At 69.2% G+C, this 57,671-nt stretch carries 55 protein-coding genes (2 of these 55 running past the window's edge); 36 read left to right on the top strand and 19 right to left on the bottom strand.

Going from position 1 to position 57,671, the window contains the following annotated elements; all coding sequences use genetic code 11:
* From T333_RS03425 to T333_RS03400, 6 genes are all read left to right on the top strand, one after another.
* On the top strand, positions 1-17 hold the final stretch of the coding sequence (locus tag T333_RS03425; RefSeq protein WP_496423641.1) for an aldehyde dehydrogenase family protein. 1,732 nt of this gene lie to the left of the window's left edge; only the last 17 of its 1,749 coding nucleotides appear in the window; the start codon falls outside the window, past its left edge; it ends in the stop codon at positions 15-17.
* A gap of 126 nt (positions 18-143) precedes the next feature.
* Positions 144-1,286, top strand: a complete 1,143-nt coding sequence (locus tag T333_RS03420) for a septum formation family protein (RefSeq protein ID WP_354998203.1) — start codon at positions 144-146, stop codon at positions 1,284-1,286.
* Between the two features lie 13 nt (positions 1,287-1,299).
* The gene (locus tag T333_RS03415) at positions 1,300-1,650 is read left to right on the top strand and encodes a metallopeptidase family protein (RefSeq protein ID WP_354998204.1); all 351 of its coding nucleotides are present in this window, start codon (positions 1,300-1,302) and stop codon (positions 1,648-1,650) included.
* A gap of 192 nt (positions 1,651-1,842) precedes the next feature.
* A complete protein-coding gene (locus T333_RS03410) occupies positions 1,843-2,166 on the top strand; it encodes a PE domain-containing protein (RefSeq protein WP_141807961.1) in 324 nt (107 codons plus the stop codon).
* 34 nt (positions 2,167-2,200) lie between these two features.
* On the top strand, positions 2,201-3,355 hold the full coding sequence (locus T333_RS03405; protein ID WP_354998205.1) for a PPE domain-containing protein: 1,155 nt from the start codon (positions 2,201-2,203) through the stop codon (positions 3,353-3,355).
* The gene (locus T333_RS03400; protein ID WP_354998206.1) at positions 3,352-4,179 is read left to right on the top strand and encodes an ESX secretion-associated protein EspG; all 828 of its coding nucleotides are present in this window, start codon (positions 3,352-3,354) and stop codon (positions 4,177-4,179) included. Before T333_RS03405 ends, T333_RS03400 begins: the two co-directional genes overlap by 4 nt.
* Before the next feature lie 109 nt (positions 4,180-4,288).
* Here the strand turns inward: T333_RS03400 and T333_RS03395 are convergent, their stop codons facing one another.
* From T333_RS03395 to T333_RS03385, 3 genes are all read right to left on the bottom strand, one after another.
* The gene (locus tag T333_RS03395; RefSeq protein WP_354998993.1) at positions 4,289-4,954 is read right to left on the bottom strand and encodes a histidine phosphatase family protein; all 666 of its coding nucleotides are present in this window, start codon (positions 4,952-4,954) and stop codon (positions 4,289-4,291) included.
* 5 nt (positions 4,955-4,959) lie between these two features.
* Positions 4,960-5,874: a prephenate dehydratase gene (pheA, locus tag T333_RS03390; RefSeq protein ID WP_496423640.1), complete on the bottom strand. Its 915-nt coding sequence runs from the start codon at positions 5,872-5,874 to the stop codon at positions 4,960-4,962.
* A 456-nt stretch (positions 5,875-6,330) separates the two neighbouring features.
* Positions 6,331-6,756: a hypothetical protein gene (locus tag T333_RS03385; protein ID WP_496423639.1), complete on the bottom strand. Its 426-nt coding sequence runs from the start codon at positions 6,754-6,756 to the stop codon at positions 6,331-6,333.
* Positions 6,757-6,878: 122 nt separating this feature from the next.
* Here T333_RS03385 and T333_RS03380 point away from each other — a divergent pair, with 122 nt between their 5' ends.
* The 5 genes from T333_RS03380 (at position 6,879) to T333_RS03360 (ending at position 11,676) form a co-directional block, all read left to right on the top strand.
* Positions 6,879-7,640 carry a DUF2470 domain-containing protein gene (locus tag T333_RS03380; RefSeq protein WP_354998209.1) on the top strand — a complete coding sequence of 254 codons (762 nt, stop codon included), beginning with the start codon at positions 6,879-6,881 and terminating at the stop codon, positions 7,638-7,640.
* Positions 7,641-7,793: 153 nt separating this feature from the next.
* Positions 7,794-8,582, top strand: coding sequence for a CPBP family intramembrane glutamic endopeptidase (locus T333_RS03375; RefSeq protein WP_496423638.1), 789 nt, complete (start codon positions 7,794-7,796; stop codon positions 8,580-8,582).
* Between the two features lie 732 nt (positions 8,583-9,314).
* Positions 9,315-10,502, top strand: coding sequence for an LCP family protein (locus tag T333_RS03370; protein ID WP_496424130.1), 1,188 nt, complete (start codon positions 9,315-9,317; stop codon positions 10,500-10,502).
* 9 nt (positions 10,503-10,511) lie between these two features.
* Positions 10,512-11,057 (top strand): ferritin, encoded by a 546-nt coding sequence (locus tag T333_RS03365; protein ID WP_496423637.1) that lies wholly within the window; start codon positions 10,512-10,514, stop codon positions 11,055-11,057.
* Between the two features lie 70 nt (positions 11,058-11,127).
* Positions 11,128-11,676 carry a ferritin gene (locus tag T333_RS03360; protein ID WP_354998213.1) on the top strand — a complete coding sequence of 183 codons (549 nt, stop codon included), beginning with the start codon at positions 11,128-11,130 and terminating at the stop codon, positions 11,674-11,676.
* A 260-nt stretch (positions 11,677-11,936) separates the two neighbouring features.
* Here T333_RS03360 and T333_RS03355 read toward each other — a convergent pair whose 3' ends face one another.
* The 4 genes from T333_RS03355 to T333_RS03340 form a co-directional block, all read right to left on the bottom strand.
* Complete coding sequence (locus T333_RS03355; protein ID WP_357256148.1) at positions 11,937-12,857, bottom strand: DUF5926 family protein; 921 nt, start codon at positions 12,855-12,857, stop codon at positions 11,937-11,939.
* A 125-nt stretch (positions 12,858-12,982) separates the two neighbouring features.
* Positions 12,983-13,750, bottom strand: a complete 768-nt coding sequence (locus T333_RS03350; protein ID WP_354998215.1) for a glycerophosphodiester phosphodiesterase — start codon at positions 13,748-13,750, stop codon at positions 12,983-12,985.
* Positions 13,747-14,796 (bottom strand): DUF4328 domain-containing protein, encoded by a 1,050-nt coding sequence (locus T333_RS03345; protein WP_496424129.1) that lies wholly within the window; start codon positions 14,794-14,796, stop codon positions 13,747-13,749. Before T333_RS03345 ends, T333_RS03350 begins: the two co-directional genes overlap by 4 nt.
* Positions 14,797-14,890: 94 nt before the next feature.
* On the bottom strand, positions 14,891-15,256 hold the full coding sequence (locus T333_RS03340; RefSeq protein WP_354998216.1) for a rhodanese-like domain-containing protein: 366 nt from the start codon (positions 15,254-15,256) through the stop codon (positions 14,891-14,893).
* Positions 15,257-15,709: 453 nt separating this feature from the next.
* On the opposite strand from T333_RS03340, the gene T333_RS03335 reads away from it, so the two are divergent.
* A complete protein-coding gene (locus T333_RS03335) occupies positions 15,710-16,321 on the top strand; it encodes a hypothetical protein (RefSeq protein ID WP_354998217.1) in 612 nt (203 codons plus the stop codon).
* 129 nt (positions 16,322-16,450) lie between these two features.
* On the opposite strand, the gene msrA is transcribed toward T333_RS03335, so the two are convergent.
* Entirely contained in the window at positions 16,451-17,158 is a 708-nt protein-coding gene (gene msrA, locus T333_RS03330; RefSeq protein ID WP_496423636.1) for a peptide-methionine (S)-S-oxide reductase MsrA, read from the bottom strand.
* A 270-nt stretch (positions 17,159-17,428) separates the two neighbouring features.
* Here msrA and T333_RS03325 point away from each other — a divergent pair, with 270 nt between their 5' ends.
* The 3 genes from T333_RS03325 (at position 17,429) to T333_RS03315 (ending at position 19,966) form a co-directional block, all read left to right on the top strand.
* A complete protein-coding gene (locus tag T333_RS03325; RefSeq protein WP_354998219.1) occupies positions 17,429-18,052 on the top strand; it encodes a superoxide dismutase in 624 nt (207 codons plus the stop codon).
* A 357-nt stretch (positions 18,053-18,409) separates the two neighbouring features.
* Positions 18,410-18,937 (top strand): peptidase, encoded by a 528-nt coding sequence (locus T333_RS03320; protein ID WP_496423635.1) that lies wholly within the window; start codon positions 18,410-18,412, stop codon positions 18,935-18,937.
* A 210-nt stretch (positions 18,938-19,147) separates the two neighbouring features.
* On the top strand, positions 19,148-19,966 hold the full coding sequence (locus tag T333_RS03315; RefSeq protein ID WP_496423634.1) for a class I SAM-dependent methyltransferase: 819 nt from the start codon (positions 19,148-19,150) through the stop codon (positions 19,964-19,966).
* A 53-nt stretch (positions 19,967-20,019) separates the two neighbouring features.
* On the opposite strand, the gene T333_RS03310 is transcribed toward T333_RS03315, so the two are convergent.
* A complete protein-coding gene (locus T333_RS03310) occupies positions 20,020-20,787 on the bottom strand; it encodes an SDR family NAD(P)-dependent oxidoreductase (protein WP_354998222.1) in 768 nt (255 codons plus the stop codon).
* Between the two features lie 219 nt (positions 20,788-21,006).
* Here T333_RS03310 and T333_RS03305 point away from each other — a divergent pair, with 219 nt between their 5' ends.
* Entirely contained in the window at positions 21,007-21,885 is an 879-nt protein-coding gene (locus T333_RS03305) for an SDR family NAD(P)-dependent oxidoreductase (RefSeq protein ID WP_496423633.1), read from the top strand.
* A gap of 67 nt (positions 21,886-21,952) precedes the next feature.
* A complete protein-coding gene (locus tag T333_RS03300) occupies positions 21,953-22,624 on the top strand; it encodes a TetR/AcrR family transcriptional regulator (RefSeq protein ID WP_357256139.1) in 672 nt (223 codons plus the stop codon).
* Here T333_RS03300 and T333_RS03295 read toward each other — a convergent pair whose 3' ends face one another.
* The 3 genes from T333_RS03295 to T333_RS03285 form a co-directional block, all read right to left on the bottom strand.
* Entirely contained in the window at positions 22,625-23,353 is a 729-nt protein-coding gene (locus T333_RS03295) for a TMEM165/GDT1 family protein (RefSeq protein WP_496423632.1), read from the bottom strand. It abuts the gene before it with no gap.
* 560 nt (positions 23,354-23,913) lie between these two features.
* A complete protein-coding gene (gene htpG / locus T333_RS03290; RefSeq protein ID WP_496423631.1) occupies positions 23,914-25,872 on the bottom strand; it encodes a molecular chaperone HtpG in 1,959 nt (652 codons plus the stop codon).
* Between the two features lie 46 nt (positions 25,873-25,918).
* Positions 25,919-27,625 (bottom strand): TM0106 family RecB-like putative nuclease, encoded by a 1,707-nt coding sequence (locus T333_RS03285; RefSeq protein ID WP_496424128.1) that lies wholly within the window; start codon positions 27,623-27,625, stop codon positions 25,919-25,921.
* A gap of 387 nt (positions 27,626-28,012) precedes the next feature.
* Between T333_RS03285 and T333_RS03280 the strand changes: the two genes are divergently transcribed.
* From T333_RS03280 to rraA, 8 genes are all read left to right on the top strand, one after another.
* On the top strand, positions 28,013-28,645 hold the full coding sequence (locus T333_RS03280) for a DUF6474 family protein (protein ID WP_354998227.1): 633 nt from the start codon (positions 28,013-28,015) through the stop codon (positions 28,643-28,645).
* A gap of 14 nt (positions 28,646-28,659) precedes the next feature.
* Positions 28,660-29,466 (top strand): hypothetical protein, encoded by an 807-nt coding sequence (locus tag T333_RS03275; RefSeq protein WP_496423630.1) that lies wholly within the window; start codon positions 28,660-28,662, stop codon positions 29,464-29,466.
* 37 nt (positions 29,467-29,503) lie between these two features.
* The gene (locus T333_RS03270) at positions 29,504-30,154 is read left to right on the top strand and encodes a YcnI family copper-binding membrane protein (protein WP_496423629.1); all 651 of its coding nucleotides are present in this window, start codon (positions 29,504-29,506) and stop codon (positions 30,152-30,154) included.
* Entirely contained in the window at positions 30,151-30,720 is a 570-nt protein-coding gene (locus tag T333_RS03265) for a copper resistance CopC family protein (RefSeq protein ID WP_496423628.1), read from the top strand. The genes T333_RS03270 and T333_RS03265 overlap by 4 nt, the downstream gene beginning before the upstream one ends.
* A gap of 7 nt (positions 30,721-30,727) precedes the next feature.
* On the top strand, positions 30,728-31,657 hold the full coding sequence (locus T333_RS03260) for a CopD family protein (protein WP_496423627.1): 930 nt from the start codon (positions 30,728-30,730) through the stop codon (positions 31,655-31,657).
* 37 nt (positions 31,658-31,694) lie between these two features.
* Entirely contained in the window at positions 31,695-32,150 is a 456-nt protein-coding gene (locus T333_RS03255; protein ID WP_354998232.1) for an SRPBCC family protein, read from the top strand.
* A 140-nt stretch (positions 32,151-32,290) separates the two neighbouring features.
* Positions 32,291-32,668 (top strand): DUF5313 family protein, encoded by a 378-nt coding sequence (locus T333_RS03250; RefSeq protein WP_354998233.1) that lies wholly within the window; start codon positions 32,291-32,293, stop codon positions 32,666-32,668.
* Positions 32,669-32,758: 90 nt separating this feature from the next.
* The gene (rraA, locus tag T333_RS03245; RefSeq protein ID WP_354998234.1) at positions 32,759-33,244 is read left to right on the top strand and encodes a ribonuclease E activity regulator RraA; all 486 of its coding nucleotides are present in this window, start codon (positions 32,759-32,761) and stop codon (positions 33,242-33,244) included.
* A 5-nt stretch (positions 33,245-33,249) separates the two neighbouring features.
* Here rraA and T333_RS03240 read toward each other — a convergent pair whose 3' ends face one another.
* Positions 33,250-33,471 (bottom strand): RNA-binding S4 domain-containing protein, encoded by a 222-nt coding sequence (locus T333_RS03240; RefSeq protein WP_354998235.1) that lies wholly within the window; start codon positions 33,469-33,471, stop codon positions 33,250-33,252.
* A 263-nt stretch (positions 33,472-33,734) separates the two neighbouring features.
* Here T333_RS03240 and lysX point away from each other — a divergent pair, with 263 nt between their 5' ends.
* Complete coding sequence (gene lysX, locus T333_RS03235; protein WP_354998236.1) at positions 33,735-37,058, top strand: bifunctional lysylphosphatidylglycerol synthetase/lysine--tRNA ligase LysX; 3,324 nt, start codon at positions 33,735-33,737, stop codon at positions 37,056-37,058.
* 156 nt (positions 37,059-37,214) lie between these two features.
* A complete protein-coding gene (locus T333_RS03230) occupies positions 37,215-37,505 on the top strand; it encodes a hypothetical protein (RefSeq protein ID WP_354998237.1) in 291 nt (96 codons plus the stop codon).
* Positions 37,506-37,616: 111 nt separating this feature from the next.
* On the opposite strand, the gene T333_RS03225 is transcribed toward T333_RS03230, so the two are convergent.
* Positions 37,617-38,195: a Uma2 family endonuclease gene (locus T333_RS03225; protein WP_496423626.1), complete on the bottom strand. Its 579-nt coding sequence runs from the start codon at positions 38,193-38,195 to the stop codon at positions 37,617-37,619.
* 171 nt (positions 38,196-38,366) lie between these two features.
* Here T333_RS03225 and T333_RS03220 point away from each other — a divergent pair, with 171 nt between their 5' ends.
* The 3 genes from T333_RS03220 to T333_RS03210 all read left to right on the top strand — a co-directional run bounded on the left by T333_RS03220 (position 38,367) and on the right by T333_RS03210 (position 40,242).
* On the top strand, positions 38,367-38,978 hold the full coding sequence (locus T333_RS03220) for a histidine phosphatase family protein (RefSeq protein ID WP_354998239.1): 612 nt from the start codon (positions 38,367-38,369) through the stop codon (positions 38,976-38,978).
* 125 nt (positions 38,979-39,103) lie between these two features.
* Complete coding sequence (locus tag T333_RS03215) at positions 39,104-39,427, top strand: hypothetical protein (RefSeq protein WP_496423625.1); 324 nt, start codon at positions 39,104-39,106, stop codon at positions 39,425-39,427.
* 488 nt (positions 39,428-39,915) lie between these two features.
* The gene (locus T333_RS03210) at positions 39,916-40,242 is read left to right on the top strand and encodes a hypothetical protein (RefSeq protein ID WP_354998241.1); all 327 of its coding nucleotides are present in this window, start codon (positions 39,916-39,918) and stop codon (positions 40,240-40,242) included.
* Between the two features lie 65 nt (positions 40,243-40,307).
* Here T333_RS03210 and T333_RS03205 read toward each other — a convergent pair whose 3' ends face one another.
* The 4 genes from T333_RS03205 to aroQ form a co-directional block, all read right to left on the bottom strand.
* Complete coding sequence (locus T333_RS03205; protein WP_354998242.1) at positions 40,308-41,207, bottom strand: cutinase family protein; 900 nt, start codon at positions 41,205-41,207, stop codon at positions 40,308-40,310.
* Positions 41,208-41,511: 304 nt separating this feature from the next.
* On the bottom strand, positions 41,512-42,981 hold the full coding sequence (locus tag T333_RS03200) for a glutamate synthase subunit beta (RefSeq protein ID WP_354998243.1): 1,470 nt from the start codon (positions 42,979-42,981) through the stop codon (positions 41,512-41,514).
* Positions 42,974-47,620 carry a glutamate synthase large subunit gene (gene gltB, locus T333_RS03195; protein ID WP_354998244.1) on the bottom strand — a complete coding sequence of 1,549 codons (4,647 nt, stop codon included), beginning with the start codon at positions 47,618-47,620 and terminating at the stop codon, positions 42,974-42,976. The genes T333_RS03200 and gltB overlap by 8 nt, the downstream gene beginning before the upstream one ends.
* A gap of 785 nt (positions 47,621-48,405) precedes the next feature.
* The gene (gene aroQ / locus T333_RS03190) at positions 48,406-48,981 is read right to left on the bottom strand and encodes a gamma subclass chorismate mutase AroQ (protein ID WP_357245707.1); all 576 of its coding nucleotides are present in this window, start codon (positions 48,979-48,981) and stop codon (positions 48,406-48,408) included.
* A 250-nt stretch (positions 48,982-49,231) separates the two neighbouring features.
* On the opposite strand from aroQ, the gene T333_RS03185 reads away from it, so the two are divergent.
* Together T333_RS03185 and T333_RS03180 are read left to right on the top strand one after the other, a co-directional pair.
* A complete protein-coding gene (locus T333_RS03185; RefSeq protein ID WP_496423624.1) occupies positions 49,232-51,034 on the top strand; it encodes a DUF4407 domain-containing protein in 1,803 nt (600 codons plus the stop codon).
* Between the two features lie 133 nt (positions 51,035-51,167).
* Positions 51,168-52,721 (top strand): adenylate/guanylate cyclase domain-containing protein, encoded by a 1,554-nt coding sequence (locus T333_RS03180; protein WP_496423623.1) that lies wholly within the window; start codon positions 51,168-51,170, stop codon positions 52,719-52,721.
* Positions 52,722-53,004: 283 nt separating this feature from the next.
* Here the strand turns inward: T333_RS03180 and T333_RS03175 are convergent, their stop codons facing one another.
* Positions 53,005-54,552 carry an MFS transporter gene (locus T333_RS03175; RefSeq protein ID WP_496423622.1) on the bottom strand — a complete coding sequence of 516 codons (1,548 nt, stop codon included), beginning with the start codon at positions 54,550-54,552 and terminating at the stop codon, positions 53,005-53,007.
* Between the two features lie 90 nt (positions 54,553-54,642).
* Here T333_RS03175 and T333_RS03170 point away from each other — a divergent pair, with 90 nt between their 5' ends.
* The 4 genes from T333_RS03170 to T333_RS03155 form a co-directional block, all read left to right on the top strand.
* Positions 54,643-55,188 carry a TetR/AcrR family transcriptional regulator gene (locus T333_RS03170; protein WP_354998249.1) on the top strand — a complete coding sequence of 182 codons (546 nt, stop codon included), beginning with the start codon at positions 54,643-54,645 and terminating at the stop codon, positions 55,186-55,188.
* A gap of 147 nt (positions 55,189-55,335) precedes the next feature.
* Complete coding sequence (locus T333_RS03165) at positions 55,336-56,187, top strand: hypothetical protein (RefSeq protein WP_496423621.1); 852 nt, start codon at positions 55,336-55,338, stop codon at positions 56,185-56,187.
* Complete coding sequence (locus T333_RS03160; protein WP_354998251.1) at positions 56,184-57,209, top strand: DUF4129 domain-containing protein; 1,026 nt, start codon at positions 56,184-56,186, stop codon at positions 57,207-57,209. The genes T333_RS03165 and T333_RS03160 overlap by 4 nt, the downstream gene beginning before the upstream one ends.
* On the top strand, positions 57,206-57,671 hold the 5' end (the start) of the coding sequence (locus T333_RS03155; protein WP_357245692.1) for an AAA family ATPase. Its footprint extends 515 nt past the window's final position; only the first 466 of its 981 coding nucleotides appear in the window; it begins with the start codon at positions 57,206-57,208; its stop codon lies beyond the right edge, outside the window. Before T333_RS03160 ends, T333_RS03155 begins: the two co-directional genes overlap by 4 nt.

Here is a 57,671-nt window from a genome sequence, read left to right as displayed (position 1 = left end):
CCGCGTTCCGCGGCTAGGCCCTTGTCTCGCAGTCCGGCCGGATCATCCGCGGATGCGCCGGACGAAACTCGAGACAGAACCTAGACGCGCGGATTCGGCCAGGTCGTGGCACCGGAGGGCAGACGCTGCCATGATGGACCGCGATGTCCTCCGATGATGTGTCCCAGACTCCGCAGCCCGAGAAGTCGCCGGCGGGTGCATCGGCGCGCTCGGGTTCGTTCCCTCGATCCCTGACGTCCGCGCGCCAAGCGCTGACCGACGGCGGCGGACTGCACCTGTCCGCGCCGACGCTGCGCTGGGGTCTGCTCGCCGTCGCGGCGGGCGCCGTCACCGCGGCCTTGGTCACGCTTTTCGTGACCGGCTTCGACAACGAGGCAGGCCTGGAAGCGCACAACCCGGGCGCGCCCGCGCACACCGTGCTGGACAAGGAGTTCGGCACCGCGTCCAAGGGCGACTGCCTGAGCTGGACCAAACCCGACCGCAGCGACTTGGTGAAGGTGTCCTGCGGCAGCAGGCACCTGTTCGAGGTCGCCGCCGACATCGACATGAGCAGGTACCCGGGCGTCGAATTCGGGCCCGGCTCGCGCTTCCCGGACTCGCTGCGGCTCACCGAGCTCAAGGAAGAGCACTGCGTGCCCTCGGTGCAGCAGTACATGAACGGGAAGTTCGACCCGCGCGGTCGCTATGTCGTCGGCCTGATGTATCCGAGTCCGGAGGGCTGGAAGAACGGCGACCGCACCCTGCGCTGCGGCCTTCAGTTCTCCGGCAGCACCGGAACGCCGCTGCCCTCGCAGGGCAGCGCGGTGGAACACGACCAGTCCAGAGTCTTCCAGGCGGGCACCTGCCTCGGCATCAACCAGAATCTGCCGACCGATCCGGTGGACTGCGCGCAGGCGCACGCGGTGGAGATCATCGCGACCGTCGATCTCGGCGCGCATTTCACCGGCGGTCCACCCGCCAAGGAGGAGCAGGACAAGTACGTCGAGGAGCAGTGCGCCAACGCGGCCACCGACTACCTCGGCTCCCCCGAGGCGATCCGCGACAAGACGCTGACGCTGTTCTTCGACTACGTCGACGCGCGCAGTTGGCTCGCGGGCAGCCGTAAGCTGGACTGCATGATCGGCAAGGGCACCGACCGTGAGGGTTTCGCACCCATCACCGGTACGGCCAAGGGTGAGATCCTGATCAACGGCCAAGCCCCTGTGCCGCCGCCGAATTCGGGTCGCTCCACCCCCGCGCCGCTGCCCGGCGCCGCTCCGCTGCCGCCGCAACCGCGGCCGCGGTAGGGCGCGTGTCCCCATGGCGGTCTTCATGTCCGAAGACCGGTTCGAGGAACTGGTCTCCGACGCACTCGATTTGATTCCGGCTGAGCTCGCGCGCGCCATCGACAATGTCGTCGTGCTGATCGAACCTCGCAATATGGAAGACCCGCATTTGCTCGGGCTCTATCACGGAATCGCGTTGACCGAGCGGGACAGTCAGTACGGCGGCTCTCTTCCCGACACCGTGACCATCTATCGCGACGCGATTCTGGAGATCTGCGCCGACGACGAGGAGGTCGTCGAAGAGGTCGCTGTCACTGTGATCCACGAGATCGCACACTATTTCGGCATTGACGAAGACCGGTTGCATCAGCTGGGATGGGGCTAGTCTTTACCAAGTCGTCTGTGCGAGCCGCGTTCATCCGGACGGACACGGTGCGCAGGGGAGCGCGGACGGCTGGCAAGATCGCAAAGAAGTAGGGGATTCGATGGAACCGATCGCGTGGCTGTCGCGTCCTATCACTCGTAGGGGGAATTCTCGTGGTTCCGCCCCATAGCCGCCACTAGAAGGAGTCGAGTAATGGTTGGCCACGTTTCGATCTCGCCCGAGATCATCCTCGCCGCCGCTGCCGAGCTGGACTTGCTGGCCGAACGACTGGCTGCCGCCGCGGCGGTGACCGCCCCGGCGACGCATGTCCTGCCGTCCGGCGCGGACGAGGTGTCGCTGCTCGCCGCACACCACTTCAACAAGGCCGCCGCGACGCACGACGGCTCCGTCGCCCAGGGCATTCTCGAGCTGCACCATGCCGCCGCCGTCCTGCGCATGCAGCTCGCCACCCACGTCGCCGAGGACGTCGTCAAGGCGGGCGTGATGCACGGCGTCGCGGGCACCATCGGCGCCTGATCGCGGACATCGAGACACAAGGGGAGAAACAAGCATGACCGCAGGTATCACCGGGGTGTTCTGGCTGCCCCGCATGGCCGAAGTGAACTCCGCGCTGCTCCACTCGGGCGCGCACGCCGTACCGATCTCGGCCGCCGCCACCGCGTGGGGCGGGCTCACCGCGGCCTGGGTCGACGCGACCGCGACCGTCACCCGCGTGATGGCCGAGCTCGGCGTCGGCATGCAGGGTGTCAACGGCATCGCGGCGCTGTCCCGGCTGGTCGGATTCACCGGCTGGGCGGAGCAGCAGGGCGTGATGGCCGCCTCGATGGGAGCCAAGGCCGCGGCGAACGCCACCGCCTACACCGTCGCCGCGCTGACCATGCCGAGTCCGCCGGAGATCGTCGCCACCAACACCGCCGTCTTCGTCTCCGCGAACCCCGCGGGCGCGGTGTCGGGCGCGTGGGAGGCGGCGGAACTCGCCAAGCACGCGATGGACATCCGCGCCGCGCTGGTCATGGAGACCTACGAGGCCGCGACCACCGCGACCGTCACCACCCCCGGCGAGTTCTACAACCCGCCGCCGATCGCCAACGGCGCGGGCGCCGCGGATCCCGGCTCGGCCGAGGCCACCTTCCAGGGTGACCCGGTGCAGTCGGCCATCGCGACCGCCGTCTCGGTGGTGAACAACCCGGCCGTCGCCAGCGTCGCGACCCAGGTGGCCAACGTGGCGGGCACCGTCGCCACCGGTGGCGTGAGCACCGTCGGCAACCTCGGCGCCAACGCGATCGCGGCCGTCACCAGCGTGGGCGCGCCGAGCGTCGCGCCAGCCGCGCCGATGACGATGATGGCGGGCGGCATGGCGGGCGCCGCGGCGACCGCAGCCTCGACCCGCTCGGCGACCTTCGGACCGAGCGTCAACCTGAACAACGGCTCGCTGAAGCTGCCGGACGGCTGGGGTTCGGGTCTGCCGACCAACGCGCCCGCCGCGGCTCCGGTGGCCGAGGTCGTCGCCCGGGTCGATGCCGCGCCGGTCCGTCCGGCCGCCACCAACCCCGCGGGCAGCCCGCTGCTCGGGAACACGCGCGGCGCCGAGGACGACGAGTCGGTGCACAAGAGCGCGGACTACCTGCGCGGCGATCACTTCACCGACGGTCGTTTCTCCGCCGATGGCGTCATCGGCGCCGACCCTGCCGGGACGGCTAAGTGACGATTCTGGGTGCGGGCCGCGGCCCGTCGATGCTCGGGGGCGTCACGTTGTCGCTCGACGAAATGCAGTTTCTCCTGGAGAAACTGGAGTTCGACGAGCTTCCCGTCGTGCTGCAAGCGATGGGTCGCTACGACAACCAGACCGACCACGACGCCGCGATGGACGTGGCCGCCCAGTCGCTCACCGAGCGGGACTTCCTGATCGACGGCATCGTCCACCGGGAGCTCGAGGACCGGTTGCGGACGCTGTACCGGCCGCACTGGGTGCTCGCGCTGCGGTGGAACGTCGAGGGACAGGTCAGCCGGTTGTGTCTCGCGAAGGGTGACGACCTGGTGGTCGTCGCCCTCCGCGGGCCGGAGTCCTACGTCATCGACGAGGTGGAAGAGGATCTGCCGGGACCGATCGTCGCGGCGCTCGGTCCGGCCGAGCCGCTCGAGCTGGAAAGCATGAACGTCGAGACCGAGTTGCTCGCCCCGATATTCAACGAGACCGGCGACGCCGCGGCGACGGCCAACCGGTTGGCGAAGGTGTGCAACCCGAATCGCGACGCGCAGACGCTGGCCTCGGCGCTGGTCGAAATCCATTCGCACGCACAGATTTCCGGCGTGGCGTACGGCGACGGGACCCGGGACATCTCGGACAATCACATCGCGATCTTCAATACGCGCAACGGGCGGTTCCTGATCACGGCCAGTGTTGCCGACGACGGGACGAAGTGGTCGTCGATCAGTTCGGGTACGACGGCGCGGCTGCGGACGGCGTTGCTGGATCTGATGAATACGCTGCCGGAGCGGGAGGATTTTCCGCGGGGAGTGGCGAAGTAGTTCGGGGCTCAGCGAGGTTCGGCGGTTCGGGGGGGTCGAAGGCTCGAGGGTTCGGGTTCTGGCGGACTTGGTCCGTCAGCGGCCCGCGCATGGCGGCGAACTCAGGTTCTCAGCCCATCGGGTCGTCGGCGGTGGGTGAGACCTCGTAGCCGAAGGGTGGGACGAAGCGGCCCCAGCGGATGCAGTCCCAGCCGCCGTCGGGGCGCGGGACCAGTTCGATGGTTTCGGTGTTGTCGAGGTGGTTGTTCGTGGTGAACGGCGGCGCCACTCCGCTGAGGGTGCGCGCGACCAATCGCATCGCCGCGCCGTGATTGACCAGCAGCACGTCGCCGCCGCCCGCCTCGGGCAGCAGGAAGGACGTGCGCAGGGTTTCGATGACCGGGAGGAATCGCGCCAGGACGTCCTCGCCGTTTTCGCCGCCGGGGACTCGCTCGGTCAGGTCGCCCTCGTGCCAGGCGCGGTAGATGCGCTGGAAGGTCCGGTGCGCATGGGGGTCGTTCAGCCCTTCCAGTTCGCCGACTTGGACCTCGTGCACGTCGTCGAGGACGTCGGCCGCGACGCCGGTCGCCGCTTCGATGTAGCTCGCGGTCTGCCTGGCGCGTAGGGCGGCCGAGGAGAGCAGCGCGCGTGGGGGCGCGATCAGGTTCGAACCGAACGTCTTCGCTTGGGCCGCACCGCGTTCGGTCAATGGCAGTCCGGGCACCCTGGTGTCGAGAATCTTGGCGACGTTGCCTTCGGTCTCCCCGTGCCGGACCAGGATCAGCTTGCCCGCGATCTCGTTCATAAGTCCGCCACCCCCTTTCGTAACTGAGTCAGCCACTCCGCGGCCGCCTCGTCGGACGGCGGCGGCGTCCCGGTCGCCGAAGTCGCGGGCCAGGAACCGAGGAAACGGATCCGGGCCGTGCGGTGCAGCGCCTTGAGCGCCTCGGCCACCGCGGTGTCATCGATATGCCCGACGCAGTCGAGATAGAACCGGTAGGTACCCATACCCGTTCGGGTGGGCCGGGATTCGATCCTGGTCAGGTCGATGCCGCGCGTCGCGAACTCGGCGAACGCGCGCATCAGCGAGCCGGGCTCGTTCGCCAGCTCCAACACGATCGAGGTGCGGTCGGCGCCGGTCGCCGCCGGGGCCACACGCGGCCGGGTCACCAGCACGAAGCGGGTGATCGCCTGTTCGTGATCGGCCACACCGGAAGCCAGTGCGGTCAGCCCGAGCCGCTCCCCCGCCAGCACGGTGGAGACGGCCGCGTCGGCGCGCCCTTCCGCGACGTCCTCGGCGGCGGCGGCATTCGAGGCCGAGGTGTAGATCTCCGCGTCGGCCAAGCGCCGCGCGATCCACATCCGCACCTGCGCGGCGGCCACCGGGTACGCGGCCAGCGTGCGCACGTCGGCCAGCTCGGTGCCCGGCCGCGCCAGGATGGTGAAGCTGACCTCCAGCTCGGTCTCCGCGACGATCTGCAACCGCGGCCCGATGGCCAGCGAATCCAGCGTCGCCGAGATCGACCCCTCCACGGAACTTTCGATCGGAACGACCGCGCCGTCGACATCACCGGACCGGATCAGATCCAGCGCCGCGCCCTGACTGGGCGCGGCGACCCGCTCGACGGGTCCGTCGAAGACCGCCGAGGACTCGAGCTTGGCGAGGGCCATCTCGGTGAAGGTTCCGGACGGTCCGAAATACGCGATGCGCGGCACGCCTACGACATTACAAGCGGTGAGGAGACAGCAAACCGGTTCGTGGGGGTGCGTCCTTCGCTGGGGGTGCCGGTCAGCGGTCCTTGATCTAGTGCGCGTCAGGTCCCGGTGCTTGATCGGGCGGTCGTCGTCGAGTTGGTGTGCGTGTGTGTCGAGGGACGTTGTTCCTCGGGTTCACCTGCGCATTCACGAGCTGCTACCCAGGTTCTCCTCGAACGGTGCTGGGCACGTCGGGTGCCGTACCCGACTTACCTCCCGCCGTCGTTGGACGTAGGCGCGTCTCCCGGCGTGGTCATCTGGGCTGTGGTCGCGTTCTTCGGGGTGAGTAGCTGGTGATTTCCGGAAGGAGGTGAGAGAAAGCAGCCAGCTTCGAACAAGCCAGCGCGCCCTTCCGAAGCCTTCCACTTCGGAAACCGTCAGCTCACCAGACCGCCACACCCCGAAGCGGACAACAACTCAGGGCGCAAGCACTTCCAAGGCAGCGCGAACCCGATCCGACGCACCGGTCTCCACAGCAAGCAGAACCCCCCGAACCGCCTCGACCGCAGGCGGTTTCAACCCCGTCAAAAAGCCGATGTCCGGCCGAACCAGCGCATCCCGAATGTCCTCACCGCACAACGCCGCAGCCGTCGCGGCAACGATGGCGACCGCGCGCTCACCATCGTCGGTGCGCGCGACGAATCCGGTATCGGAGTGCGCGATGGCGGCGAGGAAGTCGGCGATCTCGGAGTCGGGAGCGGCGGCGTCCAGAGCCGGGACCTCGGGAACCGAGCCGACGGGGCGGACGAGCCCGTCGACCAGGCTGCGCCGGGCCGGGGTGGACAGCGTGACCAGCACCGGTTCGGTCGCGCCGTGGCCTGCCGTTGGTGTCGCATCTCCCACGAGATCACCGTAGCGGGCCCAGATTCTGGAATCAGCCGGAAGGTAACGCTTGCAGATCGAGGGCGGCTCACTTAGCTTAGGTTTACCTAATTGACGCCGCCGCCATCACCACGGAGGTCCGCATGCCGAATCCGACCGTCGCGCCTAGCACCGCCGAGCGGGTGCGCAGCGCGTGCGCCCACGCGGAGCAGGCGGTTCTCGCGCTGCCGGGCATCGACCCGACCCCGACGTCGGTGCATCACCTGCGCCAGTGCGGGGATGTGGTTGTGGCGGTGCCGAACGGCTCGCTCGCCGCGGTGCTGATCGGTAACTCTGGGCCAGGTGGCGCGGCGGCGGTGCTCGAACTCACCGATCACGCGCCGCTGCCGCTGCGCGAGCCGGTCCGCGCCTTGGTGTGGTTGCGCGGAACCGTGCGCTCCGTGCCGGTGCAGGCCCAGCGCGCGTTGGCGGGCGAGGTCGCCAAGGACAACCCGGACCCCGCGCTGCTGGACGTCGGGCACACCTCGACGCTGCTGCGCCTGGTGATCAACAGCGCCGTCATGGCCGACTCCACCGGCGCCGAAGCGGTCTGCGTCGAGGAACTGCGGCTCGCCCAGCCGGACCCGTTCTGCACGATGGAGTCGGCCTGGTTGCAGCACATGGACGCCGACCACGCCGACGTCATCGCCCAGCTCGCCCGCCACCTGCCGCCGCGCCTGCAGACCGGCACCGTGCACCCGCTCGCCATCGACCGCTACGGCGTCACCCTGCGCGTCGAAGGTCACGACGGCGACCACGACTTCCGCCTTCCGTTCAGCGCCCCGGCCAACGACATCGAATCCCTGAGCCGCGCCGTCCGCACCCTGGCGGGTTGCCCCTTCCTCAACGGCCTCCGCCGCATATGACCGCGGCCGTGGATCGGTCGCCTCCGCCGGAGCTGGCAGAAGCGACCGCGACTCGGCCGATCGACCCCCCATCGGAAGTGGGCGCCTGCGTGGTGGCCTCGTCGAAAACGGGTGACGAGCGCCCGGACGCGGACCCGTCGCTAGATTCGACGCATGCGCGCTGAGTCGGATGCCCCTGGCGAATCCGAGTTGACGGACCGGGAGCGTCTCGGGATTCGGATCGAGATCGCGATCGTGCTGACCGTCACCTTCGGGTTGAGCGGGGTCAGCGCGGCGCTTTCGCTGGTGGACAGTGCGCTGGGGCCGGGAGGCGTCGGTGGGCGGACGGTCGCGCTGAACGCCTCGCGCTCCGACCATTCGCTGATCGATCTGCTGTTCCAGTTGCTCGGGGTGTTGCGGCTGGCCGGGTGGGCGGCGCTGGGTCTGTACCTGTTGTGGCGCAGCGGGATCGGGCCGCGGCTGATCGGACTCGCGCGGTTCCGTCCGAAGGCGGACGGGGTGCCCGGACTCGTACTGGCCGCGATCATCGGGTTGCCGGGGCTCGGGCTGTATCTGGTCGCGCACGCGATGGGGTTCAGCGTGACGATCGTGCCGAGTTCGCTGGACGAGCACTGGTGGCGGCTGCCCGTGCTGATCCTTTCCGCCTGCGCGAATTCGTTCGCCGAGGAGATCCTGGTGGTCGCGTACCTCATCACGCGGCTGCGCAGACTCGGCTGGACGGAGAATTCCGCGCTGGCCGCCTCGGCGCTGCTACGTGGCAGCTATCACCTCTACCAGGGGCTCGGCGGCGGTCTGGGCAACCTCGTGATGGGCTTGATCTTCGGCCGCTACTGGCAACGCACCAACCGGCTGTGGCCGCTGATCCTGGCGCACGCGACCATCGACGCGGTCGCCTACATCGGCTACACGGCGCTGCGCGGACACGTTTCCTGGCTGCCGTAACGGAAACCCCCGGCCGGGTGATTATCGAAGAAACCAGTGCCGCCCCCGATCAGTAGAGTCAGTGTGATGAACGGCGACGACCCCCGCAACGCGCGGACGCGCCGGGTGCCGCCGCCGCAGGGCCGACCCGGCGTGCCGCAACCACCCCAGCAAGGCGCCGCCGTCCCGCCACCGCCCCGAGGCGCCGTCCCGCCTTCGGAACGCGGCCGGGCCAACCCGCCGCACCGCCGCGAGGGCATCCCGCCCGCAGAACACGGCCGGGCCAACCCGCCGCACCGCCGCGAGGGCGTGCCACCCTCGGAGCACGGCCGGGGAGCCAACCCGCCCCACGGCCGCGATGCCGTTCCGCCCGCACAGCGCCGCCCCGCCCAACCGCCACAGGGTGGGCACCCGTCGCCGCCGGGCCACGCTGCCACCGCCCGTCCGGGCCACGCCGCACCGCCGCCAGGTCGAACCCCGCAGGCCAGCGCCGCCCCGCCCGGAGGCCGGTCCGCCGCGCCTCCCCCAGACCAAGCCGCTACCCAGCGATCGAGCCACGCCGGTGCACCGCCGCACGGCCGCACCGCCGTCCCACCACCGCCCCATGGCCGAGGTGATGTCCCGCGGTCGGGCCGAGCAGACGCTCCCGGCCCGGGTCACGCCGCTGCGGGCTACAGCGCCGCCCCGCCGCACGGCGACGCGGCCGCCCAACACGGCCACCCTCCCCACGGCCGAATCGATCGGACCACCAAAATCCTCCGCCGCGACGGCGCCGACCCCAACGCCCAGGCCCTCGCCTATTCGCAGGTCCCCCGGGACTCGCACGAAGCACCCCCGCGCATGCGCAAAGCCGAACCCGAGTACGCACCGACGCAACAACCCGAGCCGTTCCACGATCCCGTCCCGCGCACTCACGCCCCGAGCCCGCGCGGACGCCGTGGCACACCGCCGCCGCCCGCCGCTCCCCCGCGCGCCGATCGCGCTCCGCGCCCGCGCCGCAAGCGGCGTCCGTTCCGCTGGTTCCTGGTGTTCCTGCTGCTCCTGGTCGTCGGCTCGGTCGCAGCGGTGATCAACCTGGACGGCAAGCTCACCCGCATCGACGCCCTGGCCGGATACACCGACCGAGTCGACAACACCCCGGGCACCAACTGGTTGCTGGTGGGCTCCGACGGTCGCGGCGGGCTCTCCCCCGAACAGGAGCAGGAGCTGGCCACCGGCGGCGAGGTCGGGCCGGAGCGCACCGACACGATCATGCTGGTGCACATCCCGAAGTCGGGCCCGACCACGCTGGTCAGCCTGCCGCGCGACTCCTACGTCGGCATCCCCGGCCACGGCAGGGACAAGCTCAACGCGGCGTTCGCGATCGGCGGGCCGCAGCTGCTCGTGCAGACCGTGGAGGTCGCGACCGGCCTGCGTATCGACCACTACGCCCAGATCGGCTTCGCCGGTTTCGCGGGCATCGTCGACACGCTGGGCGGTATCGACGTCTGCGTGCCCAAGCCCATCGACGACCCGCTCGCCGGGATCAACCTGGAGGCGGGCTGCCAGAAGCTGAACGGACCGGATTCGCTCGGCTTCGTGCGGTCGAGGGCGACCGCGCTCGCCGACATCGACCGGATGAACAACCAGCGTCTCTTCATGGCCGCCCTGCTGCAGAAGGCGACCAGCGGCGCCACCCTGGCCAATCCGTTCAAGCTGTGGCCGCTGGCGGGCGACACGGCGCGCTCGCTCAAAGTCGACGAGGGCGATCACATCTGGGACCTCGGCCGCCTCGGCTGGGCGATGCGCGGCGACACGGTCGCGACCACGGTGCCGGTCGGCGGATTCGACGACGTCTCCGGCATCGGCAACGTGCTGCTCTGGGACAAGACGAAGGCGGGCGCGTTCTTCGAGGCGCTCGCGGACGACAGATCCATCCCGGAAGAGCTGCTCACGCGGTAGCGTCGGAGTATGTCCGACACCGATGGCGCCCCGCCCTTCCCGGCCTTGCTGCGCGATCAGATCCGGCACGGATTCACCGTCGCGCAGCAGTATCTCGCCGGCGCGGTCTACTTCGACTCGCACCGGCTCCCGCAGTTGGCCCGACATTGCTATGCCCGCTCGGAGGAACATCGCGGGCACGCGCTGCGCATGGTGCAGTACCTGCTCGACCGGGATCTGGAGATCCGGGTCGGCGGGCTGGACTCGATCCGCTCCGACTTCGAATCTCCGCGCGCCGCAATGGCTTTCCTGCTCGAGGCGGAGCGCGGGTACACCGCGCAGGTGACCGCGCTCGCGAAGGCCGCGCGGGAGAGCGGCGACTACCTCGGCGAGCGGTTCACGCAGTGGTTCCTGAAAGCGCAGCTGGACAATGTCGCCGGGATGACGACGCTGCTGACGGTGCTCGACCGGGAGGGCAACCTCTTCGACGTCGAACAGTTCGTGGCGCGCGAGGTACGCGCTCCGGCAAAGCCCGACATTTCGGCGCCGAAAATGGCTGGCGCAACGAACATTTAATTAGGCAATACTAGCCTCAATAAGGGTGCACTTGGATGACACGCGCCCTGACCAGCGTTAATGTGGCGTCATGTCCAGCCATCCGGAATCCCCACGCAGCAAATTCCACAGCCTGCTTCACGACCAGATCCGGCACGAATTCAATGCCGAACACCAATACATCGCGATCGCGGTGTGGTTCGACAATGCGGATCTGCCGCAGCTGGCCAAGCGGTTCTACGCGCAGGCCGTGGAAGAACGCAATCACGCGATGATGATCGTGCAGTACTTCCTCGACCGGGATATCAGCATCGAGCTTTCCGGCATCGATCCGGCGAAGTCGCATTTCGACGATGTTCGGGAACCGATCGCCCTGGCTCTCAACCAGGAGAAGACCGTCACCGACCAGATCATCCGGTTGGCGAGCACCGCCCGCGAAGAGGGCGATTACCTCGGCGAGCAGTTCATGCAGTGGTTCCTGAAGGAGCAGGTCGAGGAGGTCGCGAATATGACGACCTTGCTCAACATCGCCGACCGCGCCGGCTCGAACCTGTTCGACCTGGAGAATTTCATCGCACGGGAGATGAGTTCTCCCGCCGATACCTCGGGCGCGCCCTCGACAGCGGGCGGCCACATCTGAAAAGGCATTTCGGCAAACAGGCCCAGCTCTTCGCGACGAGCTGGGCCTGTTCGGACCGAGATGGTTGCCTCAGCTGGCGCTCAACGAGCTGAGCAGCGTCTTGAGCAGCGCAAGAATGGCGTCCATGGTGTTCCCTACTTTCCTCATCTGTGCGGTGCGGTAAACCGCACCATCACCAGTAACGGTGATGGTCAGAACTTATCCCGCGGCAGATCCGAAAGAAGGGTTTTTCACAAAATTGCTCCGGGAAATTTCCGGAGTCAGCGCAGGGTCACCTGACGCGAGCGCAGACCATCGCGCGAGCGGCGCTCGTCGGCGGTCAGCGGCGCGTCCGTGGCCAGCGCACCGAGCAGGCGGACGCCGAACTCGGCGGCGGTCTCGGTCCACTCGCTGGGGTGGCGCTCCGGATCCAGGTCGAACACCGGCACCAGCAGCCCGTGCGTGCGGAACGAACCCGCGAAGCGCGAACCCTCGCCCATGTGCAGCCCGCCCGAGGCATGCAGCCGGGCCAGCGCCAGCATCAAATCGTCCTCGTTCTCCGGGCGGACCCAGCGCACATGCGCCTTCTCGCCCGCGTCGACCCACCAGGCCGCACCGACGGCATCGCCGCCGAGCTCCAGCCGCGCCGACGGCATGATCGCCTGCTTGGCCTGCTCGATGGTGGCGGCGACCTGCGGATCTGGCGTCACGCCCTCCGGCACCCACCAGTCGAAGTCCTGGTGCACGGTGAGTTCCAGGTCGGCGCCCGGATCGATGACGTCGGCCAGCCGCGGACCGCCCGCGACGCTCTCGACGGAGGTCAGCGAGTCACCGGGCTCGGCGGATTGGGTCCACAGGATCGCGGCGGCGATATCGGCGGCCGGGTCGGCGCCCTGGAACTGCACCTGGGTGCCGACGTAACCGGTCGGCTCGTCACCGGCGCGGACCAGCGCGGCCACCGCGCCGGGCAGCACCGTGGCGAGCACGACCGAACGCTCGGCGGCCACCTCGGGCGACAGCTTCAGAGTCGCGGTCGCCGACGGCACGAATTCCCGCAGTGCGACCAGATCGCATTCCGCGGCCAACCCTTCGAACGGCCGGGTGACGGCACTGGCCGCCTGCTCCTGCGCCGCCTTGCGCTCGGCGAGACGCTGCGCCCGGTTCCCTCCGGGCTTCGGACTGTTGCGCTTGCTCTTACCCACGAGGGCTCAAACTACAGGGTGCTGTGACTGTCGCCGCGATGCGCCACGGCGCGGAACGCGGGAATCGCGGAACGCGAATCTCGCACGGCGCCAAACATGGTCGAATCGGCGTCTGGCAGTACGAATCAAGCGGCGGCGAGCAGGGTTTTCGTGCGGCCGGGGTGATTGGTCGCGACCCAGCTGACGCCGAGATCGGCGCACAGCCGCACGTCCTTGGGATCGTCCACGGTCCAGCAGTAGGTCGCGCGACCCGCCGCGGCGGCCCGGTCCACCAGATCCGGGTGCTCGCGCAACGTCTTCACCGACGGCCCGACGGCCGTCGCGCCGACGGTGGTCGCCGCACCGCCGCCGAGGTATCGCGAGGACTCGCCGAGCAGCACCGTGGGCAGCAGCGGCGCGGCGCGGCGGATCCGCCACACCGCGGTCGCGGCGAACGACATGACGACCGCGCGCGAATGGTCCGCCGAGGCGGGCGTGGCGATGCCGAAGCGCTGCAGCTCGGCGAGCAGCTTGTTCTCCACGAGCGCGCCGTAGCGGACGGGGTGCTTGGTCTCGATGAACAGTTTGGTCGGCCTGCTGCGCCAGTCGAGCACCAGCTCGATGAGTTCGCCGAGGGTCAGCACCGAGGCCGGCTGGCCGTCACCGCCGAAATCGAGCGAGCGCAACTCGTCCAGTGTCATCTCGCTGACCAGCCCGGAACCCGTGGAGGTGCGGTCGACCGTGCGGTCGTGCACGCAGACCAGATGTCCGTCCCTGGTCAGCCGGACGTCGCATTCCACGCCGTCCGCGCCCTCCTGGAGCGCGAGTTCGTACGCGGCGAGCGTGTGCTCGGGACGCGCCGCCGAAGCGCCACGGTGCGCGACGACGAACGGTGCGCGACTGCTCTGGCTCACTTGGCCATGACCTCCTCGTGCTGAACGGCACCGCTGTCGGTATCCCGATCCTCGATGATGTCGGCGTCGGCCGCATCCCGGACCGGCGCCGCGGCGCGGGCGGGGTGCACCGGCTCGATGACCGGCACCGGCGGATCGACGGCGACCACCCAGCGGCGCGCCAACCGGAGCCGCCCGAACAGGTCGCGTCCGTCCAGCAGTCGCAGCGCCCAGAGCGTCAGCACCGTCACCGCCGCGGCGACCGCGTCGGTCCACGCCGCGAACAGCACGCCGTCCGCCTTGACCTGCAGCGAATCCGCGGTCCGCCAGAGCAGCGCGGCTGCGGCCATCAGTCCGCCGAAAACCCAAGCGCACCACCAGATCCGGATCGCGCGCAGGCCCCTGGGGTCGTCGCGTTCGGTGGCGATCTCGGTGAGGAACACACCCGGCCAGACCAGATTCACCACCGGGATCAGGCAGCCGAGGACGAGCGCAGGAGCGGAACGGGGATCGCTGCGGCCCGCCTTCGCGAACACCGCGCGGCGGGTCTCGACGAGCCAGCCGAGCAGCGCGACGCCGCTGCCGAGCGCCAAGGCCAGCGCCAGCAGCGACGACACGGTGACCAGCCAATCCGAGAAACGCAGCGCCCACGGATCGATGAGACGGGTCCGGTTGACCAGCAGGATGACGTAACGCACCAGCTCGCCGACCGCGGCGACCGCGAACATCACCGCGGTGACGAGCAGCAACGGCGTGACCCAGCCCGCCAGCACGGCGGTGCGCCGACGCGGGGTCGCGTCGGCCGCGGCGGCCGGTTCGTCGCGCAAACCCCAGCGCGGAATCTGCGTGTAGCGCGGGGTCGGCGTGGCGGGCTTGCGAGCCCCCGTCGCGACGGGCCTGCCGTGCCGCTGGTCGGGTCGGCGCGCGACCCAGCGGTAATTGCGCCGTTCGGCGGGAGCGTCGAGGGGGCCCGGCGAGAGCAGCACGCCGTGGCAGCGCGGGCACCAGTGCATCGGGGTCCCGTGCACGGCCCACCGCGCGCCGCAGCGCGCACAGGGCTGCAGCATGGTACTCACAGCGTGTCCTTCGCTCGCCCGGCGTGGTCGCGCGGGCAGCCGCTTCCCGGCCTGACGCTCATTGCCTGGGCACCTCGCTCTTTCGTCAGTAGATCTTCGCCGGTTGGTCGCTCTCGCCGACCAGCGGGCGACCCAACTTCTGCCAGGCCACCATGCCACCGCTGACTTGCACGGCCTCGAAACCGATATAGGCCAGGTATTTCACCACTTCGATCGACCGGCCGCCCTGCCTGCACACGACATAGACCTCGGCGTCGTAGTCCAGCTCCTCGGTGCGGGCCGGCACGTCGGCCATCGGGATGTGGATCGCGCCAGGGGCGTGCCCGAGCTGCCACTCGTCGTCTTCGCGCACGTCGAGCAGGATGGCCCGGACCTGGTCCGGTCGCTCGCTGTGGTCGAATTCGCCGGGCAGGTCCGCCACCGACACCGACGGGATCTCGGAGCTCGTCACGATTCGATCCTGCCATGGTCGGCGCACGTACGTGCCGTCGCCCGCGTTGCGGTCACGCGCGCGTCCGGGGCGGCCTCGACCTCTCCATGAGAGTTATCCACATAATCCACAAGCTGATCCACAGGCGGGACCTATCAGGTTCTCGGACACTCACAGGACGCGGCTATAAGCAATCGTCCCGCGAATCCGTTCCCTCGTCGTCCAGACGGGATCGGGACCCACCGGCCCGGTTCAGCTGATCCGCGGCGAAGCGCGCGTCACGAACGACCGATCCGGGACTCCCCTCCTTGATCCATCCCGGAGCGGTCGTTCGCCGCCGCCTCGGAACCGCGGCCGAGCGGGTCCCGACACTTACTTGGACGGCGCGGGGAACGATTCGGTTCCAGAAAAAACGAGAACACTAGAAAAAATGAAATACCGGGTTCCAGCTGGAGCTGTCGGTAGCCTGGGGCCATGGACGTGCGCAGGGGGCTACTCGACGGATTGGACTCCACCGGTTTCAACACCGCGATCTCGGAGGCGACCTGCCTCGGGCTCGAGGTCGATACCGAGGCGGCGATATTGCGCCTCGATCTGACCGTTCTGACGCTGCCCGCCGACAAGGCGGCGCCGCAGGATCACCAAGTCCGCCTGACCTTCACCGGCGTCAGCCGGGTCGCGGCCTCGCTGCGCGTCCAGCGCTGGGACGACATCGAGGCGAGAATCCTTCCGTTGCAGCTCGACGGCCTCGACGAGGCGATCCGCAGCTTCGGCGGCGGCCGTTTGCACGGCTGGGAATTCATCGACGTCGACGACAGCGGGTGGGCGCTGTGGCGCGAACTGCTCAGCTTCGACACCAAGATCGACGACCACACCCCCTCGCACGTGCTGGAGTTCTCCCAGGAGGAGGGCATCGACCCGCGCGAACTCGACGTCCGAGTGTGGTTCGACAGCCTCACGGTGCACGACGCCAAGGGCAAGGAGATCGCGCCCGCCGACTTCATCGCGGGCGGTGTTCGTTGGTGGAAGGCGCACGACGCGGGCGATCCGCGCACCATCCGCCCCGGAATCGTTCCGCCGCTGTAGAGATTTCCGCGACCGCCGCGCGTCCGATCACACCGGGTGCGCGGCGGTTCGTGTTCAGGCGTCTACGCGCGTCACCACCGAGAACGGCAGCATCTGGAGCACGGCACGAGGCCCGTGGCACAAGGACTCTCAGGCTCCGAGCCCGACCGGGCAACTCACCCCGGTGGCGTGCACCGGACAGTAACCGCCCGGGTTCTTCGCCAGGTACTGCTGGTGATACGCCTCGGCGTAATAGAACCCGGACAGATTCGGTCCCGGCGCATCCGCGCCCGGCGTCGGCAGCGGAGCCATCTGGGTGGTGATCGACCCGTATCCCGCCTCCGCCAGCCGCTTTCCGTAGCGCTCCGCGGTACTCCTGGCCAGCTCGGCCTGTTCGTCGTCCAGCGTGAAGATCGCCGACCGATACTGCGTTCCGCGATCGTTGCCCTGGCGCATGCCCTGGGTCGGATCGTGCTCCTCCCAGAAGTGCCGCAACACGTTCGCGTAATCGAGCACCGCCGGGTCGAAGACGACGAGCACCACCTCGGTGTGGCCGGTGCGGCCGCTGCACACCTCCTCGTAGGTCGGGTTCGGGGTGTACCCGCCCGCGTATCCGACCGCGGTCGTGAAGACGCCGTCGAGTTCCCAGAAACCCTTCTCCGCGCCCCAGAAACAACCCATACCGACGACGGCCACCCGCATGCCCTCCGGAAACGGCGGACGGAGGGGATGTCCGTTCACGAAGTGGGTATCCGGCACCAGAATTGGTTCCTCGCGGCCGGGGAGCGCCTGGTCCGGCGCCACCATCACCGGCTCGGGGAGGCGGATCCGTCCGACCAGTTCGTCGAAGAACGACATGGTTCGATGCTACTCACGAATGCTCGCGGTCGAATCGCCCTTCCGCTCACGCCTGCGCCTCGCTGGCGCTCGGCTCCGGCATGCGCGGTGCGCGCTGGCACATGATTCGCTCACTGCGTTCGCTCACGCCGCAAGCAACCCCTGCGTGATCATCAGATCTCCGATGGAATGTGGGGGCACACCACCCGGTTGGAACCGAGCGGGTGTACGAATGATGGTTGGAAGCGCCCGATCCGGGCGCCACAGCCCGACAACTGAGAAAGGGACATCGTGGCTGAGTACACGCTGCCAGATCTGGATTACGACTACAGCGCCCTGGAGCCCCACATCTCCGGGCAGATCAACGAGCTGCATCATTCCAAGCACCACGCGGCCTATGTCGCGGGCGCGAACACCGCTCTCGAGAAGCTCGAGGCGGCTCGTGAGTCCGGTGATCACGGCGCGATCTTCCTCTACGAGAAGAACCTCGCGTTCCACCTCGGTGGCCACGTGAACCACTCCATCTGGTGGAAGAACCTTTCCCCCAACGGTGGCGACAAGCCGGTCGGCGACCTGGCCGCCGCGATCGACGACCAGTTCGGTTCGTTCGACAAGTTCCGCGCGCAGTTCACCGCGGCCGCCAACGGCCTGCAGGGCTCCGGCTGGGCGGTGCTCGGCTACGACACGCTCGGCGGGAAGCTGCTCACCTTCCAGCTCTACGACCAGCAGGCCAACGTCCCGCTGGGCATCATCCCGCTGCTGCAGGTCGACATGTGGGAGCACGCCTTCTACCTGCAGTACAAGAACGTCAAGGCCGACTACGTGACCGCGTTCTGGAACGTCGTCAACTGGGAGGACGTGCAGGAGCGCTTCGCTCGCGCCGTCACCCAGGGCAAGGGCCTCATCTTCGGCTGAGTTGTTGGCGCGCTGGCGCGCGCGTGTTCGCGGCCCTTATGTCTCGCTTCCGAGCGGTCGAGACTCGCGCCTCCGGCGCATGCGCTTCGACCACTCGGAAACGAGACGGCCGCGAACGGGCTCGTAAGACTCGCCCTCGAGGTGGCTGGGAGTGCTCGGGCGGCGAGTTGGATTACGAGTTGGCCCGTCGGGAAGTGGATCGCCCGGCGGGCTTTTTCGTGTCTGCCGCCCGATCAGGGCGTCCGCTGCCGATTAGCACTCATTGGTACTTGTGTGCCAGATGATCCATGAGTCATCCTCTGAATCCAACAGTTCGAGGACGGGCAAGACCGCCCCCGGTTCATCTCGGGAGGCACGATGCGGACCAACGGGCCGATCGGCGTCACGCCGTTCCACTCGCGCGGATCGCTGCGCGGGTTCGTCATCTCCGGTCGCTGGCCGGACACCACCAAGGAATGGGCGCAGGTGCTCGTGCTCGCCGTGCGGGTCGCGAGTCTGCCTGGCCTGCTCGCCACCTCGACCGTCTTCGGCGTCCGCGAGGAGCTGCCGGACGATCCGGAGCCGGGCACGGTCGGGCTGGTGCTGGCCGAGGGCACGGTGCTCGGCGAGGAGGCGCTGGAGCCCGGCCGGTTCGCCGACCATGTGCCGCCCGCGCTGCTCATGCTGCACCCGCCTTCGGAGACCCGCCCGTCGCTGCCGGAATGCGCGGGCGCGGCCTCGGGCTGCGTGCTGCTGCCCGGCGTGCCGCACCTCGGCCTCGAACACCGCGCGGCCTGGGCCGAGGCGGAATCCGACGGCACCGTCACCTCGCTGGTCAGCCGGGTCGGCCTCGATCCGATCTGCGATCCGGACACCGCCGTGCTCGCGATGCTGCTCGCCGCTTGAAACGCACCGTCGACCGCCGACCGAGTGGCCACATCCGCCACTCGATCCGGCACCATTACGGCTGCGCGCGCTGCTCCGCGGATGCGGACGGCGCCACTTCGCCGTGAACCGTGCGCGAACACGCACGCGCACAGCGACATTCGCGCGAGTCGGTGGTTTGCGAGGGGGCTACACAGTTAGCCTGTGACGGTCGAAAGGATCGTGGAAGACATGTCCGGTAATCCCCTCGCCGCCGCCGAACCCTGGGATCTGGTCGCCGACGGCTACGCCGAATCCGCGCTCGCGATCATGGCGCCCTTCTCCGACCGCGCCCTCGAAATCGCCGATCTGCCCGCCGACGCGCACATCATCGACGTCGCGGCGGGGCCGGGAACGCTGAGCCTGCCCGCCGCCGCGCGGGTCCGCCGGGTGCAGGCCGTGGATTTCGCCGAGCACATGCTCGAACGCCTCCGTGCCGCCGCGCGCGACGCCGGGCTGACCAACATCGACGTGCGCGTCGGCGACGGTCAGCAGCTGCCGTTCGAGGACGATCAATTCGACGCGGGCTTCTCCATGTTCGGCCTGATGTTCTTCCTCGACCGGATCCAGGGTTTCGCGGAACTGTTCCGGGTGTTGCGGCCAGGCGGTGTCGCGGTGGTGTCGAGCTGGGCGCCGGTCGCCGAATCCCCCTTGATGCGGATGCGTTTCGGCGCGTTGGCGGCGGGCGATCCGAATATCCAGGAGCCGCCGCCGAACTTCCTGAGCCTGGAGAATCCGGAGGTGTTCGCCACCGAGATGCGCGGCGCGGGATTCGCCGGGGTGTCCATCCAGCGCCACACCACATCGGTGTCCTACCCTGACGCGGATCGGCTCTGGGAACAGATGTCGCGTGGCAGCGCGCCGATGGCGGTGCTGCGGCGCTCGATCGGCGAGGACGAGTGGGCCGCGCGTTCCGAGGCCATGCGGGCCTACCTCGTCGAGAACTACCGTCCGAACACCCCGCTGGCCACCACCGCTTTCCTCGGCATCGGCCACAAGCCCCTGCCCTGACCACGAAAAAAGCCGCCCCCGAAGCGAATCGGAGACGGCTTTTCGAGCGGAGATTACCGCGGCGCCATGCGCAGCGCGCCGTCCATGCGGATGGTCTCGCCGTTCAGGTAGTCGTGCTCGACGATGTACTGCGACAGCTGCGCGTACTCCTCCGGGCGGCCGAGGCGCGACGGGAAGGGCACGCCCGCCTCGAGGCCCTTGCGGTACTCCTCGGTGACGCCGGCCAGCATCGGGGTGTCGATGATGCCGGGGGCGATGGTGTTCACGCGGATGCCGAACTGCGCGAGATCGCGCGCGGCCGGGACGGTCATGCCGTGCACGCCGCCCTTGGAGGCGGAGTAGGCGATCTGGCCGACCTGGCCCTCGAAGGCGGCGACCGAGGCGGTGTTGATGACGACGCCGCGCTGGCCGTACTCGTCGACCGGGTCGGTCTTGGCGATGGCGTCGGCGGCCAAGCGCATGACGTTGAAGGTGCCGAGCAGGTTCACGGTGATGACGGTGCGGAACAGCTCCAGATCGTGCGGGCCGTTCTTGGACAGGATGCGACCGGCCCAGCCGACACCGGCGCAGTTGACCACGATGCGCAGCGGCGCGCCCGACTCGACCACCTGCGCGACCGCGGCGGCGACCTCGTCGTTGCTGGTGACGTCGGCCGGAATGAGGGTGACTCCGGCGGGCACGTTGTCACCGGCGCGCTCGATCGACTGCGGCACGTCCAGGCCGAAGACGGTGGCGCCCAGCTCGGCGAACCGCTTGGCGGTGGCGGCGCCGAGGCCGGATGCGCCTCCGGTGATGATGGCGGCGGAACCCGAAATCTCCACGATGGTCCTCTCGTTCGTGACAGCCAGTTGGCCCTTCGTCAATTGCACCCTAATAGGTACGCGGTGAGAGATACAGCACGACTCCCTCTCACGGCCGGAGCGAGCAGAAGGTGCGCCCGGTGTGTAACTCGGGAGGGGTCGGGAACGACTCCATGATCGTGGTTCGCGCGCGGCGAAATATTTGCGAACATCGCTGTTCATCGGTGGTATCGTCGCTGCATGAAGCTGTTCTCCGGCCCAGCGATCGCCGGTAGGAAGGTGCTGATCACGGGAGCGGCGCGGGGCATCGGAGCCGCGCTCGCCAGGCAGCTGTACGCGCACGGGGCTTCGGTCGCGCTGCTCGGACTCGAACCCGATCTGCTGGCCGAGGTGGCGCGCGAATGCGGCGACGCGCCGTGGCGCTATTGCGACATCGGCGACCCCGCCCAGGTGGAGCGGGTGGTGACGACGCTGGCGAGCGAACTCGGCGGGCTCGACGTGGTGGTCGCCAACGCCGGGGTGGCCAAGCAGCTCGCGCTGATCGGCGGCGATCCCTCGGTGATGGAGGAGACGCTCGCGGTGAACGTGCTCGGCGTCTACTACACGCTGCGCGCCGCCGGTCCGCACATCTGCCATCCGAGGGGGTACGCGCTCATCGTCTCGTCGCTGGCAGGGGTGGTGAATCTGCCGCTCGCGGGCGCCTACAGCGCGTCCAAGGCGGGCGTCGAAGCGCTCGGCCACACCCTGCGCAACGAGATCAGGCACACCGGCGCCAAGGTCGGCGTCGCCTACTTCGCCGAGCTGGACACCGACATGACCACCCGTGGTTTCGGCACGGCCGCGGCGCGGGCGATTCTGGGCCGCGCCACCGTCTCGGGCGTCGCACCGCTCGGCCCCGCCATCGACGCCACCGAACGGGCCATCGCCCGGCGCCGCCGCCAGGTCGTCTCGCCCTGGTGGGTGGCCGTCGTGCTGCCCTTCCGCCCGCTCGCCCAGCGCCTCGTGGACGCCGCCCTGCGCCGCGGAGTCGCCGGGGCCCTGGAGATCGCCCGCACCGAGGACACACCCTTGACCACCGACCAGCCCACCCGACCCCGCAGAATGGAGCGGCCCGCCTGATCGGCGCGGCGCTGCCACAGCACCCGCCCGTCGAACACCTGCCCCACCGAACACCCGGAGCCACCGCATGACCGACACCGCAGGCACCGCCCGCCAACTCCCCAGGGGCAGGCACGGTTTACCTCGGGAGCAGGTGATCGCGTCCCAGCGGGACCGGATCCTGGACGCGATGGCCGAGACCATGGCGGTCACCGGTTATGTCGGCACCTCCGTCGCGGCCGTGCTGAAAGTGGCGGGCGTCTCCCGTGAGACCTTCTACGAGCAATTCCGTTCCAAGGAGGACTGTTTCGAGGCCGCCTACGAGCGCGCCGTCGAGCGGTTGGTCGCCCGCATCGCCGAGGCGTCCGGCCCCGAGGACGAGAACGCCACGCGCGGACCGGATCTCGACCGCATGGCACGACTGCTCGACGCGTACTTCGAGGGCCTGATCGAGGACCCCGCCTACGCCCGGCTCTACCTGGTCGAGGTCTACGCGGTCGGCTCCAACGCCCTGGCCCGCCGCGCCCAGCTCCAGGACTCCTTCGTCGCCTTGATCGCCGAGGTGCTCGACGCCCACACCGAACAGCAGCGCTTCGCCTGCCAGACCTTCGCGGCGGCGGTCAGCGCGATGGTCACCGCCCGCATCGCGGCCGACGACCTGGACGGTCTGCGCGGTTTGTCCGCGCCGCTGCTCGACATGGTCCGGCGGGGCGGTGATCTCTACGGGTCGGCGATGGTCGCCGACGAGATCCGCGCCTGATCACCGTCCCGAGAACTGGCCTTCGGCCGACCCCGCGACAACGCCCTCGACCGCGACCACCGACGCCGCCCGAACGCGACGCATCAGGACGACAGCGCCCACCGTCACCGGAACAACCGCCGCGATTCCCGCGCTCGCCCACATACCCAGCGACGGAACCGCCGCGCCCAGCAACGTGGTGCTGCCGAAGTAGAGGAACAACAGCCCCGAGCAGATGCCGATGAGCCGCTCCGGCAGGTGCTTGCCCACCGCGATGCCCACCGCGATGGCGAGCGCGTCGGCGGCGACCATGCCGACGGTGGATCCGAGCCACACGCCGAACCAGCTGTTGTCGGTGGCGAGGGCGGCCGTGGCGAACATGGTCCGGTCGCCGAGTTCGGCGAGCAGGAAAGCCGAGAGGACGACGAGGAACGGGGCCGCGGTGGAGCGGGGCGGTCGCGGCTCGTCGTCTTCGTCGGGGGCGCCGAGGTGTTCGCGCAACGTCCACAGACCGACGGCGAGGAAGGTGAGGGCGGCGACCAAGGAGATGGCGCGGGTGGGCAGGGCCGCGCCGAGGAAGTAACCGACCGCGACCGAGATCAGGTGCACACCGGCGGTCGCGGTCGCGATGCCGCCGAGCACCACCCACCAGCGATAGCGCAACGCGAACGTCAGCGCCATGAGCTGGGACTTGTCCCCGAGTTCGGCGAGGAAGACGATGCCGATGCTCAGCAGGATGGTGGCGATCATTGTGTGACGTACTCCCGGGTCTCCGGCCTGCCTGCCGGAGATCTGGGTACGCCTCCGGCCGACAACGAATGGTTGTTCAGGCCGAAGGTCTCGCCCACCGGACGAAAACCCGGTTCACACAACCGGACCCGAGCCTCGGGGAGGCGGCGGGTCAGTATGTCGACTGCGTGATTGGGGGCTACTCCCCTTCGCTACATCCGACCCTACCCCAGCAATCTCGTGGACGCCAACCCGCTGTAAGCCAAATCGCAATGCGCACAATAAGTTTGGTACTCCTACCCACAGGTTTCGGTAACCCGCACGGCCCAGGCAGCAAACCCTCATCAGCGGACTAGGGACCTCGTACGAAGGCATCCGGACACCCGTCCGTGGACTCGAAACCGAACCGCGCCCGACCGCACCGCCGGGAGCCACAGGTCTCCCGCACACAAGTACGGCACGCCTCACATAGCCACCGCCTATGTGAGGCGTATACGCGGCGTGTGGGAGCATCGCTACGGCACCCGGGGGCGCAGACGACGAAGGCCCCCTCCTGGGAGGGGGCCTTCGGGTTCAGCGAATCACAGCGTGCGGGTCAGCCGATCGGTGAGGATGTGCGCGAAGCGCGCCGGGTCCTTCAGTTCACCGCCCTCGGCGAGCACCGCGGTGCCGTAGAGCAGTTCGGCCGTCTCGGTGAGCTCGGGGACCTTGCCCTCGTCGGCGTCCTGCTTGCGCGTGTCGTACGCGTCGCGCAAGCCGGTGACCAGCGGGTGGGTCGGGTTGAGCTCGAGGATGCGCTTGGTCTCGGGAAGGATCTGGCCCGAGGCCCGGTACATCCGCTCCAGCATCGGCGTGAAGTCGAAGACGTCACCGACCAGGCAGGCGGGCGAGGTGGTGAGCCGGTTGGTCAGGCGCACCTCCTTGACGCTCTCCTCCAGGGTCTTGCCGAGCCAGCCGAGCAGCTCGGCGAAGTCCTTGTCCTGCTGCTCGCGCAGCGCCTCGGACTCCTTCTTCTCCTCCTCGGTCTCCAGGTCCACCTCGCCCTTGGCGACGGACTGGAACCGCTTGCCGTCGAACTCCGGCACCGAGCCGACCCACATCTCGTCGACGGGATCGGTGAGGATCAGCACCTCGAGGCCCTTGGCACGGAAGGCCTCCATGTGCGGGGAGCTCTCCACCTGCTGACGGGACTCGCCCGTCATGTAGTAGATCGCGTCCTGGCCGTCCTTCATCCGCTCGACGTACTGCGCGAGCGTGGTCAGCTCGGTCTCGGAGTTCGTCGAGGAGAACGAGGAGACCTGCAGAATGGTCTCGCGGTTGTCGAAGTCCGAGAGCAGGCCCTCCTTGAGGACGCGGCCGAACTCCTTCCAGAAGGTCTGGTACTTCTCCTGGTCCTCGGCTCCCTGCAGCTCCTTGACCGTCGAGAGCACCTTCTTCACCAGGCGCTTGCGAATCATCTGGATCTGCCGGTCCTGCTGCAGGATCTCGCGGGAGACGTTGAGCGAGAGGTCCTGCGCGTCCACCACACCCTTGACGAAGCGCAGGTACTCCGGCATCAGCTCTTCGCAGTTGTCCATGATGAACACCCGCTTGACGTAGAGCTGCACGCCGCGCTTGTGCTCGCGGGTGAACAGGTCGAACGGCGCGTGCGACGGGATGAACAGCAGCGCCTGGTATTCGAACGTGCCCTCCGCCTTGAGCGGAACGATCTCCAGCGGATCGTCCCACGCGTGGCTGACGTGCTTGTAGAACTCCTTGTACTCCTCCTCGGAGACCTCGCTCTTCGGGCGCGTCCACAGCGCCTTCTGCGAGTTGAGGGTCTGCTCCTCGAGGATCGTCTTCTCTTGCTTGTCCTCGCCCTCGCCCTCGGTGACGGTCCGCTCCACCTGCATGCGGATCGGCCAGGCGATGAAGTCGGAGTACTTCTTGACGATCTCCCTGAGCTTCCACTCCAGGGTGTAGTCGAAGAGGTGGTCCTCCTCGTCGGCGGGCTTGAGGTGCAGCGCGACCGAGGTGCCCTGCGGCGCGTCGTCGACGGCCTCGATGGTGTAGGTCGAGCTGCCCGCGCCCGCCTCCCAGCGGGTGCCCTCGGTCTCGCCTGCTTTACGGGTGGTCAGGGTGACCTTGTCGGCCACCATGAAGGTCGAATAGAAGCCGATGCCGAACTGGCCGATCAGCTCCTCGGCCGCGGCGTCGGTCTTCGCGTCCTTCAGCTGCCTGCGCAGCTCCGCGGTGCCCGACTTGGCCAGGGTGCCGATCAAGTCGACGACCTCGGCGCGGGACATGCCGATGCCGTTGTCCCGGACGGTGAGGACCCTGTCGTCCTTGTCGACCTCCAGCTCGATGTGCAGGTCGGATGTGTCGACGTGCAGGTCCTTGTCCTGAAAAGACGCCAGCCGCAGCTTGTCCAACGCGTCGGACGCGTTCGAGATCAGCTCCCGCAGGAACGTGTCCTTGTTGGAGTAGACGGAATGGATCATCAGCTCGAGCAGCTGATGGGTTTCTGCCTGGAACTCGAGTTGTTCGACGTGCTGAGTCACGACGCGATGTTACCGCCGCGCACCGACGGCGCGGCCGAACACCCGATCAGGCGCCGCGGCCGAGCGAGGGCGCCGCGCCGCGGCCACCGGCGGGCAACTCCGGCGCGCGCCCGAAGTCGGCGAGCGCGGGCACCTCCAGCTCGGCGCAGTGCGGATTCGGCACCCGCGGCATCATCCATTCGCGCAGCACCTGGGTGGCGCGCACGTCGTCCTCGTTGTACTCGAACAGGCGGGTGCGCTGGGTCAGATCGGGCGCACCGTCGTAGCCGACGGCCTGGCGGTACCAGCTCATCGACGCCTCGCCGCCCGCCTCCGGATCACGCCAGGCGAAGCCCGCCACCGGCGCGATCTTCTTGAGCCCCTTGCCGTTCGGGCAGATGAACTGGTCGGTGACGGCCTGGAACATGTCCACCCACTCCGGCCCGTCCACGAACGCGCGCACCTGGTCCACCGTCGGGACCCCGGGTCGGCCCGCGAACCTGCGCGCCGACTCGTACAGCCACTTGTCCTCCGCGGTGCGCGAATAGCAATACGCGGCAAAGGTCTTCCCGGCCGTCGCGGCCTCGGCGCGCACCGTCATCAGCCAGGTCCAGAACTCGCCGAAGGAGCGGCCCTCGTCCTCGGTGGGCAGCGGGTCCCAGGTGACGAACGGCCGGTAGCGCCCGTCCAGCAACGTGCCCCACAGGTACGCGCCGTGCTCCTGGAAACTCTCCAGGTCGACGTCCACCTCGACGTCGGCGCGGCGCACGTGCACCCGGTCGAAGCGGCGGACCAGCGGCGCGCCCGCCAGCCACGCGCGCGCGGTGACAACGGCCTCGTCGAACGGGCCGTGCTGCCAGTCCTCCGGGTCGTCGCCGGTCCAGGCGGCCAGGTCGTCGATGGTCTCCACGCCGTGCCCGCGCAGCACGTCGGCCCGCGAGCCCGGCGCGACCAGGCTGACGTCGCGGTGCTCGGCCAGCCAGCCCTCGCAGCTCGGTCCCTCGACTCCCCTTGTCCACCAAGGGCATTGCCTGCACTCGGGCACTTTGGACGGCACCGTGGGCAGTTCGCCGCGCACCACCGCGATGCGGTCGGCGTAGCGGCGGTCGTAGTCGTCGAGCACCGGGCCGAGGTCGTGCACCAGGATGCGGTCGAAGTGGTAGCCGATGACGCCGCCGACCAGCGCGGGACTGGCCAGCCCGTGGCGCTGCAGCATCCGGTAGAGGTGGGCGAGGCGCTGCTGATCGCGCGGCTGCTGGCGCAGCTTGCGCGACGGATCGGGGCGCGGGTCCCAGCGATACAGGTCCGAGGTGGTCGGGTGGAAGTCGGCCGGTTCCGGTTTGCGCGGGTCGGTGACCTTGTGGTTGACCACGATGATCGGGATGTAGCCGCCGCGATCGCGGTCGCGGAGCAGGATCTCCGAACCGCCGCGGCGTCCGGTGTCCGGTTCCTGCGGCAGCAGCGCGCCCCAGATATGTTGCGTCCCAGCGGCGCACGCGCTCATGGTGGCCGCGGCGCGATCCGACGCGCGCGTCGCCGGGTCGATGATCACCCAGCTGTCCGGATCGGCGGCGACGAGCGCGTCGCGCACCCGGTTGCGGTGCGCTGTCGCGGCCTCGCGGCGCTGGCGCACGCCGGGATCCTCCGCGACGTCGGTGAGCAGCCCCGGGTTGGCCGCGTCCAAGCGCAGGCGGTGTCGGCATCCGATCAAGGCCCGCGCGTCGATGAACGCGACCGGCGCCGTTTCGATCGGCGCGCTCGGCTCAGCTTCTATCGATGCGCGCGGCGGTGTTTCGATCGGCGCGCTCAGCGCGGAGTCCTCGATCGGCGCGCTCGGCGCCGTTTCGATCGGCGCGCGCGGCGCGGTTTCGATCGGCGCGCTCGGCGCGGTTTCGATCGGCGCGCTCGGCGCGGGCTCCACGGGCGCGGCTGTGAGCTCGCCCGACCGGTCCGCGGCCGAGCCGTCCTCCTTGCGACCCTCGCGGTCACCGCTGCCCGAATACACGTATGCAGTATGGTCCAGACCCCCGACAGGACACGGTGTGCCCTCGCTGCCGCCGCCGTCGACCCGATAAGGTGGGCGCAAACCGCGTGGTAGACGGCAGACGGCCTCGCGCCGAGAGCGCTGCCCTGGCACACAGCATTGACGGAGGGCCTTCCGATGGGGTTGTTCACGAAGCGCAAGCGGCGTCCGAGTCGCCGGGCCGAGGCCAAAGCCCTCAAGCACAAGGCCGCGATGGAGGCCAAGCTGTTCGCCAAGAACGATCGCAAGGCCAAGCGCGCCGAGGCCCGCACCCAGGCCAAGGTCGCCAAAGCACAGATCGCCACGCTGCAGGCCGAGGAGAAGGCCGCGCTGAAGCTGGCCGCGAAGGCCGAACGTGACGTGTTCAGCGCGGGCCAGGTGCGCAAGTACCTCGGCGTGGCACGGGTGCTCGTTCCGGTGCTCGCGCCGCTGGCCTACCGCGGCGCGACCTTCGTCCGCGGCCAGCTCGACACCCGGCGCGCGCAGCAGCTCGGCATCGGCGTCGACCAGCTCGGCGACTACACCGGGCACGGCGCGAAGCTGCAGGCCCGCCTCGCCAACGCCGAGGCGGCGCTCGGCAAGATCGACGACAAGGGCGGCGAGACGCAGAAGTTCGTCACCGCGACCCGCGCCCGGCTCGACAGCCTCGGCGCCGCGGTCCGCACCGCCGAGCAGATGCCCGCCTCGCGCAGGCGCGCGGTGCACACCTCGATCTCGCACGAGCTGTCCGGCATCGAGGCCGATGTGCTCGCCCGCCTCGGTGTGAACTGAACGCCGTCCCCGCCATGCACCCCAGCACCGGCCTGCCGCGCGGCGGCTCGGTCGGCGCGCTGGTCGGCTTGCTCAGCGTCGCCGCGCACGGCGCCGCGGGCGGGGGTTACCCGGATTCCCCGGAATTCGCCCTGCTGCTGACGATTTCGGTCGCGGCGGGGTGTGCGGCGACCGGATTCGCACGGAACGGCGCACCGTGTCGGACGTCGGCCGCTCGCACGCCCGATCGCAGGCGGCCGGGCGACCGGCATCGCTTCGGCTCCGGCGCACGACGAGTCGTCCGGCGCGGCAAATCGCCTGGCGGCAGCGGCTTTTGGCGACCCGAAGACGCCGCACGACACCGCGATTCGGTCGACCGCGACAGCCGCCATCGCTCCGAGCACGGCAACGGACGTCGACGCGAGCGGTTACTCGCGGCCGGACAACTCGCGGCGCACGGCAGCGGACGTGGGGCCGGACGGTTGCTCGCCGCACTCGCGGCCGGACAGCTCGGCGGGCACGCGGTGTTGGCCGGGCTACTCGGGCACACGCACGGGGAGCGCGCATCGCACATCGCACGCGGCGATGCCCCGGTGGCGGGCTTCCTGCCGACCGGCTGGATGCTGGGCGCGCACGTGCTCGCGACCGTCGTCTGCGCGGTCCTGATCATGGCCGCCGAGCGCCTCTACGGGATCATCACCCGCGCGGTTCGTGCCGCCCTGAACGCACCGCGAAATGTCCCGGTCGCGCGGGTCAGCCGCTGGACCGATCCCTCGACTCCGACCTACCGCTTTCCTCCGCAGGGGCCCATCGGGCCGCGCGCCCCACCCGCGCTCGCCTGACCCGCTCCCAATTCCCTTCGGACAGAAAGCCCCTCCCATGCGAAGTTCATTTTCGCGCGCCTGCGGCGCCGTGGCGACCGCGGGTTTCGTGCTGCTCTCCGGCGGTGTCGCCGCCGCGCACGTGACCGTGGACGCGCCCGGCGCCCAGCAGGGCAAGTACTCCGTCGTCACCTTCCGGGTGCCGACCGAATCGGACACCGCGTCCACCACCGCGCTCACCGTGACGCTGCCCAACGTGCGCAGCGCCCGCACCGAGCCCATGCCGGGCTGGACGGCACGGGTGGAGCGCAACGACAAATCCGAGGCCGTCGCGGTGACCTGGACCGCGGACCCCGGCGCGCCCGGCGTCGGCCCCGGCCAGTTCCAGCGCTTCGTCGTCTCGCTCGGCCCGCTGCCCAGCGCGGAGACGGTGAGCTTCCCGGCCAAGCAGACCTACAGCGACGGCAAGGTCGTCGACTGGAACCAGCCCGTCGGCCCCGACGGCGCGGAGCCGGAGCACCCCGCTCCCACGCTGACCCTCGCGGCGGGCGGAGACGACAACGCCGACGGCCACCGCGTGGACAGCGGCGCCGCGGAGCAGGACGACGACACCGACGACACCGCCCGCTGGCTGGCGGGCATCGGCTTGGCCCTCGGCCTGCTCGGTGTCTCGCTCGGCCTCGGCAGCCTGATCAGGAGGCGCTCATGAGTACCGCGATTCGCCCGTCCGCCAAGGCGATTCGCCGTCTCGGCGCCGCGCTCGCCGCCGTGCTGCTGTTGTTCGGCGTCGGGCTGGCCACCGCGGGCGTCGCCGCCGCGCACTCGGCGGCGGTCGGCAGCGTGCCGGAGGACGGTTCGACGGTGGACACCAGCCCCGGCCGGATCAGCGTCACCTTCAACGAGGAGTTGCAGCCGAACTTTCCGTCGCTGACCCTCACCGGCCCGGACGGAAACCTCTGGTCGGAGGGCGAGCCGGTCGTCGACGGCAAGTCGGTGAGCGTCGAAGTGGGCGATCTCGGCCCGGTCGGCGAATACATCATCGCCTACCGGGTGACCTCCGCGGACGGTCATCCGGTCACCGGCAAGCGGACGTTCACGCTCAGCCAGCCGGGTAAGGGCACGCCGGGCCCGCGCGCCGACGCCAAGGGCAGGGCCACCGAGGACGACGGCTCCGACGGCATCCCGGTGTGGATCTTCGTGCTCGGCGCGGTCGTGCTGTTCGGCGGCGGTCTCGCCGTGGCCTTGATCGGCTTCCGCGGCGGGCAGCGGCGGTGAGAAGAAGGTGAGCGGCGGGGCGACCGGCGGCCGGGACGCGGGGGCACTGCTGCTGATCGTCCCGGCCGGACTGCTCGGAGTCGGGTTGGCCTGGCTGCTCACCGCGGGAACCGCGCCCGCCGAGGGCGCGGTGCGGGTACTCGCGGACGGTCTGGGCGCTGCGGTGCTCGGACTCGCCGCGCTGCCCCGGCTGCACGAACGGCTGGCGCCGCCGTGGCGCATGCTCGCCGCGCTGGCCGGGGCCTGGTTCGTGACCGAGTTCGCGGTGCTGGTCTTCGAGGCGGCCGAGGTGGTCGGGGTTCCGGTGCGGCGGCTGTCCGCCGATCGGTTCGGCACCTTCCTCACCGAGATCAGCGGCGGTCAGGTCGGCATCGCCATCCTGGTCGCGACCGCCGCGGTGGCCGGTTATTCGGCACTGGCCTTTCGCGGTTCCGATGCCGCTTCCACCGATCTGGTGCTGGTCTTCGCCGCGGTGGCGCTCGCGCTGCGGCCGATCACCGGGCACATGTCGCAGCAACCGTTCGGCTCGGTGCTGGCCGCCGTGCACGCGCTGGCGGCCGCGGCCTGGTTCGGCGTGCTGGTGGCGCTCGCGCTGGTGGTCCGCACGCGCGGCGAGTGGGCGGCGACGCTGCCGAGGTACTCGGCGCTGGCGCTGCCGCTGATCGGGGTGGTCGCGGCGACCGGCGTGGTGAACGGAATCGTCCGCCTCGGCGGCCTCGAACCGCTGCTGAGCACCGGGTACGGCCGCATCCTGCTGGCGAAGACGGCGGTGCTCGCCGGTCTGCTCGTGCTCGGGTGGTGGTGGCGGCGCGGCTGGGTCCGCTTGGCCGCCGACCACCGGATGGACGCGGCGGGTTCGCTGCGCCGCGCGGTGCTGGAGGTGACCGTCATGGCCGTGGCCTTCGGTTTGGCGGCGACCCTCGCCGTCACGGCGTGATCGGCTCCCCCTTCGGAAACCCGTTACAGTTGCCCGCATGACCGAAGTGAAGATCGTGGAAGACTGTGCCGCGTCGGCCGAATCAGCGTTTCAGTACGTCAACGACTACCGGAACCTGCCGAACTTTCTGCACGGCATCCAGTCCTTCACTCCGATCGGCGAGCAGACCGAGGGCGTCGGCGCCGTCTTCGACGGCCACATGAAGCTCGGTCCCGCCTCGCTGCATTCGCGTGTCGAGGTGATCCGGTGGGAGGAGAACTACGCGATCGGCATCAAGTCGATCAAGGGCTTCGAGATCGTGTCGACCTTCCTGTTCCACGCCAAGGACGACGCGCTGTGCACCGTCGACGCCATCATCGATTTCCGCGTGCCGGGCGGGCTCGCGGGCAAGGCGCTCGGTAAGACCATCGAGCCGTTCGTGAAGATCGCGGTCAAGCACACCACGGACAATCTCGTGAAGGAGATCGCGGCGTACCACGCGAGCCGCGCCTGATCCGGCCGCGGTTCGGGCGCAGGCGCGGAAACCATGCAGGGCGCCGCGCCCGCTCGGCGGCCGGAAAACCCGTGGTCGGAGGCGGCTGACCGCAGTCGCGACGCTGGCGGTGGCATATATCACGGGCATAGCCTGTATGCATGAACAAACCCACATTCGGGCAGCGGATCACCTACGATCTGGGCCGCGAACTCCCGGAGGAGTTTCACGAGTGGGTCGTCCACGACCTCGTCGGACACGGGGCCATGGAGCGGTACCTCGTCCGATTCCTCGTGCCGATCATCCCGTTCTTCGCGCTGGTGCTGCTGTTCCCAGGACCGATGCCGCTCAAGATCGGCATGATCGTGATGATGATCGTCCCGCTGGTCGTTTTCACGGTGGCGCTGAGCTACGTGTGGCGCCGCTTCCGCTTGATCCAGCATGGACTGAGCCCGGACCTGCTCGACCACAACAGGATCACCGACCGCGATCGGGAGCGGTACGAATTGCGCTATCGCCATCACGAGGGCCAGACATAACAGCGCGTTCCCGGCGCGAGTAGCGACCGAGCTCACATCGAGCAACCGGTCGCGGCCACCGCTCGGCCCGCCACCCCTAAGCTGACATTCGTGACCGAATCAGTGAACATTGCCACCGCCGATCTGGCCGACGAGATCGGCCCCGAGATCCGTAGCTGCGACACGCAGTTCATCCAATTCGGCGGCCGCGAGGTGTTCTCCGGGCGCATCACCACCATCCGCTGCTTCCAGGACAACCTGCTTGTCAAGCAGACGCTGAGCGAGCCGGGCAACGGCGCGGTGCTCGTGGTCGACGGCGGCGCCAGCGTGCACACCGCCCTGGTCGGCGACATCATCGCGGGCCGCGGCGTGGACAACGGCTGGGCGGGCGTGATCGTCAACGGCGCGGTGCGCGACTCGGCGATCCTGCGCACCCTCGACATCGGCATCAAAGCGCTGGGCACCAACCCCCGCAAGAGCACCCAGACCGGCAGCGGTGAGCGCGACGTGACCGTCGAGTTCGGCGGCGTCACCTTCGTGCCCGGTGACATGCTCTACAGCGACCACGACGGCATCGTGGTGCGCGCCGAATCCTGAGCTGATCAGTCCGGGGCGACCCGGACCTTGTGACCGGCGAGGGCGACCACGTCGCCGACGTGCAACTGACGTCCGCGGCGCAGCTCGACCTCGTCGTTCACCCGGACCAGGCCCGCGGCGATCACCGTCTTGGCCTCCGAACCGGAATCGATCAGGTTCGCCAGTTTGAGGAACTGGCCGAGCCGAATGACGTCGTCATCAATCGGCACATCGACTGGATCCGACATGGCGTACATCCTCGCGCCAGGACCCCCGGATCGCCAAACCGCCGCACACCGGCAAGCCGTCGAACGAGCCCGGCACAGCGCAATCCCAACCACGTCGAGGGCGAGTCTTACGAGCCCGTTCGCGGCCCGTCTCGCTTCCGAGTGGTCGAAGCGCATGCGACGAAGTCGCGAGTCTCGACCGCTCGGAAGCGAGACAAAAGGGGCCGCGAACACGCCGCGCCGAAGGCGCGGCAATAAAACACAGCAACGTACAGACTGGGTTGGTGACTTCCACGCAGGCCGGTGCGCGCACCGAGATCGAACTACCGGCGAACAGACCGACACCACCGGTTCCGCACCGCGGGCACGGCCGGTTCGCTCAGGTCCCGCATATCGCGGGCACCGTGCTCGGTGTCTTCGCGGTGCTGTGCTTCCTGTGGAGCCTCTCGCCCGCCCTGCGCTTCCTGACCCACGTGCCGCGCCGCTACATCGACGACTACTACTTCGACGCGCCCGACACCAACCTCATGTGGGCGCTGATCGTCGGTCTGCTGGCCGGAGCGATCGCCAGCCGCAAGCGAATCGCCTGGTGGTTGCTCGTCGGCTATCTCACGCTCTTCGCGATGACCAACGCGTTGGATTTCGCCGCCGAGGGCAATATCGACGCGCTGGTCGCGATGATCGTGCAGCTCGGCGTGATCGGTGTGCTGATCGCGTCGTGGCGGGAGTTCTACACCAGGGTGCGCCGTGGCGCGGGCTGGAAGGCGCTCGGCGTCCTGCTCGGTGGGCTGGCCGCGGGCTGTCTGCTCGGTTGGGCGCTCGTCGAGCTGTTCCCCGGCACGTTGCCCGCGGGCTGGCAGCGGCCCGGCTGGGCGGTGTACCGGGTGACCGCGGCGATTCTGGTGGACAACGAGCACTTCGACGGTCATCCGCGTCCGTTCGTCAACTTCCTGCTCGGCCTGTTCGGCGCGCTCGCGCTGCTGGCCGCGGTGATCACCCTGCTGCGCTCGCAGCGCGCCGAGAACGCGATGACCGGCCTGGACGAGTCCGCGATCCGCGGCCTGCTGGACCGCTCCGACGTCGAGGATTCGCTCGGCTACTTCGCCACCCGCCGCGACAAGGCGGTGGTGTTCGCGCCGAGCGGCAAGGCCGCCGTCACCTACCGGGTGGAGCTGGGCGTCTGCCTGGCCAGCGGTGACCCGGTCGGCACCACGGACGCCTGGCCGCAGGCGATCGATGCTTGGCTGCGGCTGGCCGACCGATTCGGCTGGGCGCCAGCGGTCATGGGCGCCAGCGAACACGGAGCGACCGCATACCGCAGGGCCGGGCTCTCCGCGCTGCGCCTCGGCGACGAAGCCATTCTCGACACCAGGAGCTTCTCGCTGGCGGGCCCGGAGCTCAAGCAGGTCCGCCAGGCCGCGAATCGGCTGCGCAAACACGGCATCTCGGTGCGCATCCGCCGTCATTCGGACATCTCCGCAGAGGAGTTCGCGCAGATCATCGCCCGAGCCGACGCCTGGCGCGACACCGAGACCGAGCGCGGCTTCTCCATGGCGCTCGGTCGGCTCGGCGACCGGCTGGACGGTGACTGCCTGCTCGTCGAGGCGGTGAACCCGCAGGACCGGGTGCTCGGCATGCTGTCGCTGGTGCCGTGGGGCCGCACCGGCGCGTCGCTGGAGCTGATGCGCCGCGACCCGCAGAGCCCCAACGGCGTGATGGAGCTGATGATCTCGCAGCTGGCGCTGACCTCGGAGCAGCACGGCATCACCAAGGTGTCGCTGAACTTCGCGGTGTTCCGCTCGGTGTTCGAGGAGGGCGGGCGGATCGGCGCGGGCCCGGTGCTGCGGCTCTGGCGCGGGGTGCTGCTGTTCTTCTCGCGCTGGTGGCAGCTGGAGGCGCTGTACCGGTCCAACGTGAAGTATCAGCCGCACTGGGTGCCGCGGTTCTTCCTTTTCGAGGAACGCAGGCAGTTGCCTAGAGTCGCGATGGCGAGCGGCCTGGCGGAAGGGTTCCTGCCGCGCATCGGCAAAGACCCCGAGACCGCCGTGCACACCGGTCTGCACAGCGCGGTGCCGGACACCGTCACCGGGCTGCACGCCGACGGCAGCGCGCCGGAAGCGCCGGAAATCGAACTCGCCGAACAATTCCCGCGCCGCCCCGAGCAGGTGCGGGTGCGGATGGACAAGCTGGACCGGCTGATCGAGGCGGGCATCGACCCGTACCCGGTCGCCTATCCCCCGACGCACACCGTGGCGGCGGCCCGGCGCTCGCCGCGCGGCACCACGGTCCGGGTGTGCGGCAGGCTGCTGCGCATCCGCGACTACGGCGGGGTGATCTTCGCGGTGCTGCGCGACTGGACCGACGACATCCAGCTGATGATCGACCGCGACCGGGTCGGCGCCGAACGCAGCGCGGAGTTCGGCGAGTACTTCGACCTCGGCGACCTGATCGAGGTGAGCGGGCAGATCGGGCGCAGCCGACGCGGCGAGCTCTCGCTGCTCGCGGCCGACTGGCGGATGAACGGCAAATGCCTGCATCCGCTGCCGGACAAGTGGAAGGGCCTGGCCGATCCCGAAGCCAAAGTGCGCCAGCGCTACGTCGACATGGCCATCAGTCAGGAGTCCCGCGACGTGCTCGCCAAGCGCAGCGCGGTGGTGCGCTCGCTGCGCGACTCGCTGAACTCCTGGGGCTATCTCGAAGTCGAGACGCCGATCCTGCAACAGGTGCACGGCGGCGCCAACGCGACGCCGTTCGTCACCCACATCAACGCCTACGATCTGGACCTCTACCTGCGTATCGCCCCCGAGCTCTACCTGAAACGGCTGTGCGTCGGCGGCATGGAGAAGGTGTTCGAGCTCGGCCGCACCTTCCGCAACGAGGGCGTCGACTTCAGCCACAATCCCGAGTTCACCATCCTCGAGGCGTACGAGGCGCACAGCGACTACGAGCGCATGATGCACACCTGCCGTCACCTGATCCAGAACGCCGCGCTGGCCGCCAACGGCGCCATGGTCGCGATGCGGCCCGCGGCCGACGGCTCGTTCGAGGCCGTCGACATCTCCGGTGAGTGGTCGGTGAAGACGGTGCACGGCGCGGTGTCGGAGGCCATCGGGTCCACCATCACGCCGGAGACTTCGGTGGAAGACCTGCGCGAGCTGTGCGACGCGGCCGCCATCCCGTACCAGCACGCCTGGGACGCGGGGCAGGTCGTGCTGGAAATGTATGAGCACCTGGTGGAATCGCAAACCCAGGAGCCGACGTTCTACATCGACTTCCCCACCTCGGTGTCGCCGCTGACCCGCGCGCACCGCAGCATTCCCGGCGTCACCGAGCGCTGGGATCTGGTGGCCTGGGGGGTCGAACTCGGCACGGCCTACAGCGAACTCACCGATCCGATCGAACAGCGGCGCAGGCTGACCGAGCAGTCCATGCTCGCCGCCAACGGCGATCCGGAGGCGATGGAGCTGGACGAGGACTTCCTGCAGGCGCTCGAACACGCCATGCCGCCCACCGGTGGTCTCGGCATGGGCGTCGACCGGATCGTCATGCTGATCACCGGCCGCAGCATCCGCGAGACGCTGCCGTTCCCGTTGGTCAAGCCGCGCTGAGACTTTCGCGTCCGCCGCGAGGATCTCACGATGAGGGATTGCATCGGCGAAGGGTTAACGGTAATCGAGTCCTGCCGATAACCTTGGAGATTCGGCCTCGGGAGGAGGGGGCCGATACCTACGACGATCGGGATGGGACATATGTACGTTGACCTGTTGACCAATGCCAGCCTGCTGGATCCGTCCGTGTGGGCGAGCCCGGACACCTGGACAACGGCGATGGAATACACGGCCAAGAAAAAGAAGAAGAGCAACAACGGCCTGATCTTCGGCGGCATCTGCTGCCTGCTCGTTGTCATCGCCATCGCGGTCGGCATCTACCTCCTGCTCAACAAGCGCAAGAAGAACGACCAGCAGCCTCCGGCAGGTCAGCCGCCCTACGGCGGCCCGGGCCAGCCGCCCTACGGCCAGCCGCCGCAGGGTCAGCCCCCGTACGGTCAGCACTGACCGGCTCCACCATCGAAAAGCCCGGGCCGCGTAGGCCCGGGCTTTCGTGTGCGGCGCGGAATCGGCTCGGTCCGCCCTAGTTCGGCTGCCGAGTCGGCTCGGCTCGCCAGCCTACATCCGGGCGATCTCGGTCAGGTCGATGTCGATATCGAACGGGACGCTCAGTCGCAATTTGTCGTGGTGGATGCCTGTTAGCGCGTACGTCCTTGTCGCCGGGTCGAGTTCGTACGCGTAGACCACCGGTCGGCCGTCGATATCCTCGACTCGCCAGAAATGCATGATTCCGGCTTTTGCGTACAGCTGCGGCTTACGCTCTCGATCCCGAAATCGCGATTCGACCGACACAACCTCGACGGCCAGCACGACTTCCTCGGGGCGAAAGGTTGTCCGCTTGGTGTCGCCACCGATGTTCGCTCGCACCACCAGAACATCCGGCTCCGGGCGCTGGTCTCGGCCGAGCGTCACCGTCATCTCACGCCGAACTCGCATATCTGCGGGCACCAGGCGACGCAGCACCGATTCGAGCAACGAGATGACCAGCATGTGAAACTCCGCCTGCGGACTCGCGAAGACGAGACTCCCGTCGATCAACTCGGTGTGCGGTGGCAGGTCGGGCAGGCGATCCAAATCCTCGGCGACGAACCCGCCGGGCGGCGGACGCAGCCATTGCGGGAACGACTCGACGGTCATGGCTACGAGTATGTCACCGGGTCTCGATTCGAGGTATTCGAAAAGCATGCACTGAGCTGGACCCCAGAGTTGCAGGGCGAATGCCCCGGTCGCCGCGGCGGCTCGAGCTTTCGCGCCCCGACAACGCCACCTGATCCGAACCGCCAGGTGGGCATACGGCAGAGTGGGTGGGTGCAGTTGATTCTCGTTCGTCATGCTCAGCCGGTTCGGGTGTCGAACGCGTCCGGGCCCGCCGATCCGGAGTTGTCGGAGGTGGGGCGGGAGCAGGCGGAGCGGGTGCCCGGGGCGTTGAGCCACCATCGGATCGCGCGGGTGCTGAGCAGTCCGCAGCGGCGGGCGCGGGAGACCGCGGCGCCGACGGCGGCCAAGCTGGGGCTGCCGGTGGAGATCGTGGACGACCTGGCCGAATACGATCGCGACCTGCCCGCCTACATTCCGATCGAGGACGCCAAGCTGGAGTTCCGCGACACCTACGACCGGATCAAGGCCGGATACCTGCCCGAGCAGATCGACGGTCCCGCTTTCGTGCACCGGGTGCGCGAGGTGGCGACGGAGATCGCCGCGAACACCGACCCGGCCGACACCGTGCTGGCCTTCGCGCACGGCGGCGTGATCAACGTGTTGCTCCAGGAGGTGCTCGGCCTGCCGCGGCCGTTGACCTTTCCGATCGACTACTGCTCGATCACCCGAATCCTGTTCTCCCGCACCGGCCGCCGCACCGCCGCCACGGTGAACGAGAACGGGCACGTGTGGGACCTGTTGCCGCGCAACATCGGTCGCTGATTCACAGGAACGCTCCGCCGTTCACAGCCGACTACCAGCCTCGTCGCACCGCGGTCACAGCGCCGCCGCCTTCGATAGGAGTCGTGAGTCACCGCGACTCACGCTCCGAGAGAAGGGAATACCGAGTGCTTTCCAAGACGAACATGCGCCGAGGAGCGGTCCGGATCGCCGTGGCGGGCGCCCTGGTGACGATTCCGCTCGCCGCCGTGGCCGCCACCGCGAGCGCGGAAGCCCCCGCCGACGCCACCCAGGTGCAGCAGGTGTCGGAGGGCGTCCCACTCGAGGGCGCCGATGTCAGCCGTCCGCATCCGGGCGAGGGGTTCCCCGGCAGGCCCGGCCCCGGCGGACCGCGGGTCGAGTTCCGCGGTCCCGAGCACGACTTCCCCGGCCCCGGCCCGCGCGTCTTCCACCAGACGCTCCCGCCGACCGGCTCGTTCGGAAGCAGCTAGCGGCAGTCCGCCGAACGACGAAGGCCACGTCCCGCGCGGGGAACGTGGCCTTCGCTCGCCCGTTGGCACCGGGACGAATCCCGCGCAATAGGCCGCGGAATCGCGGGCAAGTCCACCACCGTTAACGCCGGTGACGAATCGAGCGGAACTCGTTGCCCCGCAACATCCGCTGGCGGGATCGCACCGAACCGTCGCCGCCAGCGACAACGGCCACGGTTCGAGCGGGACCTCTCGCCCGTCCGCGGAATCGCGGGAAAGCCGACCTCCGTTAACGCTGGCGGCGAATCGAGCGAAACTCGTTGCCTCGCAATATCGCCCGCGTTATCGCAGGTCAGCGCGCCACCGTTAACAACGACCGGAGATTCAAAGAAAGGCCCCTCGGCTCACAGTCGAATACCAGACTCGTCCTATCCGGGTCATAGCACCGAGGCCTTCGATAAGAGTTCGTGAGTCATCGCGACTCGCGCTCTGAGAGAAGGAGTTCCGAAATGCTTTCCACATCGAACATGCGCCGAGGGGCCCTCCGGTTCGCCATCGCGGGCGCGCTGCTGACGATTCCGCTGGCCGGGATGGCGGCTACGGCCGGTGCGCAAGCGCCCGCGGCCGACGCCGTTCGGGTTCAGCAAGCGGCGGAGGGTCCAGCACTGGAACACACGGATGTCGGCCGTCCGCATCATCCTGGGCACCACGGCTTCCCAGGTCAGCCAGGGCACAGCGGCATGGATTCGCACCGGTCGGACTCCACGTCGCCCGGTGCGGAGCCCCCTGCCGACCAGCAAGTGATGCCGCCGACCACGTCCGGCCACCGTGGCTGATCCGGCGACGACGAAGGCCACCATCCCGCGCGGAATGGTGGCCTTCGTCGTGGCTTACGGACCGATCAGGCCATGCCCGCGATCCAGTTGTGCATCCAGGAGATCGCGGTCTGCCCGCCGCCGACCGAGTAGCTGCCGTACACGGTGTGCGCCTGGGAACGGTAGAAGCGCTCCAGATCCTTGGCCCGCTGCTGGTTCGCCGACTCGGTGAGCTGCGACTGCAAGAGGGGCACGCCGCCGAACGCCATCAGATCGTTGATGATCGCGCCCGCCTCGAGCTGGTACCGCCAGATGTTGGCGGGATTGGCGTCCGAGCTCTGGGCGAGGAAGCCCGCGAAACGGGTGACGAAGTCGTCGGTCGCGGTCGCGCAGTACAGGTCGTCGACGGCGCAGATGGTGCGGGTGCGATCGCTCAGCCAGCCGAAGCCGCCGACCCGGGGGCCACCGGCGCCCGCGCCCTGCGCGACGGGGCCGACCTGGATGTCGGTCGGCGAGCGGCGCGGATCCGAGATCAGGCCGACGCCCGCGACACGATTGGGCGGGACCACGCCGAGGCCGGTGCCGATCTCGGCCGCGAGATCACCGGCGGCGTCGGCGCCCTGGCTGTACCCGACGAGCGCGAACTCCGTCGCACCGCAACGCCTCGCCATGTCGCCGATCAATCCGCGCGCGGCGCTGACGGCTTCTTTCTTCGAGTTGCCGTAAACCTCGCCCTCCCAAGGGAAGGCGGTCGCGGCGTAGGTCACGTAGTCGACCTCGACCGAGCGCGGCAGGTTACGGGTGACGCCGGCCAACATGCCGGGCTGCGGCGTCTTGTCGTGACCCGTCTCCCACGTGCCGGGGATGGCCACCACATGGAGGGTCGGGCAGTTGTCCGCCGCGGCGGTCCCACTGCTGCCCATCACCAAGCCGGACGCGATCGTCGCGGACGCGCCGAGGGCCGCGACAAGCTTCTTCAACTGCATACTGCTCCAGTTCACACCCTGGCCCCGGTTGTGTGGGGCGTCCCCAACGAGTTGCCGCTCACATGCTGGACTCCACGAATGTCGTTCCAGTGAACGGAGGGTCAACTCGAGTTACCCGCCGACGTGACGTGCCGACGACTCCCGGATCTCGCAGGCCCCGCCGCACGCCGAAGATCACAATAGGGCCCGCGCGCCCCAGATGCCATTCGGGGCCCGCTGATGTCCGATTTCAGCGAGCAAACGCGCGAAGGCGCCCGTGGACGAGCTGTCCACGGGCGCCTCGTGTTCGCGTTGTGCGACTAGATCAGCGCTGGGCGACCATCGTCGGCGTCACCGGCGCGGGCAGCGCCGTCTCGCCCTCGAGGAACTGGTCGACCGCGGCGGCCGCGGCACGGCCTTCGGCGATGGCCCAGACGATCAGCGACTGACCACGGCCCATGTCACCGGCGACGAAGACGCCGGGAATGTTGGTGGCCCAGTTCTTGTCGCGCTGGACGTTGCCGCGCTGGTCGTAGCCGACACCGAGATCGCTGAGCAGGCCCGGCTTCTCGGGTCCGACGAAGCCCATGGCCAGCAGCACCAGGTCCGCCTCGAGGGTGAAGTCGGTGCCGTCGACCTTCTCGAAGCGGCCGTTGACCATCTTGACCTCGTGCGCCTCCAGGCCGGTCACCTTGCCGTCCGCGCCGACGAAACGCTCGGTGTTCACGGAGAACACCCGCTCGCCGCCCTCCTCGTGCGCCGAGGAGACCCGGTACATCAGCGGGTAGGTCGGCCACGGGGTGGACGCGGCGCGCTCCTCCGGCGGACGCGGCATGATCTCGAACTGGTGCACCGACGCCGCGCCCTGGCGGTGCGAGGTGCCGAGGCAGTCCGCGCCGGTGTCGCCGCCACCGATGATGACGACCTTCTTGCCCTTGGCGTGGATCGGCGGCAGGCCGTCGGCGTCGGTGACGTCGTCGCCGAGCTGCACCCGGTTGGCCCAGGGCAGGAACTCCATCGCCTGGTGGATGCCGTCCAGCTCACGACCCGGGATCGGCAGGTCGCGGGCCAGGGTGGCGCCACCGGCCAGCACGACCGCGTCGAACTGCTCGCGCAGCTGCTCGGCGGTGATGTCGACGCCCACGTTCACGCCGGTCTTGAAGATGGTGCCCTCGGCCTCCATCTGCGCGAGACGACGGTCGATGAAGCGCTTCTCCATCTTGAATTCCGGGATGCCGTAGCGCAGCAGGCCGCCGATGCGATCGGCGCGCTCGAACACGGTCACGGTGTGACCGGCGCGGGTCAGCTGCTGGGCGGCGGCCAGACCGGCCGGGCCCGAACCGACGACGGCGACCTTCTTGCCGGTGATGCGGGTCGGGTAGACCGGGGTCACCCAGCCCTCGTCGAAGGCGTTCTCGATGAGCTCGACCTCGACCTGCTTGATCGTCACCGGGTCCTGGTTGATGCCGAGGACACAGGACGCCTCACACGGCGCCGGGCAGAGCCGACCGGTGAACTCCGGGAAGTTGTTGGTCGCGTGCAGGCGGTCGATACCCTCCCGCCACTGGCCCTTGTACACCAGGTCGTTCCACTCGGGAATCAGATTCCCGAGCGGACAGCCGTTGTGACAGAACGGGATACCGCAGTCCATGCACCGGCTGGCCTGGGTCTGCAGAGTGTCGTGCGAGAACTTGTCCTCGTAGACCTCTTTCCAGTCCATCAGGCGCAGTGGAACCGGACGCCGCTTGGGCAGTTCCCGCGAGGTGTGCTTCAGAAATCCTTGTGGGTCAGCCACGTGCGGCCTCCATGATCGCCTCGTCCACGTCCTTGCCGCTCTTCTCAGCTTCGGAGATGGCGAGCAAAACCTTCTTGTATTCGCGCGGCATGACCTTGACGAAGTGGTTCACCTGCTGCGACCAATCGCTCAGGATGCGATCGGCGACAGCCGAACCCGTCTGGTCACGGTGCTCGGCGACGATGTCGTGCAGCCAGGTGAAGTCGTCACCGGCGAGCTGCTCGATCGCGTCGCTCTGTTCGGGGTTGACCCGCGCGGCGAACGTGCCCTCCGGGTCGTAGACGAACGCCACACCGCCGGACATACCGGCGCCGAAGTTGCGCCCGGTCTCACCGAGGATGACCACCCGGCCGCCGGTCATGTACTCGCAACCGTGATCGCCCACGCCCTCGACCACCGCGGTGGCGCCCGAGTTGCGCACGGCGAACCGCTCGCCGACCACGCCGTTGATGAACGCCTTGCCGCTGGTCGCGCCGAACAGGATCACGTTGCCCGCGATGATGTTCTGGTCCGCGACGAAATCGGCGGGCGCGTTCTGCGACGGGCGCACGACGATGTGACCGCCCGAAAGACCCTTGCCGACATAGTCGTTCGCGTCACCCTGCACGCGCAGCGTGATGCCCGCCGGAACGAAGGCGCCGAAGCTGTTGCCCGCGGAACCGGTGAACGTGATGTCGATGGTGTCGTCGGGCAGACCGGTGCCGCCGTACAGCTTGGTCACCTCGTGGCCGAGCATGGTGCCGACCGTGCGGTTCACGTTCGTGATCTTGGTCTCGAACTTCACCGGCTTGCCGCGCTCCAGCGCGTCCCGGCTCTGCGTGATCAGCTGCTGGTCCAGCGCCTTGTCCAGGCCGTGGTCCTGCGACTTGGTGCAGCGGCGGTCCTGGTACATGAACGCCGTCTCGACGTCGTCCAGGATCGGCGACAGGTCCAGCTTGCTGGCCTTCCAGTGCTGCTTGGCCTTGGAGGTGTCGAGCAGGTCGACCCGGCCGATGGCCTCGTCCAGCGTGCGGAAGCCCAGGGAGGCCAGCAGTTCACGGACCTCTTCGGCGATGAACAGGAAGAAGTTCTCGACGAATTCCGGCTTGCCGGTGAAGCGTTCGCGCAGCACGGGGTTCTGCGTGGCCACGCCGACGGGGCAGGTGTCGAGGTGGCAGACGCGCATCATGATGCAGCCCGAGACCACCAGCGGCGCGGTCGCGAAGCCGTACTCCTCCGCGCCGAGCAGCGCGGCGATCACGACGTCGCGGCCGGTCTTCATCTGACCGTCGACCTGGACGACGATGCGGTCGCGCAGACCGTTGAGCAGCAGCGTCTGCTGGGTCTCGGCGAGGCCGAGCTCCCAGGGACCGCCCGCGTGCTTGAGCGAGGTCAGCGGGGACGCGCCGGTGCCGCCGTCGTGGCCGGAGATCAGCACGACGTCCGCGTGCGCCTTCGACACACCCGCGGCGACGGTGCCGACGCCGGGCTCCGCGACGAGTTTCACGTGAATCCGCGCCTGCGGGTTCGCGTTCTTCAGGTCGTGGATCAGCTGCGCCAGGTCCTCGATCGAGTAGATGTCGTGGTGCGGCGGCGGCGAGATCAGGCCGACGCCCGGCGTCGAGTGCCGCACCTCGGCGACCCACGGGTACACCTTGTGCGCGGGCAGCTGGCCGCCCTCGCCCGGCTTGGCGCCCTGGGCCATCTTGATCTGGATGTCGGTGCAGTTGGTCAGGTAGTGCGCGGTCACACCGAAGCGACCCGAGGCCACCTGCTTGATCGCCGAACGACGCCAGTCGCCGTTCTCCTCGACCTCGAAGCGGGCCGGGTGCTCGCCGCCCTCACCGGAGTTCGAGCGGCCGCCGAGCCGGTTCATCGCGATCGCGAGGGTCTCGTGCGCCTCGGCCGAGATCGAGCCGTAGCTCATCGCGCCGGTGGAGAACCGCTTCACGATCTCCGAGGCGGGCTCGACCTCGTCGATCGAGATCGGCGCGCGCTCACCGGACTTGAACTTGAACAGGCCGCGCAGCGAGGCGAGGCGCTCGGACTGGTCGTCGACCAGCTTGGTGTACTCCTTGAAGATCGAGTACTGGCCCGAGCGGGTCGCGTGCTGCAGCTTGAACACGGTGTCCGGGTTGAACAGGTGGTACTCGCCCTCGCGGCGCCACTGGTACTCGCCACCCACCTCGAGCTCGCGGTGCGCGCGCTCGTTGCGGTTCTCCAGGAACGCCACCCGGTGCCGGGCCGCGACCTCGTCGGCGATCTCGTCCAGGCCGATGCCGCCCAGGTGCGAGCGCAGGCCGGTGAAGTACTCGTCCACCAGTTCCTGCGACAGACCGATCACCTGGAACAGCTGCGCGCCGTTGTAGGAGGCCAGGGTGGAGATGCCCATCTTGGACATCACCTTCAGCACGCCCTTGCCCGCCGCCTTGTTGAAGTTGGCGACGGCCTTGCGGAAGTCGGTCTCCAGGCTGCCGGTACCGAGGTCGAGCGCGCCGCGCTCCAGCATGTCCTCGATGGTCTCGAAGGCCATGTACGGGTTGATCGCGGCCGCGCCGAAGCCGACCAGCATGGCCATGTGGTGCACCTCGCGGGCGTCACCGGCCTCCACGATCAGGCCGACCTTGGTGCGGGTGCGCTCGCGCACCAAGTGGTGGTGCACCGAGGAGGTCAGCAGCAGCGACGGGATCGGCGCCAGCTTCTCGTTGGACTCGCGGTCGGAGAGCACGATGATCCGCGCACCGCCGTCGATGGCCGCCGAGACCTGGGTGTTGATGGCCTCGAGCGCCTTGCGCAGGCCCTTGCCACCCTTCTTCACCGGGTACAGGCCGCGCACGACCACCGAGCGCAGCTCGGGACGCGAGCCGTCGTCGTTGATGTGCACGAGCTTGGCCAGCTCGTCGTTGTCCAGGATCGGCTGTTCGATGGCGATCTGCTTGCACGACTCGGGGCCGGGGTGCATCAGATCGGCCTCGGGGCCGATGTTGCGCTTGAGGCTGGTGACGACCTCTTCGCGGATCGCGTCCAGCGGCGGGTTGGTCACCTGCGCGAACAGCTGCGAGAAGTAGTCGAACAGCAGACGCGGGCGCGCCGACAGCACCGCGATCGGGGTGTCGGTGCCCATCGAGCCGAGCGCCTCGAGGCCGGTCTTGGCCATCGGCGAGATCAGCAGGTTCAGCTCTTCGGTGGTGTATCCGAAGATCTGCTGGCGGATCAGCACGCGGTCGTGCGACATGTGCACGTGCGGACGATCGGGCAGATCGGCGAGCCGTGTCACGCCCTCGTCCAGCCACTGCTGGTAGGGGTGCTCGGCGGCGAGCTCGGTCTTGATCTCGTCGTCGGAGATGATCCGGCCCTTGGAGGTGTCGACCAGGAACATGCGGCCCGGCTGCAGACGCGCCTTCTTGACGACCTTGGACTGGTCGATGTCGAGCACGCCGACCTCGGAGGCCATCACGACGAGGCCGTCTTCGGTGACCCAGATACGGCTCGGCCGCAGGCCGTTGCGGTCGAGCACGGCGCCGATCACGGTGCCGTCGGAGAAGCACACCGACGCCGGGCCGTCCCACGGCTCCATCAGCATCGAGTGGTACTCGTAGAACGCCCGCCGCTGCGGGTCCATGTTCTCGTTGCGTTCCCAGGCCTCGGGAATCATCATCAGCACGGCGTGGGGCAGGCTGCGACCGCCGAGGTGCAGCAGTTCCAGCACCTCGTCGAAGCGGGCCGTGTCGCTCGCACCCGGGGTACAGACGGGGAAGATCTTCTCCAGACGGTTCTTGCCCGCGGAGTCGGTACCGAAGACGTCGCTGTTCAGCAGCGCCTCGCGGGCGCGCATCCAGTTCTCGTTGCCGGTGACGGTGTTGATCTCACCGTTGTGCGCCACCCGGCGGAACGGGTGCGCGAGCGGCCACGAGGGGAAGGTGTTGGTGGAGAACCGGGAGTGCACGATGCCGAGCGCGGACTCCACCCGGTCGTCCTGCAGGTCCAGGTAGAAGGCACGCAGCTGGGGCGTGGTGAACATGCCCTTGTAGACGAAGGTCTGGCCGGACAGGCTCGGGAAGTACACCGACTCCTTGCCGACGGCGCCCTCGCCCGCACCCTGCGAGCCGAGCTCGTGCTCGACGCGCTTGCGGATGACGTAGGCGCGACGCTCCAGGTCCATGCCGGACAGCTGCTCGGCGGCGCCCTTCGGCGAGGCGATGAAGATCTGGCGGAAGGTCGGCATGGCGTCGCGCGACAGCGCGCCGAGCGACGACTCGTCGATCGGCACCTCGCGCCAGCCGAGAACCTCGAGGCCCTCTTCCTTGACGATCTTCTCCACGCCGTAGGCGGCGCGCGCGGCTTCGCGGCGGGCCTGCGGGAGGAAGGCGATGCCGGACGCGTAGGCACCTTCGGCGGGCAGCTCGAAGTCCACGATCGCGCGGAAGAAACGGTCCGGGATCTGGATCAGGACACCCGCGCCGTCGCCGGAGTTCGGCTCGGCGCCGGCGGCACCACGGTGCTCCAGATTCAAGAGTGCCGTAATAGCCTTGTCGACGATGTCGCGGCTGCGGCGGCCGTGCATGTCGACGACGAATGCGACACCGCAGGCGTCGTGTTCGTTCGCCGGGTCGTAGAGACCGATGGGTCCAGGTGACCTGTGGCCAGGAAGTTGCGTCATGCCTCTGCCTTCAAGAAAGTGGCCTTCGAAGAAAAAACGGCCTTTCGTCGAACGCCTCCGTCAAGACTGCGCCCGTACGTTCCGGAATCCAGCCGCGCTGATGGTCTTCCGGCGTGCAGTCACGTCTCCAGTTGTCCACCCGCGATGGATACGTAGTGGGTGCTAGTCGGTAACGGAACGCTTACGTGTTCCTTACCTCCGTGCGGGTGCTCGCCCGCTACTCTGGGCACCTACTTGGTGAGCCCGAGCGGGCGATGGTGCCGAACTTTTCGTGTTCGGCGTAAGAGCAAACGATAAGTCAGGTCCGGGGCCCAACCAACTTAGGTAGCACTAATAACCTGGTCTAGCTGGGCTTCTTCATTTCGGTCCTCCACGTGTGCGCGTCGTCCAGTGTAAAGCAGCGGATGGACCTGGATCGATCCCCCGGCACTCGGTGCCGGGCGGCGGCGATGGGCCACCGACAGAGCGTCCGACGAGGCACTTCGACCCCGAGAACAGGCGCTCACCTGCATCGAAGATGATTTCCCCCGGCCGGACGACGGCAAACCCCTTGTGCCACGGCTAACTCGTCAACGGCCTTGATGAGATATTTACGACAGGGGTGTGACAAGCCTCGGACGGTATCCGACCGTCCGGATTCTTTTGCCCTTTGTGGCTTTCAGCACATTTTCAGCAAACAAGATCAGTAATTTTCGACACAGCGCGTTCAGCGCACATCAACACCCGCGCCAGCGCACTTCAACGACCCCCGCGCCAGCGCTCATCAACAACCGCACCAGCGCACTTCAACACAGCGCCGAGGCGGCCCGAATCAAGGCCAGCCGGTGCAGCGGATCGGCGGTCGTGAAGTGCGCGAAAACGCCGGGCGCCAACCGTTCCATGCAGTCCGGCGCGGCGAGTTCGGCCCGGTGCTCGGCCAGCTGATCGATGATCGCCTTGTTGAGCCGATCGATGGTCGGGCGCACGCCTGTCAGGTCCGGTGGCGCGGCCGGTGCGGCGGCTGGGTCGAACCGCCAGCGCGCGATCAGGCCGTATTGCACGGTCTTACTGGCCTCGATCTGGCCGAAAAACACCCTCCTGACCCACTTTTCGGACAGCCCGTACGCGGCGCCGAGGCGCGCCATCGCGTCGTATACCGCCGCCTCGCGCTCCGGGTCGTCGATCGTCGGGACGGAGCCATCGCGCGCGGCGTGCGCCCATTTGGCCGCGGCAACGGCGTCGGCGGTGTCGATGCGCTGCGCGATCAGCGCGACGAGCGGTTCGAGCGACCCGGGCACCGGCTCGCCGGGAACCGGCTTCGCGCTACCCGCGGCCCACACGAGCAGCGCCGCGGACAGCAGTGCCACCGCAAGTGCGCGCATGCTCCCACCCGTTCGCCCGACAACGACTCACCCTGCCAGGTTAAGGCGAAGCCACGGCCTCCGCGCCGACTCCGCGCACACTGCTCGGCGCGGAAAACGGCACGCCCGAACCCCCTTCGCTGTGAGCCTCGACACATCCGCCGGGCCGTACTCGGTGTGTCGGGCCCTTGCCTGTCACGCTGGGACAACGAATCTGTGACAGTTTCGCCAAGCTGCCAAACGACTGGGACGTAGAGGATGTGAGATCCCCATGACCGTCACCGGCTTGTTCACCTGGCTCGGCGGAGGTCAGACCGGTGAACTCACCGAACGCCACGAACGCGCGAGCTACGCCGTCACCGGAGCTTCCGTCGCCCTGTTCGCCCTGGTAGCGGGGGTCGTGACGACGTTGGCGCTGGCGGCGACCGGCGGCTGGCCGCTGTTGGCCATCGTGCCGCTCGCGCTGATCGTCGCGCTGCTCGCGGGCACCGTCGGCCGCGCACTCGCCACCGCCCGCCCGGGGCGGATGCCGGACCGGCTCGGGCTGACCGGACGCGTCGCGGTGGCCGTGGTCTTCGGCGTGCTGCTCGCCGAACTCGCGGGAACGGCGCTGTTCGACGGCTCGGTGGACAGGGTGCTCGACGAGAAGTCACACGCGGCCGTCGAATCCGCCCCCGCGGTGGCCGCCGCCCGCGCCGGGCTGGACCGTGCGCGCGCCGACCGGACCGCGCTCGACCAGACCATCGCCGCCGCTCAGGCCGATATCGACCGCATGCTGGTGATCGCGCGGTGCGAGTTCAATCCGACGCCGGAGTGCCCGCAGACCCGGATCACCGGCGTCCCCGGCCGCGGCCCCGAATCGCAGACCGCCAACGAGATGCTCCAGGACGCCCGCGACCGGCACGCCGCCGCCCGTGATCGCGCCGCGCAGCTGGATCAGCGCCTCGCCGAGGCCGAAAGCGCAACGGCCGCAGTCCGAACCGCCGCCTTCACGGACGGCGATCGCGGCCTCGGCGCGCGCTGGGTCGCCATGAACGACCACACCGCGGCGTCGGGCGGCGCGCTGCTGCTGCGTCTCGCGACGCTGCTCGCCTTCGTACTGCTCGCCCTGCTCCCGCTGTTGCTGCGCTGGTGGCGCGGCGAGACCTCGTTCGACCGGCACGCCGCCGCGCGCGCCGTGGTGGATCGCGCCGAACGCGAGGCCGAGGCGGCGATCGCCATCAAGCGCGCCGAGGTGCGCGCGGAGGCCGAGAACCTGCGCGCCGAACAGCAGCTCACCGCCGCCCGGCTCGCCGTGGAGGCCGACACCGCCATCGACAGAGAGCGCCAGCGCACCCGCGTCATCGCGGCCATCGGCGGGCTGGAGATCGGCATCACCGAACCGCGCGGCCTGGAAAAGCCGACGCCACACGCCCTGCCAGCCGCACCGGCTGCCGATCGAAAGGACAGCTCCGTGTCTCAGGACGGGATCGTGACACCGAACCTGCCCGCGACCGTCGGCGCGGGCGCGCTGGCGCCCACCGCGAACGCGGGCGCACTGGCATCGGCTCCTGCTGCGCGGCCCGCAGAGCCCAAGGCTGGCGGCGGCCTGGAGCTGCCGATCATCGGGACGGTGCCGTTCACCGACACCGCGGCGCGCTGGATCCGCCCGCTGGTGCCCTCCTTCGTCGCCAACGCGATCGACACCGCGACCCACCCGCTGCGCACGGCGCGGCAGGCCTTCGAAGAGGTGGAGGAGATCACCTTCACGCTGCGCCGCACCAGGAAGGTGACGGTGGACTCGCAGGACTCGCACGCGCAGGCCCCGCAGGCGGTCGCCCCGCCGGTCGGCTACCAGCTGCCGCCCGGGTCGCCCGAGGCATGGCACGCGCACCGCATCGCGTCGTCCGTGGTCGACGCCCACTACCCCCCGCCGCACTATGCGTCGCCGCACGACCCGCGGTATTCCGCGCTGGGCTACGGGCAGCAGACGTACGGCCTGCCGCCCGTCGAACACCGTGACGAACTGGCCGCCCGCGAGCAGCGGGAACTGCCTGGCCCGCGGGGTCAGCGGGAACTTCCGCCCGGTCGCTGACCGAGCGGAACACGCGGTGGCGGCAGCGTGCCGTTCGTGCGGAAGCCTCATCGTGGCGCCGCCGCCATTGGGCTACGTCCAACCGTGGTGACGTCCGCACATGGCTTCGCGCGCGGCGATCTAGTCTGCACGCATGTCGGTGCGTGATGTGACGGCCAAGACGCCCGCGCCATGGGGCTCGCGACTGCTCGGGTCGACCCAGGAGTCCTCGGGTGTGCGTCGCATCCGTATCCAACTGCTGCTGACGGTGCCGCTGCTGCTGGCCAACTTCACCGGCATGGTCGTCTCGCTCGCGCTCGGCGGGTTCGTGCTGCCGGGCCCCTCGGTGTTCACTCGCGACCTGCTGCTGCTGGATGTGCTCGCCGCGCCCGTGTACGCCGGGCTGGCGACGGTGTTCGGCGTGTGGTGGGGCACCACGCGCGGACTCGGCGCGCTGCGCTGGGCGACCGATCCCGACCACGTCCCCACCGAGGCCGAACAGTCCGCGGCGGCGGCGGTGCCGCGCAAGCTGGTGGTGCAGCAGGCCGCGCTGTGGTTCGGCGGGCTCGTCGTCCTGACGACGCTGTACGGATTGGCGGATCCGGAGCTGATCGCGAAGATCGCGTTCGCCGTCGGTTTCAGCGCGATCGTGGTGTGCGCGAACAGCTATCTGATCATCGAGTTCGCGCTGCGGCCGGTGACCACGCGAGTGCTGGAGGCCGCGCCCGCCCACCGCCGGCGCGGCATCGGCGTCTTCGGCCGTTCGCTGCTGGCCTGGATCCTCGGTTCCGGCGTGCCGGTGGGCGGCCTGATGGTGATAGCGGTGCTCGCGCTGGCCCGCTCGGATGTGAGCGTCGAGCGGCTCGCCGTCTGCGTGCTCGCCCTCGGCGGGGCCACGCTCCTGTTCGGCCTGCTGCTGACGACCCAGACGCTGGCCGCCACGGTCGCGCCGATCCAGGGCGTGCGGCAGGCGATGCGTCAGGTGGAGAAGGGCGATCTGGACGTCTGGCTCGCGGTGTACGACGGCACCGAACTGGGCGAGCTGCAAAGCGGTTTCAACCACATGGTGCACGGGCTGCGGGAGCGCGAACAGATCCGCGACCTGTTCGGCAGGCACGTCGGCCAGGACGTCGCGGACGCCGCGCTGGCGGCCGAGCCCGCGCTCGGCGGGGTGGAGACCGACGCGGCCGCGCTGTTCATCGACATCATCGGCTCGACGACGATGACCGCGACCCGCCCGCCCACCGAGACCGTCGCGCTGCTGAACCGCTTCTTCGGCATCGTGGTGGACGAGGTCGAGCGCTGCGGCGGGCTGCTCAACAAGTTCGAGGGCGACGCGGCGCTCGCTGTCTTCGGAACGCCGAGCCCGCTGCCCGACGCGGCGGGCGCCGCCTTGGCCTGCGCCCGCGCCATCCGCGCGCGCCTCGGCGAGATCCCCGAATTGACCGCCGGTCTCGGCGTGGCGGCGGGACGCGTGGTCGCGGGCAACGTCGGCGCCCACCAGCGCTACGAGTTCACCGTCATCGGCGACGCGGTCAACGAGGCGGCGCGGCTTTGCGAACTCGCCAAACAGGATTCGGGCTTGCTGCTCGCGTCCGCGTCGACCGTCGCGGCCGCGGATTCCGCGGAAGCCGAACATTGGGCACTCGGCGAGTCGGTCACCCTGCGCGGCCGCGTCGCGCAGACGACCCTCGCGCGGCCCCGCTAGGCCCTCCCGCCGCGACGGATTCCGCGGAAGCCGAACCCAGCAACCCGGCAAGGCGATCAGCTTGCGCCGCCGCGCGCCGACAACGCTGGCGCCACCGCTGAACCGAAGCGGGCAGCAGCGCTGATCATCGAGGGGCCGACCGCTGGGCTTTGGGAGGGTCGGCTGCACGGCCGCGATTCGGCTTGCGTCGCCGTCGCTCCCGAACCTGTCGTGCCCTCGCCGCAGTGTTCACATGAGCGCGAAGACTCGCACCCCTTGCGGAGTGCGAGTCCTCGCCGATTCACTACTGCGTCGCGCGCAGCCGGAACGCCACGAAGGCGGCGATCAGCAGCACCGCGGCGGTGCCCATCGCGGCCAGGTGGATGCCGGAGACGAAGGCCTCGTGCACCGAGAGCAGGAACGTCTCCGCCGTGGCGTCCGGCAGCTGGCGAGCGAATTCGGTGGCGGCGCCGAGGGATTCGGTCGCCGCGCCCGCGGTTTCGCCGGGCGCTCGGGACAGGTCGAGGCCGTTGCGGAAGATCGCCATGACCACGCTGCCCAGCAGCGCGACGCCGAGGGCGATGCCCGTCTCGTAGGCGGTCTCGGAGACCGCCGCGGCCGCACCGGCCCGCTCCACCGGCGCGGAGCCGACCACCAGGTCCGACGAAACCGTCAGCGCCGCACCGACACCCGCGCCGACGCCGAGGAAACCGAGAACGAACGGCATCGTGCTCGTCGCGACGTCGGGGCTGAGCCAGAGGAACAGCACCGCACCGGACGCCGCTGTCACCAGTGCGCCCGCCAGCACCGCGCCCGCTCGCCAGCACCGCACCAGCCAGGCCGCCGCCAGCGAGGCGACCACGCTGGCCGCCAGACCCGGCAGCAACAGCAGCCCGGCCTGCAACGGCGACTTGCCGAGCACCAGCTGCAGATACTGCGAACCGAAGAACAGCACACCGGCCAGTGCGAACACCGCCAACAGGTTGGTCACCACCGCGGTGCGGAACCTGGGCAGTGCGAACAACTTCAGGTCCAGCATCGGGTGCGCCAGCCTGCGCTGCCTGCGCACGAACAGCACACCCGCGAGCACGCCGACCGCGCCGACGAGGACGAGCGTGGCGCTCGGACCGTGCGCCGCGGCTTCCTTCACCGCGTACACGATCGGCACCAGGGCCAGCATGGACAGCGCCGCGCTCGGCAGGTCGAACCGGCCTGGGTTCGGGTCGCGCGATTCCGGGACGAGCACCGGGCCGAGGGCCAACAGCACCAGCATGACCGGCAGGTTCACCAGGAACACCGAGCCCCACCAGTAGTGCTCGAGCAGCCAGCCGCCGATCAGCGGACCCGCCGCGGCGCCACCGCCCGCCATCGCGCTCCACACCGCGATCGCGACGGTGCGCTGGCGCGGATCGAGGAACATCGTCCGGATCAGGCCGAGCGTGGCGGGCATCAGTGTCGCGCCCGCGACGCCCTGCAGCACGCGGGCGGCGATGAGCATTTCGGGCGAGACCGCCCACGCGGCGACCACGGACGCGATGCCGAAACCGGCCGCGCCGATGAGCAGCAGCCTGCGCCGCCCGACGCGGTCGCCGAGGTTGCCCATCACGACGAGCAGACCGGCGAGCACGAAGGAGTACACGTCGATGATCCACAGCAGCTGCGGCGTGGTCGGCGCGAGATCGGCGCTGATGGCGGGGACCGCTAGGTCGAGAACCGTGGCGTCGACCGCTAGCAGCAGCAGGGCGAGCGCGAGTACGGCGAGGCCCGACCACTCGCGCGCGGTGGCGCGCGGCGGGGCGGTCCTGGTTGGCGAAGCGGCAGAGGTGGCCGCGGTCGTGGTTGGGGCGTTCATCGACTCTCTCGACTTCCGTCGTCGAATTCTTTTTACCGTCCAGACGGTACAGTACAGGACATTACCGTCCGGCCGGTATAGTCGAAAACCGTGACGGCAAACACCCGCGACCGGATCCTGGACGCACTCGAGACATTGCTGCTGGACAAAGGCATGTCCCAGGTGACGCTGGAGAACGTCGCCGCTACGGCGGGCGTCTCCAAGGGCGGGCTGCTCTATCACTTCAAGAGCAAGGACGCGTTGCTCGCCGGTCTGGTCCGCCGCCTCGGTGAACGCGCCACACAGCAGGTCGCCGACGCGCGAGCCAAGGGCACCTCGGTGGCGGAGTGGTATCTCCAGACGCCGAATCCGGACAGCGCCACCGACGCGGTGGAACTCGAGCTCTACCGCTCGATGCTCGCGACCATGCGCACCATCGACGCCAGCCCGGGACCCGAGGTCGACGAGGTGCAGCGCGCGCTGACCGAGCTGATGTCCTCCTGGTCGGACGGGTTGGACGCCGAGATCGACGACCCGGTGCACGCCGACATCGTCCGCCTCGTCGGCGACGGGGTGTATCTGCGCGCACTGCTCGGTTTTCCGCCGATCGAGCCGGAGCGGTACCGCCGCGTGCTGGATCGCCTGCTGGAGCGGTGACACTGTCTCCTCCGGCCCTGCCGCGCACCGGATAACGGGCCCAGGTCGGTCGCGCGCATTAGACTCGGCCGCGTGTTACCAGCCGCTGACCCGGCCGGTGCCGTCGGGGCGGGGAGCGATCCGGTACCAGGGTCCCCTGGAACGACGGTGCCGATCCGGCCGCTGACCTTCCGCGAACTGCTCGACCTGCCGTTCGCCCTCATCCAGGCCAACATCGCCACGCTGGCCGGTACGGCGGCGGCCGGACTCGTCGCGGCCGAGATCGTCGTCGTGGTGATCACCGGAAGCGTCTCGAACGCGACCGACGGGTCCGACGCGGGCACCGCCTGGGCGGCGATCCTCTCGACCGTCGTCTGCGCCTGGTTCCTGCGGCTGCTGCTGCGCGGCGTGACCGTGCCCATCGGGTTGGCGAGCATCGCGGGCGAGCGGATCGGGTGGCGGGCCGCGCTGGTCCGGCTGCGCGCCGTCGCGCCCGCGCTGTTGATCGGACAGGTGCTGTTCTCGCTGATCGGCGTCGCGGTGTTGGTCGGCGGCGGCATTCTGATCATCACCTTTCCTTTCGCGGTGGTCTGGCTCGGCTACCTGCGCGCCAAGCGGTTCCTCGTCGCGCCGGTGCTGTTCGCCGAACACGGCTCGCACGGCGAGGCGGTCCGCCGCACGAAACTGCTTGTCGCGGGCTCGGAATGGCCGCTGACGGGGCTGTGGTTGACTCAGCGCTGCCTGTTCACGCTGCTCGCTGTTCCGCTGCTGGCGATCCCCTGGTTCGTCTCGGATTTCTCCGGCACCCACCGCTGGCCGGTGATCGTGCTGCTCACCGCCGCGGCGCTGCTGCTCGTCGCGTTCGGCGAGATCGTGGAGGCGAGTACCCGGGTGGTGTCCTATATCGATCTGCGGTGTCGCCGTGAGGGACTGGACATCCGGATACCGTCCGGTCGCGAGGGCGCTGGGTCGTTCGGGCGCGACGGCGCCGGGTCGTTCGGGCGCGAGGACGCACGGTGACGCACCCCGAGACACCGCCGCCCCCGCGTCTCGGCCCCGCCGCCGATCATCGCGCCGCCGCCGAGGAAGCGGCGCAGCGCCGCGACTACGACCGCGCGCTGCGCGAACGGTTCCGCGCCGTCCTGCGCGGCATGGAGCAGCACGGCGTGCTGGAAGTTCGGCGTTCCCGGACGGCCGACGAGACCGTCGACGACGTCTCGGCTGTGCTGCCGCTCGAGGTCACCACCGAACTCCAACCCGCCGCACGCAGTTTCGACGAGGTCGTCTACGGCGGCCGCGCGGCCACCGAGGACGAGTACCGCAGGCTCGAATACGCCGACCGCTTCTCGGCCGCGGCCCCACCGCCCGCCGCCGAGCCCGTCGAGCGCGAGGTCGTCGAGGCCGGGCCGCGCACCCGCAGAAAGCTGCCGCCGCTGCCGAGCCTGCTGCGGAATCCGAAGTTCTGGGCGACGCTGGCCGTGGTGGCCGTGCTCGCGCTGCTGCTCTACGCCGCCATGCAATCCTGCGGCGCGCCCACCGCGCCGAAACCGCCGCCGGACATCCCGCCGCCGCAACCGCCGCCCTCCGACAACGACATCGACCGCCCGGACATCGGGGCCGGCGAGGACTCGATCTTCTCCCGGCTGCCCGCGCCGCTGGCCTTCGGCGGCTTGCAGTTCCTGATCGCCCTCGCGCTGCTGATGTGGTGGCGGGCCAGGCGGCGCGGGGCGCTGGTCGGTGAACCGCGCCCGGTGGAGGTCGCCGCCAACGAACTGCTCGCCGGACAGGCCGCGCTGTACCGCAAGTCCCGCGACTACGAGTACGTCGCCGCCAAGCTGCGCGCGGCCACGCTGCGCAGGCTGCGGCCGCTGCTCGGGGTCGGCGCCGACGCGCCGCCCGAACCGCTCGTCGCCGCGATCGCGGCCCGCAGCGGCGCGGACCCGCAACTGGTCGGAAACGCGTTCTTCGGGCCGGTGCCGGACGCGGACGCGCTGCACATCGTCGCCGCACAACTGGAATGGATCGAAACGGAGGTCGGATGACCACGGACATCACGAAGGGCGTCACCGCCGAGCAGGCCGGTGCGGCGTTCGGCGCGCTGCGAGCCGAGATCGGCAAGGCGGTCGTCGGCAACGACAACGCGGTGATGTACCTCGTGCTCGCGCTGCTGTGCCGCGGTCACGTGCTGCTCGAAGGCGTGCCGGGCGTGGCGAAGACGCTGCTCGTCCGCGCGCTGGCGACCGCGCTCGATCTGGAGTACGCGCGGGTGCAGTTCACGCCCGATCTGATGCCGGGCGACGTCACGGGATCGCAGATCTACGACCCGCATTCGGCGGAGTTCACCTTCCGGCACGGCCCGGTGTTCACCAACCTGCTGCTCGCCGACGAGATCAACCGGACGCCGCCGAAGACCCAGTCGGCGCTGCTGGAATCGATGGAGGAGCGCCAGGTCTCGGTCGACGGCAAACCGCAGCAGCTGCCCGATCCGTTCGTCGTGGTCGCCA

Source organism: Nocardia sp. CNS-044, from assembly GCF_059570515.1.
Note: the sequence above shows the minus strand (reverse complement) of the source record. Positions and strands in the feature narration are given on the sequence as shown.

Excerpts from the sequence above, each read along its gene's own strand:
- T333_RS03420 (WP_354998203.1), top strand. The coding sequence starts at position 144 with ATGTCCTCCGATGATGTGTCCCAGACTCCGCAGCCCGAGAAGTCGCCG.
- T333_RS03415 (WP_354998204.1), top strand. The coding sequence starts at position 1,300 with ATGGCGGTCTTCATGTCCGAAGACCGGTTCGAGGAACTGGTCTCCGAC.
- T333_RS03410 (WP_141807961.1), top strand. The coding sequence starts at position 1,843 with ATGGTTGGCCACGTTTCGATCTCGCCCGAGATCATCCTCGCCGCCGCT.
- T333_RS03405 (WP_354998205.1), top strand. The coding sequence starts at position 2,201 with ATGACCGCAGGTATCACCGGGGTGTTCTGGCTGCCCCGCATGGCCGAA.
- T333_RS03380 (WP_354998209.1), top strand. The coding sequence starts at position 6,879 with ATGCCGAATCCGACCGTCGCGCCTAGCACCGCCGAGCGGGTGCGCAGC.
- T333_RS03375 (WP_496423638.1), top strand. The coding sequence starts at position 7,794 with ATGCGCGCTGAGTCGGATGCCCCTGGCGAATCCGAGTTGACGGACCGG.
- T333_RS03365 (WP_496423637.1), top strand. The coding sequence starts at position 10,512 with ATGTCCGACACCGATGGCGCCCCGCCCTTCCCGGCCTTGCTGCGCGAT.
- T333_RS03360 (WP_354998213.1), top strand. The coding sequence starts at position 11,128 with ATGTCCAGCCATCCGGAATCCCCACGCAGCAAATTCCACAGCCTGCTT.
- T333_RS03345 (WP_496424129.1), bottom strand. The coding sequence starts at position 14,796 with ATGCTGCAGCCCTGTGCGCGCTGCGGCGCGCGGTGGGCCGTGCACGGG.
- T333_RS03335 (WP_354998217.1), top strand. The coding sequence starts at position 15,710 with ATGGACGTGCGCAGGGGGCTACTCGACGGATTGGACTCCACCGGTTTC.
- msrA (WP_496423636.1), bottom strand. The coding sequence starts at position 17,158 with ATGTCGTTCTTCGACGAACTGGTCGGACGGATCCGCCTCCCCGAGCCG.
- T333_RS03320 (WP_496423635.1), top strand. The coding sequence starts at position 18,410 with ATGCGGACCAACGGGCCGATCGGCGTCACGCCGTTCCACTCGCGCGGA.
- T333_RS03315 (WP_496423634.1), top strand. The coding sequence starts at position 19,148 with ATGTCCGGTAATCCCCTCGCCGCCGCCGAACCCTGGGATCTGGTCGCC.
- T333_RS03305 (WP_496423633.1), top strand. The coding sequence starts at position 21,007 with ATGAAGCTGTTCTCCGGCCCAGCGATCGCCGGTAGGAAGGTGCTGATC.
- T333_RS03300 (WP_357256139.1), top strand. The coding sequence starts at position 21,953 with ATGACCGACACCGCAGGCACCGCCCGCCAACTCCCCAGGGGCAGGCAC.
- T333_RS03295 (WP_496423632.1), bottom strand. The coding sequence starts at position 23,353 with ATGATCGCCACCATCCTGCTGAGCATCGGCATCGTCTTCCTCGCCGAA.
- T333_RS03280 (WP_354998227.1), top strand. The coding sequence starts at position 28,013 with ATGGGGTTGTTCACGAAGCGCAAGCGGCGTCCGAGTCGCCGGGCCGAG.
- T333_RS03275 (WP_496423630.1), top strand. The coding sequence starts at position 28,660 with ATGCACCCCAGCACCGGCCTGCCGCGCGGCGGCTCGGTCGGCGCGCTG.
- T333_RS03270 (WP_496423629.1), top strand. The coding sequence starts at position 29,504 with ATGCGAAGTTCATTTTCGCGCGCCTGCGGCGCCGTGGCGACCGCGGGT.
- T333_RS03265 (WP_496423628.1), top strand. The coding sequence starts at position 30,151 with ATGAGTACCGCGATTCGCCCGTCCGCCAAGGCGATTCGCCGTCTCGGC.
- T333_RS03255 (WP_354998232.1), top strand. The coding sequence starts at position 31,695 with ATGACCGAAGTGAAGATCGTGGAAGACTGTGCCGCGTCGGCCGAATCA.
- T333_RS03250 (WP_354998233.1), top strand. The coding sequence starts at position 32,291 with ATGAACAAACCCACATTCGGGCAGCGGATCACCTACGATCTGGGCCGC.
- T333_RS03240 (WP_354998235.1), bottom strand. The coding sequence starts at position 33,471 with ATGTCGGATCCAGTCGATGTGCCGATTGATGACGACGTCATTCGGCTC.
- T333_RS03225 (WP_496423626.1), bottom strand. The coding sequence starts at position 38,195 with ATGACCGTCGAGTCGTTCCCGCAATGGCTGCGTCCGCCGCCCGGCGGG.
- T333_RS03210 (WP_354998241.1), top strand. The coding sequence starts at position 39,916 with ATGCTTTCCACATCGAACATGCGCCGAGGGGCCCTCCGGTTCGCCATC.
- T333_RS03205 (WP_354998242.1), bottom strand. The coding sequence starts at position 41,207 with ATGCAGTTGAAGAAGCTTGTCGCGGCCCTCGGCGCGTCCGCGACGATC.
- gltB (WP_354998244.1), bottom strand. The coding sequence starts at position 47,620 with ATGACGCAACTTCCTGGCCACAGGTCACCTGGACCCATCGGTCTCTAC.
- aroQ (WP_357245707.1), bottom strand. The coding sequence starts at position 48,981 with ATGCGCGCACTTGCGGTGGCACTGCTGTCCGCGGCGCTGCTCGTGTGG.
- T333_RS03185 (WP_496423624.1), top strand. The coding sequence starts at position 49,232 with ATGACCGTCACCGGCTTGTTCACCTGGCTCGGCGGAGGTCAGACCGGT.
- T333_RS03180 (WP_496423623.1), top strand. The coding sequence starts at position 51,168 with ATGTCGGTGCGTGATGTGACGGCCAAGACGCCCGCGCCATGGGGCTCG.
- T333_RS03175 (WP_496423622.1), bottom strand. The coding sequence starts at position 54,552 with ATGAACGCCCCAACCACGACCGCGGCCACCTCTGCCGCTTCGCCAACC.